We start from the raw sequence: 57,671 nt of genomic DNA on the forward strand, positions 1-57,671 counted from the left end.
ATAGCAGTCGCCCTAGAGCGCTGCAAAGGATAAGCAACCCAAAGTGACGCGCTTTAACGCTTTCATAGCCGCTGATCGATCCAATACTTATGCGGGCTTAATGGGTGCTGTCGTTGTACCCTTTTTAATCCTCTGCTTACCTCATGTTTGTACCCCATACAGCTTTATTTCTGCCTTCAATGCACGAAGGTCTGTCGCTCTGTATGAGTCGTTTGCATAGATACCGTTGGAAACACCCCCACAATACAAGCTGTATAACGATCGGGTGAGGGTATCTTCTCTAGCTTATTTCCCTGGTTTACAACACAAAGAGCAGACTCCATTTTTGGGACGTCTAAATAATGTTAGTCAGCTGTTTTTACGCTCTATTTTCTCTTTCTTTCTATGCTTTGAGCCAAAAGAGACCGCCTTTATTTAGAAAAAAACAACACACACCTCTTTTTTTTCTAAAGTCTTTTATTCGAATAGACGATAAAAAAGATAAGGGGATTTTTTACTTATACAATCCTCTATTCGAACAAACCACCAACGCAGTTGGAGTGCGTCATGACTACCCTCTCTCAAGTGGTCTCCCTTAGCCAGTCCTACTACACCTTGACCCAGGGCACGGATGAGAGCACCAGTCGCTTAACGGAGCTCGAGGATTACAACAGCGAGAGCCAAGGCATCTCCGTGATGGACAGCAGCTTCTCCTATGAGAGCTTCTCTGCACTGGATACCGATGGTGACTTTTTTATCACCTCCAGTGACCTGGCCAGTATTACGGCATCATTCAACAGCACCCCATTAAGTTTGCTGCAACAGACCTTGGACTTGGAGAGCAGTCCGACCAACGATCTACTGGCGCTAACCGCTTATGGTAAAGCGGCTTCTTCTCTGAGCACAGATCCGGTCACCTCACAACTACTGGCCCAAGCCAATGCCTTGCAATACAGCACACTGTTTAACGATAGCAATGCTTTAAACCGAACCGTTTCAACCATTACATCTTTGCTGGATACCACCGCTTAAACACGCCATGTTGTTTGGTCATGGCTGTTGCACCAAAAAAAGGCCCTGTGTCCGTGCGATACAGGGCCTTTTTTACATAAAGTTTGATCGCAGAACTATTTAGCTATTTTGGGAGCATTTAGGCGGATAAAACGACCAATGCCCCCAATAACCTCTTCTTCAATACCATAAAAGCCATGCTTGGAGCGTCCTTGACAGGGTGCATCTAAAGCCTCTTTACCCCCTTTATACCACTGGATCTCAGCCTGACCACTGCGGGATAAAATTTCAAAGAGCGGCTCAATATCTTCAGGTCGACTTTTTAAACAGCCATCCTGCATATGGTGCACCACCAAAACAGGCTTTTGAATGGGATCAAAATCCAAAGCCTCCATAACATTTTTGCCTTTATAGTCCCCTTCAGTCATGGCGGAGAGCAAGACAACACCAGCCACACGGTGATCCAGCGCCTGCCCAACATAGGCTGCCATCTCACTGCCACGGCTAATGCCTACCAACCATACAGGAAGATCCGCTTTTTTCTTTAAGGCTTCAATCACACCCTGAACATCCTCAATGGCGGCATCACTGGTACGGTAACCCCGACGCAGATCCGTTGCATGATCTGAAGGTCCATCCAACAGGGCGACATTAAAGCCATGATGCGCCAAGCGATGACGCTCTCGAACCAAGAAGTTATTTTTGCCCCAGACTATACGTACCCCTAGATCGTCGCCCACACTGGAAATTTGTGGTGTTCCCTTGCCACCAATCATTAAAATGACGTGAGCTGTGGCTTGCTCGACCGGTGTTAACGCATAGCTTTGGGTCTGATCACCCCGGGTATAAAACGCTTCCAACACCTCACGATTGGGCAAAGGGCGGGTATCCGGCGCCGCTGCACAGGAGGCTAAAAGAGGAAGCAGCAGGGCAAATAATGAAAGTCGCATAGGGTCTACTCCACCGTGACACTTTTTGCCAGGTTACGAGGTTGATCGACATCGGTACCTTTAAGAACAGCAATATGGTACGCCAGCATCTGTAGTGGGATCACATATAGAATGGGGGCCACAAAGTTACCACACGGCACCACAGGCACGGTATAATCGGAAGGCATACGTTGCTCAGCTTCACCCCGAGTTGTGATCATCACCACGCGGCCACCTCGGGCTTTAACCTCTTCAACATTGCTTACCACTTTTTCAAACAGCTCATCTTGGGGTGCAACCACAACCACGGGAAGATCTTCATCTATCAAGGCAATAGGACCATGCTTCATCTCTCCAGCCGCATAGCCTTCGGCATGAATATAGGAGATCTCTTTCAGTTTAAGTGCCCCTTCTAAGGCGATGGGGAAACAGGCCCCCCGCCCCAGGAATAAAAAGCCGCCAGCATGCATCAGCTCACGGGCAATGGCTTCCAAGGATTCATCATGGGTCAATACCTGCTCAACACGGGCAGGTAACTGCTGAAGCTCCTCGACATACTGCTTTTCTAACTTAGTACTCAGTATTCCTTTTGCTTTGCCCATAGCCAACGCAAAACAGGCCAATGCCGTAAGCTGTGTGGTAAAAGCTTTGGTGGATGCCACCCCAATTTCCGGTCCTGCATGGGTATGTAAACTGGCATCTGCTTCACGATCAATGGTGGACTCAGGTACATTGATAATACCCAGCACTTTTTGACCACCCGCCTTGGCATGACGCATGGCCGCCAAGGTATCTGCCGTCTCGCCACTTTGGGAGATGACAATCATCAACCCATTTTTACGCATCGGTGGCTGCCGGTAACGGTATTCGGAGGCAATATCCACCTGTACCGGTACTTTGGCCTGCTGTTCAATCCAATACTTGGCAACCAAGCCCGCATGCCACGAGGTACCACATGCCACAATGGTCACATCCTCAATCTGGGTCAAATCCAAACCTGCAGCATTTTGACTTATGGAGATGGTGCGGTCTGCGGGATGGATTAGCTCTTTAAGGGTCTCACCAATGGCGGTGGGCTGCTCATAGATCTCTTTTTGCATATAGTGACGATAGGGCCATTTTTCCGTCACATCGGCACTGACTTGTGTCACTTTTATCGGGCGATGAACCGATTGTCCCTCCAGATCCATTAACCGCACTTCATCCTTGGTTAATACCGCCATATCGTCATCATGCAGATAGATCATACGTCGGGTATAAGGTACCAAGGGCGTTGCGTCAGACCCAATAAAGTTCTCACCATCACCAATACCCACAATCAGCGGGCTACCCCGGCGGGCCGCTATCAGCAGATCCTCTTTACCCTGGATTAATATACCCAAAGCAAAAGCACCTTCCAATTTGTGGATGGCACGACGCACCGCAACTTCGGGCTTAGCATCAGGATCAGCTTTCATCTCCTGTTCAATCAGGTGGGGTATGACCTCTGTATCGGTTTCAGATTTAAAGCTGACCCCTACTTGCGTCAATGCTTGCCTAAGCTCCTGATAGTTTTCAATAATCCCATTATGAACCACCGCAACGCTTGCGGAACGGTGTGGGTGCGCATTATGAATCGTCGGTGGACCATGGGTGGCCCAACGGGTATGCCCAATACCCAAAAAACCGGTACGGGGCGTTTGGGAAAGTTCTGATTCTAAATTAACCAGTTTGCCCTCAGCTCTGGCCAAATGCAGATCACCCTGGTACCCCACCGCAATACCTGCAGAGTCATAACCACGATATTCCAGCCGTCGTAGTCCTTCGATCAGGATCGGGGTGGCGTTACGTTCGCCGATGACACCAATGATACCGCACATGGTCTACAACTCCTGGCCTGCTACCAAGCAATGGCCTATCAATGAATAATGCTTACTTTTTTTTGAGACTCTGACGACGCTTCTCTGCCCAACCTTCATAGTTGGTCTGCTTGGCACGGGTCAGTGCTAAAGCCCCTTCTGGAACATCCTTGGTCACCGTAGAACCGGCCCCAACAAACGCACCTTGCCCAACATTGACCGGGGCCACCAACTGGGTATCTGAGCCAATAAATACATCATCTCCCAGCACGGTTTTATGTTTATTAACCCCGTCATAGTTACAGGTAATGGTTCCAGCCCCTACGTTAACACGTCGACCAATATCAGCATCGCCAATGTAGGTAAGGTGATTCACCTTAGCCCCTTCACGAATCAGAGATTTTTTAACTTCACAGAAGTTACCCACCTTGGCTTTGGATTCCAAGACACTCCCTGGCCGCAACCGAGCGTAGGGACCAAGGGTACAACCATCCGCGACCTGAGCTTGATCAAAATGGCAAAAAGATAAGACCTCTACCTGATGACCGATCTGCGTATGGCGCATTTCAGTAAAAGCCCCAATGCTACAATCTTCTCCAATATGCACACCAGGGCCCAAAATAACATGGGGCGCAACAATGGTGTCCTGTCCAATGGTCACATCCGACGCAACCCAACAGGAACTGGGGTCAACAAAGGTTACCCCTGCCAGCATATGCTTTTCTACCACGCGGTTCCGGTACGTAGCCGCCATTGCAGCTAACTGCACACGATTATTAATACCTGCCAGTTCATGGCCATCACTGTGACAGTGCGCTCCGCTACCGCTATGTTTATGGGTCTCATCCCGTTCAGCGTTGGCCAGGGCAATAATATCTGTCAGATAGTACTCCCCTTGAGCATTGTCATTGGAGAGTTTGGACAACCAGCCAGGTAGCCCATCTAAACTGACGCAGTAAGTACCGGAATTAATCTCTTCAATTTTTCGAACTTCAGGATCGGCATCTTTCTCTTCAACAATACGTTCCAATCCCCCAACATCATCCCGCACAATACGTCCATAACCTGTCGGAGGATGCTGTAAACAAGAGAGTACCGTCACCCCACGTTTACTCTGGCTGTGGCTCTCTAAACACTGTTTAAGGGTTTCGGTACGTATGAGGGGAACATCCCCATTTAGAATCAACAAATGATGATTTTTCAACCCATCCAGATGGGGCATGGCACATTGAACGGCATGGCCCGTGCCTAACTGAGGCGACTGTTCCACCCAGGTAATATCATCTGCATCCAACGCTTGACGAATTTGGTCCCCCTCATGACCAATCACCACCACCAACCGGCTGGGATTAAGAGCCCGCGCAGCATCCAACACATGACCTAATAAGGGCTTTTCTGCAATAGGGTGCAGAACTTTAGGAAGTTTTGAACGCATCCGGGTACCTTTACCCGCAGCGAGAATGAGCACAGCCGATTGTTGGGACATGGAATTACTCACAAAAAAGGGAACATATTCATTTCATTGGTCCATGTATTTTAAAGGGTTTACAGAAACAACACATGGGAAAAAATAGCCTGAACTACGATCATAGCTGGGTTTTGGGCATTTATCTATTGGCCGTTTATTGCGTCATAAAGATCCAGAATCACGTAGGATCTTCTCGTCTTAATGTACTATAAAAGCCACCCTATAAACCAAAACGTCGTATTGAAAACAATTATGCGAATAACGCTTAAACCATTTTTTAAAACATCACCGTATACACCATCAGTTTCGCCTGTATTCACCCAAAAAAAAGGGTGATCCGATTGGATCACCCTTTTTGTATACAACTAAAGCATCTGCTTAAAACAGTTCGCCTTCTTTCGCCGCTAACTGCGCATTGGCAAAGGCAAGCTTATCAGCAAGTTGCTTATACTCTTCACTCTCAATGGGTGTACCATCAAGTTCATCCTGCGCTTTATCACGTGCGCTGGAAGCCTCAGTGATATCCACATCTTTACCAAATACAGCATGATCCACCAACAGGGTCACTCGGTCAGGGCGTACTTCAGCAAACCCTTTGGAGATCGCCAGATGCTGAGCATCATCACCTTGGCCAAGACGCACAACACCGCTTCGTACAGAAGAGAGCATGGATACGTGACCACCCAGAACACCGAAATAGCCTTCGGCACCTGGAACGGTAACCAGCTGTACCGTTTCGGAGAGCAACAGTTTCTCAGGTGTAACCACCTCAAGATCAACGGTAACGCCCATAGCGTCTCTCCTTAGCTTTCCGCTTTCAGCTTCTCAGCTTTTTCCATGGCAGCATCGATGTCGCTGACCATGTAGAAGGCCGCTTCGGAAACATCGTCATACTTACCTTCGCAAAGCTCTTTAAAGCCTTGAACGGTCTTCTTAACAGGAACGTATACACCCTTCATACCGGTGAATACTTCAGCCACGTGGAAAGGCTGGGAGAGGAAACGCTGAATCTTACGTGCGCGGTTCACAACCAGCTTGTCATCTTCGGACAGTTCGTCCATACCGAGGATGGCAATGATATCTTGCAAGGACTTGTAGGTCTGCAGGATACGCTGTACTTCACGGGCAGTCTGGTAGTGCTCATCACCAACAACCATGGGATCCAGTACGCGGGAAGTAGAATCCAGAGGATCCACAGCCGGGTAGATACCCATCTCAGAAATCGCACGGTTAAGCACCGTGGTTGCATCCAAGTGAGAGAAGGTGGTTGCAGGTGCAGGGTCAGTCAAGTCATCCGCAGGAACGTAAACGGCCTGAACGGAAGTGATCGAACCTGTCTTGGTGGTGGTGATCCGCTCCTGCAAGGCACCCATGTCGGTACCCAGAGTAGGCTGATAACCCACCGCAGAAGGAATACGACCCAGCAGTGCAGATACCTCAGCACCAGCCTGGGTGAAGCGGAAGATGTTGTCCACGAAGAACAGCACATCCTGGCCGCCAAGATCACGGAAATATTCAGCAATGGTCAAACCGGTCAACGCCACACGAGCACGGGCCCCTGGTGGTTCGTTCATCTGACCGTAGATCAGAGCAGCTTTGGACTTTTCCCAGTTATCAGGGTCGATAACACCGGATTCTGCCATCTCGTGGTAGAGGTCGTTACCTTCACGGGTACGCTCACCAACACCAGCGAATACCGAGTAACCACCATGCTCCTGAGCAACGTTGTTGATCAATTCCATGATCAAAACGGTCTTACCCACACCCGCACCACCAAACAGACCAACCTTACCACCCTTTGCATAAGGGGCGAGAAGGTCGATTACCTTAATGCCGGTCTCAAGGATCTCAGCACTGGTAGCCTGCTCAGCAAAAGCAGGCGCAGGACGGTGAATAGGCAGATACTCTTCAGTCTCAACAGGACCTTTTTCGTCCTGGGGCTCACCAACCACGTTCAGGATACGACCCAAGGTCTGACGACCAACAGGAACCTGAATGGCAGCACCGGTATCGGTTACTTCCATACCACGGACCACACCATCAGTGCTGTCCATAGCGATGGCACGAACCGTACCTTCACCAAGGTGAGTCGCAACTTCTAGAACCAACCGCTCGTCGTTGCGCTCCATATGAAGTGCGTTAAGAATGGAAGGCATTTCACCTTCGAAGCGGACGTCCACAACCGGTCCGACCACCTGTACAACTTGTCCAGTGCGTGCTTCGCTCATTTAAAAAAACTCCGCTTTGTTACGCGTCGGTCTGCGACGTCATCAACCTTTCAGGGACTCAGCACCACTGATGATCTCAATGAGCTCAGTAGTAATGGCCGCCTGTCGGGAACGGTTGTATTTGGTTTGCAGGCTCTTGATCATATCACCCGCGTTACGCACCGCATTGTCCATCGCGGTCATACGGGCACCATGCTCAGAAGCTTCAGATTCAGCCAATGCCTGGAAAATTTGAATGGCCAGGTTACGAGGCAGCAGATCTTCCAACAACGCCTCTTCATCCGGCTCATACATATAACCAGCATCGTCCTCATCAGCCCCTTCTTCAATAGGCTGAGGAATGGATTGTGCCCAGGTTAACTCCTGAGTCATGGCTGATTTAAAGTGATTGAACACCAAGTAACAGGCGTCAAATTCACCATCCATGAAATCTTTGATCAGGTCTTCAACGATGTTCTTTTCCACATACTCAAAACTCATGTGGCGAGACATCTCAGTATAGACCTTACGCACCCGATCTCCATACATACGCTTGAGTACGTCGTACCCTTTACGTCCGATGAAGGTCAGAGAAACTTGAAAGCCTTCGCTTTCCAGTTCCGCTACACGGGTGCGGGTTGCGCGGATGATCGAACTGTTGAAACCACCACAGAGACCACGGTCGGCGGTGAAAACAATCAGATTAATCTTTTGCGCATCACCACGCCCCACCAACAACTCAGGGGCGTTGTCCCGTCCAGCAGCGGCAGGAGCCAGAGATTGCATCATCCGGCTCATGCGCTGACTGTAAGGACGGGCCGACTCGGCCTGTTCGGTTGCGCGACGCAGCTTAGCTGCTGCAACCATTTTCATAGCCTTGGTGATCTGCCGGGTATTTTTGACGGATCCGATCCGTACTTTTAGGGCTTTTAAGTTAGCCATGGCTGATCCTTAACTCACCAAGGTTGGATTAGGCCAGAAACTCTTTGATGATGCCGGTAAGAGCGTCACCCAGTTTAGCTTCCAGATCTTTATCCAGCTTACCATTCGTACGGATGGCATCGAGGATATCCTGGTGCTTGGCATGCATCTGCTTGAGAATCTCAGCTTCTGCCTTCACCACATCACCCGCTTCAACATCATCCAGGTAACCTTTGGTACCGGCGAAGATAGAAGCAACCTGTTCTTCCATGGACAGCGGCTTGTACTGGCCCTGCTTAAGCAGTTCCATCAAACGCTTACCACGGTGAAGCAGTTTCTGGGTGGAGGCATCCAGATCGGAACCAAACTGCGCAAAGGCAGCCATTTCACGATACTGAGCCAGATCCAGACGCAGGGTACCTGCAACCTGTTTGGTCGCTTTAACCTGAGCAGAACCACCCACACGGGATACCGACAGACCCACAGAGATCGCAGGGCGAATACCGGAGTAGAACAGGTCGGTTTCCAAGAAGATCTGACCATCGGTGATGGAGATCACGTTGGTGGGGATGTAGGCAGCCACGTCACCATCTTGGGTTTCGATGATGGGCAGAGCCGTTAAGGAACCACCACCATTTTCAGCATTCAACTTAGCCGCACGCTCAAGCAGACGGGAGTGAATGTAGAAAACGTCACCGGGGTATGCTTCACGACCAGGAGGACGACGCAGAATCAGAGACATCTGACGATACGCAGTAGCCTGCTTGGAAAGATCATCATAGACGATCAAAGCGTGCATACCATTGTCACGGAAGTACTCACCCATGGCGCAGCCGGTGTAGGCTGACAAGTACTGCATGGGTGCTGGATCCGAAGCCGTAGCCGACACAACCGTGGTATAGGCCATGGCGCCGTTCTTCTCCAAGGTCTCAACAACCTGGGCAACCGTAGAACGCTTCTGACCAATGGCTACATAGATGCAGTACACAGGAGCATCGGTCTCATGGGTACGCTTCTGGTTGATGATCGTATCGATGGCCACAGCCGTTTTACCGGTCTGACGGTCACCAATGATCAACTCACGCTGACCACGACCGATTGGCACCAAACCATCCAGCGCCTTAATACCGGTGTGCAAGGGCTCATTCACCGATTGACGGGGAATAATGCCAGGAGCTTTGACTTCCGCCAAACGACGTTCAGTGGTCTCAAGCGGACCCTTGTCGTCAATGGGGTTGCCCAGACCGTCGGTCACACGACCGAGCATGCCTTTGCCCACAGGTACATCCACAATACGGCCTGTACGCTTAACGACGGTACCTTCTTTAACGGAGAGACCATCGCCAAAGATAACGATACCAACGTTATCTTCTTCGAGGTTCAGAGCCATGCCCTGAGTTCCGTCTTCGAATTCTACCATTTCGCCGGCCATGACATTGTCAAGACCATAAGCACGGGCGATACCATCACCCACCGCGATAACTTCGCCGACTTCAGAGACTTCTGCCTCTTTACCGTACTCGGCGATCTGTTTCTTCAGGATACCGCTGATTTCCGCGACGCTGACTTGCATCGGCCCTTATCCTTTCATGATCTCTTTGAGACGGTGTAACTGGTTGCGCAGCGAGTCATCCAACATGACGCTGCCCATACGAATAACCAAGCCGCCAAGCAGCTCGGGCTTTTCACTTACTTCTACTGAAACATCTTTGCCCGTAACATCGGCCAAAGACTTTTCCAGCTTGCTCAGATGGGTCTGAGTCAACGCTTTGGCTGTCTCGACCTTCACCTGAATACGGCCAGCACGCTCATCCACCACGCGCTGAATAGCTGTGGCTACATCAGGCAGCAGAGCCATACGGCGCTTATCGATAAGCAGACGAAGGAAATTCGCCGTCATATCGTTGGGCTTGGCATGCTCCAGGTAGGTGGAAATCAGCTTTTGCTGATCCTCTTTGGAGGCGGTTGGGTCGACCATTGCTAGAGCCATCTCCGGGGTCTCTGCCAAGAGACTTTGAAAAAGGCTGAGCTCATCCCGGACGGTATCCAGAATATTAAGCTCGCTGGCCAACTCCGCCAGGGCGGTTGCATATCGTTTAGCTAAAGTGCTTTCGTGCACGGCAAACGTCCTCACGCGTCGGTGGGCAAATCGGTGAACCCGGAATGTTTAGCATTTTACGCTGCTAAGTTCAATGTTTTGACCACAATTCGGCCTATTTTTTTGGCACTCGGCAAAATATGGGGGATTCACACAACACCATATTGCCTATGATCAAAAAGCGCTAAACTTCGAGTCTTCCGATGAAAATTAAGATATTCTAATATCGATTGACAATAAAAACCACAACGAACTGCTTGTTATTTACCTAAAGCGGACCAATATTAACAAGAACACTTCTAAAACCTTTGCATCAGGATGCCCTATATGCGTGCTTTGCTTCCCTTGTTTATCCTTTTTTTCATTGCGTTGGAGATCTATGTGATCGCCTGGGTAGGTGATGAAATAGGTGGGTGGGTAACCTTTGCGTCCATCATTGGTACCGCTGTCGTTGGCATTGCATTGGTCAAACATGAAGGCATAAAAACGCTGATCAAGCTTCAAAAGCGCGCGGATCAAGGTGAGGTACCGGCCGCTCAACTGGTAGATGGTGTTCTACTGCTCTTCGCAGGTTTAATGCTTTTACTGCCGGGTTTTGTCTCGGATGCCGTTGGTTTTTTACTGGCGCTACCTTTTACCCGCATTCCATTACGGGTCTCCATGGCCGGTGTTGTCTTGAGTATGGCCGCCAAAAGTAAAGGGTGGAAACAAGCAAACCATCCACAAAGTGGCGTGGTTGAAGGAGAGTTTACCCGTGAGGAAGAGCAGCGCCCTAATGATCGACGATTGGAGTAATCTGCGCCAATTGTTCTTGGCGGATTGCGCCAGGTCTTAAAAGCGTGACCTGTTCTTGATCCACACGAATAACGGTGGAAGGTTTGGCCTGTAGATCAAAGGGGCCAGGCAATACCACACCCAAACGCCCTTGCCAGTGCTGCATAATCTGTTCAGGGCTCCAATGGCTGGCTTCACTACCACTGACATTGGCACTGGAAGAGACCAAAGGCTGGCGCCATTTATTCAATAATGCCTGAACATATGGGGATGGAGAGTGGCGCACCGCGACCATACCGGTACCACCGGTTATGAGTGGGTCAAGATGGGGCTGCGCAGGTAAAACCAAGGTAAGGGGTCCAGGCCAAAAGGCATCCATCAATCTCTGGGTGACAGGGGTTATGCCCCCCACCAAGCCTGATAAAAAGCTGGGATCGGGCAGCAGCAGGATCAAACCTTTATGCTCCGCCCGACCCTTAAGGGTAATTAACGCCCGCAGGGCTTCGGCGTTAAAAGGGTCAACCCCTAAACCATAGAGTGTTTCGGTGGGATAGGCGATGACACCACCCGCCGCCAGCGTCAGCACAGCCTGTTGCAGCTGTTCATCGGCATAGAGGTGGGCGGTGTCAGCCATGCTTACAGATCCGCCAACTTGGCTTGCAGAGACTCATTCTTCTTGGCCACGGCAGCGGCCATATCCGTACGGTAAGTTACCAGCTTTGCCGCCAGATCAGCATCACCCAAGGCCAGCATTTGCGCTGCAAAAATACCCGCATTCTTTGCACCAGCTTTGCCGATGGCCATGGTAGCCACAGGAATACCACCTGGCATTTGAACGGTAGCCAACAAGGCATCCATCCCTTTGAGGTCTGTGGCAGACAGGGGCACACCAATCACAGGCAGGTTGGTCTCAGAAGCTACCACACCCGCGAGGTGAGCCGCTGCACCAGCACCAATGATAAACCCTTTGATACCACGCTCTGCCGCTGATTTGGCATAGGCATGGGTTCGTTCAGGTGTTCGGTGGGCAGAGGTCACAATCATTTCAAAGGAGATATCAAATCCTTTGAGCACACGACCAGCTTCCGCCATGACGTCCCAATCGGAGTCAGAACCCATTAAAATTGCGATTTGTGGGGCATTACTCATCAGCATCTACTCGGTTTGGATGATTAAAAAACATGGAAAAACCCAAACTGACCCATGGGGCTCAGTTTAAGATTAAGAGGATTACTCCTCCTCTTCTTCCATGGCCGCTTCTTCACGTTCAACTGCTCGGTAACCGATATCACGGCGGTAGTAGGCATCCTTCCAGGTGATTTTACGCACCGCTTCATACGCGTTGGCACGGGCACCAATGGCACCTTCACCTAACGCGGTCACGCCCAGTACACGCCCCCCATCGGTTAATACCTGACCACTTTGACTACGTGTCCCAGCATGGAAAACCACACAGTCCTCTTGCTCAGCGGCTTTTTCCAACCCAGCTATAGCCACGCCTTTTTCATAGGCATTTGGGTAGCCACCTGATGCCATCACAATACACATTGCGGTACGTGCATCCCACTCAATTTCCTGCTCATCCAACGTTCCATCGGCACAAGCGATCAAAAGCGGGATAATGTCGGATTTCATACGCATCAAGAGTGGTTGACACTCAGGGTCTCCAAAACGCGCGTTGAACTCCAAGGTTCTGATCCGACCATTATCGATCATCAAACCGGCATACAGCACCCCTTTATAGGGCATACCGTCGGCGGCCATGCCATCAACGATGGGTTGCATGACCTGATCCATAACCCGGCGTACCATCTCATCATCATCCAGCAGCGCTGCTGGCGAATAGGCACCCATACCCCCTGTGTTTGGGCCTGTATCCCCCTCACCCACCGCTTTGTGATCTTGGGAACCGGCCAGGGGCAGAATATTCTTACCATCCACCAAGGCCAGAAATGAGGCCTCTTCCCCTTCCAGGAACTCCTCAATCACCACTTCATCACCCGCAATGCCAAATTCACGTTGAACCATGATCCGGTCAATCGCTTCCATGGCCTGAGGAACCGTCATGCAGACAATAGCCCCTTTACCCGCCGCTAAACCTGAGGTTTTAACCACAATAGGTGCGCCTTGGCCTTTGACATAGGCCTTGGCAGCTTCAGCATCGGTAAAGGTACGGTATTCGGCTGTAGGGACCTTATAGCGATCACACAGGTCCTTCATCAACGTTTTAGAGCCCTCTAAGGCTGCTGCTGCTTTATCGGGACCAAACACCTTCATACCTGCAGCTTGCATGTCATCCGCCATACCCATCACCAGCGGTACTTCTGGACCAATGACAACCAGCTCAATCTTTTTTTCCAATGCAAAGTTCTTCATGGCGTGCAGATCATCCACTGAGATATCTACACACGTAGCCAACTGCGCAATACCTGCATTACCAGGGGCACAGTAGACGGTCTCCACCAAAGGGGATTGTGTGATCTTCCACACCAGTGCGTGTTCACGACCACCACTACCGACTACCAAGACATTCATGCCCATTTGCATCTTCCATTTTTTAAGTGTTAACAGGAAAACTCTGTAACCCTATCCACCAAGCTGGCCATAGAGCGGACACCACGCCCCCTACAAACATGGGTGTCCTAGGTTCTCAACACACATGACTGTGTGGAGATCTAAGCAGATTTCCTTAAGGACTGGTTTTTATAGACACCATGAATGTAGCCAAAAACAACAACCGGGGCAATCCGGTGTAACACATTGCCAACAAAAAAAAGTTTATGGCCAAAAAACAAAAAGCCCGAAGAAGCTTGTGGCTTCTTCGGGCTCGCGCCCCCGAGGGGGTATTTGACACTCCCGACCGAGTGTAGAACAGCAGGGTATAAGCCGACTGCTATTCCAGTTGCCGCCCTTACCACGGACACGCTCTTCAAGGCCTGCTTCTCGCCATTGCAGCTGGAGCGACCAACATCAACCCCCGATGCGACGATCGTGGGAAAGAGACGGCATGAACAAGTTCGATATTCTCGTTTCTAACGGACCGAATGTAAAGCTTGATTTTAGGTAAAATCAGAAAGAATTCTCTTGCAAAAACGAATTTCACACCAATATCACGAAGAGTTACAGAGGTATCTCTTTTTCTTTGGGCTTTCATTCGAATGTCAATTCGAAAATCTTTTTAAAAGGGGATTATATGGCTTTATGAACAACCCCACGAACACCTGCAAAAGGTCCTTAAATCCCTATTTCATCTTACGGGACCGGGCACGCCATACCCGAGCTTTTGGGAGATGTTGTGAAACACCGTACAGCCCCTGCTCATAGATATCGGCCAAAATAACCGCCGCATCTTTCATACCCCGGTTGGCCTCAGCTTTTAGAATATCCAACCCAAAGGTTAGATCCTTACGGGGCAAGGCATAATCTGAGAGATAGCACAGCCCCACCCCTGAACGCTGGACGGACCCTAACGTGGCAAGCTGTTTATGGGTACGCACATACTGGGCAACACGGCAGATCCCATTCCAATCCTGCTGCCAACCAGATCGATTGCTCGCCGGACCCCGGAGTAACATTTCCAGTAAATCGTTGGCCAACCAATTATGATGACCACTCATGACAGCCCGTTCCCAATATTTAAAACCGGTGGTTATGGAAGGAAATTGGCAAACCTGCGATCCATCCTGACCGGTTAGCAGACAGTTCCCCATGGCGATCATGGCATGGAGGTGCCCCTCTCTTGCCATACGTGGCAACAGCTCTTCCTGTTCAACATCAGTACGCCACGCCAAATACTCCGCACGGTTGCCAGCCTGGGCCGATATACTGATCATACTGACAGCCAACAAAACCAGCCATACAGATATACGGTGCATAATAGGAACTCCATGGAAGGTGGGGAGCTTAAAGCGCCCCTACTGTCCATGAAGCAAGGGGGCTAGGTCAATTCAAAAGCAGTGATTGCAAACAATTTCAAATTTTGGTGGCTAAAACCCAACGGTTCACACCCGCAGATCCCGCCTTAAACATGCACATTACCATTACAAAAAAGATCCTTCATGCAAAGCGATGCTGTACTTAGCCTTTTCGTAAAACAACACATACAGGCAACGCCACTTTATAAAAAAGGCTGGCCTCATAGGAGGCCAGCCTTTTAACTACTTTGCTCTCTGTGGATACGACTTAGTGCTTAAAGTGACGCATACCGGTGAAGACCATGGCCATACCATGCTCATTCGCAGCAGCGATTACCTCTTCATCCCGTACCGAGCCACCAGGTTGGATAACGGCTTTAGCACCCGCTTTAGCGGCGGCATCCACACCATCACGGAAGGGGAAGAATGCATCAGAGGCCATGGCCGCACCCAGTAGTGGGTTCTCACGCACACCAGCATTATGTGCGGTATCCTGAGCCTTCCATACCGCGATGCGAGAGGCATCTACACGACTCATCTGACCAGCGCCCACACCCAAGGTGCGCTCATCTTTTGCATACACAATGGCATTAGACTTCACATGCTTAACCACTTTCCAAGCAAACAGCAGATCACGCAACTCAGCTTCGGAAGGTGCCCGCTCGGTGACCACTTTCAAAGAGCCATCGGGCAGCTCTTTTAAATCGCGGTCTTGCAGCAGCAAACCACCGGTAACCCGCTTAAGATCCAAGGGGGTAACGGCTGTAGGCACCCCAATGTTGGGCACCTGCAATAGACGCAAGTTCTTCTTGGCCGCAAAAATTTCACGGGCGGTATCGTCATATTCCGGCGCAATGATCACTTCAACAAACATCTGTGTGATCTCTTTTGCCAACGCCGCATCTACCGTCCGGTTTAGGGCAATGATGCCGCCAAAAGCGGAAACGGGGTCGGTATCCCGTGCTTGACGATAGGCAGCAAGCAGATCGCTATCATGCACAGCCGCACCGCAAGGGTTGGCATGCTTAACCACAATAGCAGCTGGCTTGTTGTACTCTTTAACCAACTCCAAGGCACCATTGGCATCATGGATGTTGTTAAAGGAGAGCTCTTTACCCTGTAACTGTGTGGCTGTGGCCAGAGAAGCCTCTTCACTGGGGGGTGTTTCAGAATAAAAGGCTGCATTTTGATGGGGGTTTTCCCCATAGCGCATACCCTGAACTTTTTTGAACTGAACCGTGTAGGTCTCAGGAAATTCATTGGGCCGACCATCACCATCCAAAGAAGAGAGCCAGTTGGAAATGGCGGCATCATAGGCAGCCGTACGGGCATAGACCTTACGGGCCAGCTCTGCATTAAGGGCTGCTTCACAGCTACCTTCATGGGCCTTCATGCTGTCCAGCACACGGCTATAGTCGTCAGGGTCGGTCACCACCGTTACGGAACGGTAGTTTTTGGCTGCGCTACGCAGCATGGAGGGGCCACCAATGTCGATATTCTCGATGGCATCTTCCAAGGAGCAATCCTCTTTGGCGACGGTTGCCTCAAAGGGATACAGGTTGACTACCACCATATCGATGGCTTCAATGTGATGATCGGCCATCTGCTTTTGATGATCGGCATTGTCCCGCAGACCCAGCAGACCACCATGTACCTTGGGATGCAGGGTTTTGACCCGACCATCCAGCATTTCAGGATGCCCTGTAAACTCGGACACATCCATGACATCCAGGCCACTCTCACGCAGCAGACGGGCGGTACCACCAGTGGAGAGAAAGCTCACCCCATGCTCCGCCAGTCCCTGACAAAAAGGAACCAGACCGGTTTTATCCGAAACGCTGACAAGGGCGCGCTTAATCTTAGCCATGGGGCTTCTACTCCAGCTACGTACGTATCATGACGGCACTAAAAAAACCGTCGGTATTGGCCTGTTGCGGCAGCACCTTCATATAAGGGGTCACCGCATCCTGTGTCTCACCCAAGCCCTGGACTTCCTGTAAACGGAATTTAGGGTTGGTCCTTAAAAACGCTTCAACAACCTCTTCATTTTCCTGGCGCAGTATAGAGCACGTGGCATAAACCAACCGCCCTCCCTGCTTAACCAGTAGGGCAGCAGCATCCAACAGTGCAACCTGCTGCATGGCCAGTGAACCCATTTGAGAGGGCTCTAACCGCCATTTAATCTCGGGGTGGCGCCGTAACGTGCCACTCCCACTACACGGGGCATCCACCAAGACACCATCCGCTTTACCATGCCAGCGGCTAAGCCAAGGATCACGTTCATGGCGTATGGTGTGGCTCTGTACCATCTTCACACCATGCCGCTTGAGCCGTGGGCCCAACCGCTTGAGCCGGTGACCTTCGGTATCCAGGGCCAGAATATGTCCTTTATTCTGCATCAACGCAGCTAAATGCAGTGTTTTACCCCCACCACCGGCGCAAAAATCTACCACGGTGTCACCAGGCAGTGGGTGGATCAGGGGTGCAATGCATTGACTGCCACCATCCTGGATCTCAGCCAGACCGGCTGAAAAAACGGGATGATCCCGCAAAGTATGCCGTTTCGTCAACCGCAATCCCGTGTCACTTAAGCTAAGCGGGGTGCTTTCTATACCGCTTTCTGCCAGCTTATCGGCCACACCTTCACGGCTGTCCCGCAGTAGGTTGATACGCAAATCAACCGGTGCTTGCTCCAATAAAGAGTCCCCTAAAGCCTGGGCAGAAGCTTCACCAAACTCTTCACACCAGTGTGCCCATAACCAGTCTGGCATACTGTAATAAACGGCATCCTGTTCCTCTTCACCCCGTGGGGGAATACCCTCTACCAGCCATGCTTCAGCCCGTTGAACCAACGGCAACAAGGCCTCTACTTCGCATAAAGGCAGGTAAGCGCTATGGCTCTGCACCCAGTTTAAGCGCCGAAGATGCCGTAAAAGGAGATAAAGGCGATCTCCAACCCGTCGGCGATCTCCACTACCCATATGGGGGCGTGCTTTAAAGCTGCGCCGGAGTATACCATCAACCGCACGTCCTGGGTGATTCAAAATCTCTTCAGCCAGTTCCGCAACCAATTGGGTGTGGGATGTCGGCTTACTCATGCCTGTTTAGGCGCCTCATCACCCCTGGTTCCATTGACCTCAATACTGGCAATAGCTTGATAGATACTACGGGCCAAAACCGCCAACGGTACAGCAAAAAAGACCCCCAACAATCCCCATAAGGAACCAAACACCAACACAGCTATGATGAAGGTGGTGGGGTGAATTTTTGCAGACTCTCCCAAAATCAATGGGGCCACTAAGTTGGCATCCACTATTTGAATAATGGCATAGGCAAACAGGGGTTTCATGCCATCCATCCCAAAGCCCCACTGGGTCATACCCAGTACCGCCACCGGCAAGGCCACTACGGCAACCCCCACAAAAGGGATCAAAACCGACATACCGGTTAACACACCCATAATGAGCGCGTAGCGAAATTCCATCAGGGTAAAGACAAAGAAGGCCAAAGAGCCGATCAGCATCATCTCCCAAAACTTACCGCGGATGTAACCCCCCAATCCCGCGTTGGCCTCTCGCACCACCTGCTCCAATAAATTTTGCTCATCGGGCAAAAACGTACAGTAGCTTTTACGCAGATCTGCTTTATCCAACAGAAAAAAGAAGACCAAAAAAGGTACTAAAAACAGATAAACACCAGTGGTGATCAAGCCTTGGCTGACATGTCCCACTAAACCCAAAGACTGGGTCGAGGCCTCTTTGGCCTTATTCATCAGATCCACCAACAGATCTTCAACCAATGCAGGATTAATCACACCTGAATAGGTCTCAATTAAACTGCGGATCTGCTCCTTCAACACCTGGGTAATCCGCGGCATTTCCTGAATAAGCTCCGTCACCTGCTGACCAATAATAGGCACCAGACCCAAGGTCAATAGGGCCATGGCCAGGATAAACAGGGAGAAGACCAGAAACGTTGCCAGCGTACGCGGCATATGGATCTGTACCAGCGGGGTCACCAGGCTATCCAGCAAATAAGCGATAAACAGTGCGGTGATCACCGGGGCCAGTGCAGCACCCAAAAAATAGAGAACCAACACCACCATCAGCAGGGCAGCTAACAACCCCACCACCTGAGGATGGCGTAAACGCTCTTTTTGACGATTGATAAAGTTCATGAATTAGGATCAATACGGTTCAGATAAGGATTAAGTCTCTATCCCCATCCTGGTAAGACGAAAAACGGGGTCTCTACAGCCCCAACCCCACCACTATGTGACCAGCAGCACCCTTAAACCGGATCAATATACATCAAATCACCCGGTTTTACCTGGGCAAACAGCGTCAGCAGGTCAGCCGAATGCATCCTAACACATCCATGAGAGACGGGTTGACCCAAATTATCCAGATGAGGCGTACCGTGAATATAGATATAGCGCTGGTAGCTATCCACCCCTTCACCCTGGTTAAAGCCTGGAACAGCCCCGTTTAGGCGGATAATACGGGTGGTGATGTAATCCTGCTGCACATCTGTTGTGGTCTCTACAATCTCACCAGTGGGTTGACGGCCCACAAAGCACATACCCAGGGGTTGGCCTTCACCCAAACAATCCCCCAATGTATGCAGGCCAATGGGGGTTTGACCGCTGCCTTCAGCATTGCCAAAGCCATTGAGCCCCGTGGAGATAGACCAAAGCCCCAGTAACGATCGATCACCGTTGAAGGCAATTAACCGTTGACTGGGGCCATGGAGATAAAGCGCGGGACGCCCCCCAGACCAACCATGCTGGTCCAGGGTGGCTAATCCCAATGTAAGCGGATCTGTATCAGTCATCCGAGTTCATAATACCCAACAGCTGTAGCAACATCATGAACAGGTTGTAGATGGTAGCAAACAGCGAAGCCGCCGCCGCAGCAGGGTGCATGATACCAGGGTTTTGCTTAATCATCTGGGTTTCATAGAGCAAGAAACCGGTCATAATCAGCGCACCTACGGCAGAGAGAGCAAAGGTTACCGCTGGAGATTCAAAGATGAAGAAGTTGAGCAGGCCGCCCACCAAAATCACCACAAAGCCAGCCATGAGCATGCCACCCATGAAGGAGAAGTCACGCTTGGTGGTCATGGCATAGAAAGTCATGGCGGTAAAGATGGCACCGGTCATAAAAGCAGCCTGACCCACAATGTGGGAGGCACCGGCATTAACATACATGGCGATCACAGGACCACCCATAAAGCCCCAGGTACCGGTCATCAGGAACAGCGTGGGTGCACTGGGTTTCCAAGAAACCAATATCATGGTACCCAACAGTGCGCCCAGAGAGATCAGGATGTTACCACGCATCATATAGGCAACTTCAGAGGTCATACCTACATAGCCTGCAACCACGGCCAAAAACATACCCGCAGCTAAAAAGGCGTAAACTTGCTGTAGATAGCTGACGCTGGCGCCCGTAGCCGCACCTGTACCGGCAAACGGATTCTCTTGAGGCATAGCAGCCGCACGAGCTTGTGAACGGGGTTGAAAACGCGAAAATTGACTCACGGAAATCCTCCGAGTTATGTGCTGTTGTTTGATCAACAAATGAAGGCATTCATACTAGTGCCTTTATCCAGGGGAATAAAGCAATTCCCACACCGAACTACATATGAAGTAAGCTATGTCCCAACTTTTTTCAAGCCTAAGCCCGGATTTAGGCACCTATAAATGACGATTTCATCGCTTTTTTTCAGGCCTGTGCCTATATATCTGTGTGGCGATCTTGAAAAGGAGTTCGGTTCAGGCTAATTTAGTCCGATGCCTATTTGACGGGATTGAAGAGGGTTTGGTTTCCCCTTAATCCAAGAAAACCACAGATTATTAAGAATTCAAGCATCGGGGTAATGGAATGTTCAAGGGTGTCTATACCGCACTGATCACACCGTTTAAGGATCGCGCCATCGACCATGACGCACTGGCGAAGCTGGTGGAGCAGCAGATCAACGGTGGTGTGCATGGTCTGGTTCCCTGTGGTACCACAGGGGAATCGGCAACCATGTCCCACGAGGAACACAAAGAGGTGATCCGCACGGTGGTTGAGCTGGCCAAAGGGCGCGTCAAAGTGCTGGCTGGTACCGGTTCAAACTGTACCCAGGAGTCAACAGAGCTGACCCAGTATGCCGAACAGGTGGGTGCAGATGGGGCGCTTTTAATCACCCCCTACTATAATAAGCCTACTCAAGCTGGTCTCATTGCCCACTACACAACCGTGGCCAACAGTACCAAGCTGCCCATCGTGCTTTACAATGTGCCCGGACGCACGGCGGTGGATATGACAGCGGCTACTGTGATTGAGCTGGCCAAAGTTGAGAATATTGTGGCCATTAAAGAAGCCACCGCTGATATGGAGCGTGCCTCACAGATCCACAAAGCGTGTGGTGAACATATGACGCTGATCTCGGGTGATGATGCATCCTTCCTCTCCTTTCTCAGTGTCGGCGGGGGTGGTGTGATCTCCGTTATCACCAACCTGGCCCCCCGTAAGATGCGAGATCTATGGGATCTATGGCAAAATGGTCAGGTTAAAGAGGCCCGTGATGTTCATGAGGCATTGCTGGATATGAACGGCCTGCTGTTCTGTGAAACCAGCCCAATCCCTGTTAAAGCTGGGGCTGCGATGATGGGTCTGTGCCGTAATGAGCTGCGCCTACCCATGACACCCATGACGCCAGACAATGAAGCCAAGCTGAGAGCAGCCATGGTACAACTGAATTTGGTGGAGGGATAACGGCCATGAGCCGCAAACCAGCGTGGGGGGCACGTTCAATTTTACTGATCGCCATGGTTACGGTGGTGTTTACCGCCAACCGGGATGCCGCTATTGCTGATGCTGAAATGGAGCCAGAGAGCCTACGCACCTGCAAAGTGTGCCATGACCTGAGCGCCGATAAACTGAGCACAGGGCGTATTGGCCCGCCCCTTTGGGATATTGGCAACCGCTCCATTGGTTCCTATACCGGGTTTAATGGCTACTCGGAAACATTGGCTTCCATGGGTAACAACGGTAAAATTTGGGACCGCCGTACCCTGGAGCGCTACTTGGAAGATCCCAGACAGTTTGCCCCAGGTAGCCGTATGGCTTTTACCGGTATTATTGATGAAGAGAAACGCATGAAGGCGGTTGACTATCTCTTTACCCTGCGGAATTAAGCGGTCGTGAAGCTGGATAAAGATATGCTCACCGTACTGGCGGTGGTAGTGGCCTGTGTGTTGATTTTGGCCTCCTTTAGCATGCTTAAACGCCCCACCGGCCCCATGATAGAGAGTGGACCAGATTATGCCAACCGGGGTCGTGAATTGGCCCGCCAGTGCCAGCCCTGTCATGACTTAACCCCCCAACGCACCGTCACCAAAAAAGGTCCCCCATTATGGGGTATTGTCGATGCCATGGCAGGCCGCTCTCTCTACCCATACTCCACTGGGTATTCCGATCTGGCCAAACGTTGTTTGGTCTGGAATGAGGCCAACCTTGACCGCTTTTTGACCGATCCCAAACGGTTTATGCCGGGCACCCGTAAAGATTTTGCGCCGATTGCCGATCCTGAGCAGCGACGGTTGCTGATCTCCTTTTTAAAAAGCCTGCGCCATCCTGAGCCTAATGAGCCACAATTAACAGCGCCAGATAACTATAAACAGGTGGCAACAACCCTAAATCGTATGCGTGGGGATAATGCCAAAACTTGGCGACAAGCGGGGGCTAAAGAGGCTGAAAAGTGCAAAGCTTGCCATGATCTTAGCCATAAAAAGAGAGTTTTGGTCGGCCCACCACTACGCGGTGTGGTTGGACGTGATGTCGGTCAGGTTAAAGGCTTTTGTTACTCCCCCGGCTTCCGCCGCTGGATGGAGCAAACAGAAAACCCCAAGATTTGGGATGAAGCCAACCTATACCGCTACCTGCATGCCCCTCAGTCACAGATTCCCGGAACACGCATGCTCTTTCGCGGTGTCAGGGATGATTACAAACGGGCCGCCTTGATTGGCCACTTGAAACGTTTGCCCTAAAATTGTAGGAAAACCGATGTCCTTCCGAATGATTGCGGAAAACCGCAAAGCCCGTTTTAACTATGAGATTATCGATAAGATTGAAGCAGGCGTTGTGCTTCAAGGGACCGAAGTCAAATCCATACGGGCCGGTAAAATGACCCTGGCTGACTCCTACGCCGTCGTCCATGGTGAAGAGATCTTTTGGTTAAATGGTCAAATTGCCCATTACGACCATGGCAATATTCATAACCATGAACCCTTCCGCTCACGGAAACTGCTGCTTAAAGCCAAAGAGATTGCACGCCTGATCGGCTTTATTCAGGAAAAAGGCCTCTCCATCATTCCACTACGTGCCTACTGGAAGGGCAGCAAAGTCAAACTGGAGCTGGGTATTGCCAAGGGTAAGAAGCTCTATGACAAACGGGCGACCAATAAAGAGCGTGACTGGCAGCGTGAAAAGCAGCGACTACTTAAAAATAATGGCTAAGGGGTGTAGTTTTTTTAACCCATACACAGCTTAATCCATACGTCTCTTTTAAAAAGGTACCTGTTCTAGGTACCTTTTTTATTTATGGTGCCGCCAGCTTCTTTTGGGATAGAAACTCAGCATAGAGCCCACGCACCGTTGAGACTTGATGATGACGAACAGATTGTAGGGCTTGAGGCATGGTCAGATCATAGTGAGGATCGATTTTCGCAGGTCGGGGCATATCCATCACAGGTTTGGCAGAATTATGACTGGATGCAGGTTTAATCGCAGCTAAGGTAAACACAATTGCTGCACTCATACAGAACAGAATGGCATATTTCATTGTTAACCTATTGAATTTTTAAAAGTGTCAGGCAAAATAACGCTGTGTAACAAAAGTATGCGCATCACTGTATAAGATTATGGTCATAATTTCAAATGATAAATATGGCATCAGCCATATAGATCATGCTGCACCCATCACCCTTGCGATCCAAAAGAGGATCATCACCCTCTAAAAAATGGCGCGGGGGTACCGTGGAGCTATTGGATTAAAAAAATGCATACACGATCCACATTCAAACCCCAAAGCTTTCATGGCCTCTCTCTTTTATTCTAAACGGGGCCCGTTTAAGGCATGTCAGCCCTGCATAAACCCACAAAAAAGGGCAGGTCCATACGGACCTGCCCTTTTTTAATACCTTGTGATCGGCGGGGAACTTAACCGAGTAACTCTTCAGCTTGGGCCACCACATTGGCCGTGGTAAATCCAAAGGCTTCCATCAACTCACCGCCGGGGCCAGAAGCACCAAAGCCTTCCATTGCGATGACATCCCCTTCCAGACCCACATACTTATGCCAACCCATGGGAGAGCCAGCCTCCACCGCCAAACGGGTGGCCACTTCAGCCGGCAGTACCGACTCTTTATAGGCCGCATCTTGGGCATCATAACGCTCAAGGCAAGGCATAGAGACCACACGAACCTTGTGACCTTTGGCGCTGAGCTGTGCGGCAGCCTCTGTTGTTAATGAGACTTCACTACCACTACCCATCAGAATGATATCTGGGGTGCCTTCACAATCCACTTTGACATATCCACCACGGGCAACCCCTTCCATAACCCCATCTGTACCTAGATTGGGCAGACCCTGACGGGTCAGCACCATGCAACTTGGGGCTTTGTTGGCCAATGTCCAGTGCCAAGCCGCACGGGTCTCTTCCCCATCACAAGGGCGGAAGACATACAGACCGGGCATGGCACGCAAGCTTGCCACATGCTCAACAGGCTGGTGGGTAGGACCATCTTCACCCACGCCAATGCTGTCATGGGTCAAGACATAGGTGACCGGTACATTCATTAAGGCAGAGAGACGAATGGCACCACGCAGGTAGTCGGAGAAGACCAGGAAGGTACCACCATAGGGCTGGAAGCCACCATGCAGGGCCAGACCATTCAGAACAGCAGCCATGGCATGTTCACGCACCCCAAAGTGTAGCGTACGATCCGCATGTTCTTTTAAAGTGGTGTTGTTAGATGGACCCAAATCTGCCGAGCCCCCCAACAGGCCAGGCATATCTTCCGCCAAAGCATTGAGGCACTGACCGGATGATGCACGGGTTGCCGCTTTATCTCCAAACTCAATGGCATTCAGGCTTGTATCCCAACCCTCAGGCAGTTCGCCATTCAGGCGGGCCAGCATCGTCGCCGTCTCTTCGGGGAAGCGCCCTGCATAAATCTCACGGGTTGCCTGCCACTCCGCTTCTGCATCAGCCCCACGCTTGATCATTTGCTCAAACATGGTGGCGGTTTCAGCAGGGATATGGAAGCGTGCTTCAGGCCATGCATAGGCTTGACGGGTGGCCGCCATATCATCCCCTTTAACCGGGGAGCCATGGGTAGAGGCGGTGCCCTCTTTGGGGCTACCACGACCAATGACGGTCTTCACACGGATCAGTGAGGGACGTTCCTCTTCCTGCTGGGCTTGTAGAATGGCCGCCTCAATGGCATCCAGATCTTCACCATCCTCAACGCTCAGCACTTGCCACTCTGCAGCTTCAAAGCGCTTGGTCACATCTTCAGTAAAGGCGATCTCGGTGCTGCCTTCAATTGAGATGCCGTTATCATCATACAGATAGATCAGCTTACCCAGGCATTGGTTGCCCGCCAGAGCGGCTGCTTCATACGAGATCCCCTCCATCAGGTCACCATCACCCACAATACCGTAGGTGAAGTGATCTACCATGGGGTGGAACTCAGCACGGTTGATCTCTTGTGCCAAACGGCGCTCAGCCAGGGCCATACCTACACCCATGGCAAACCCCTGGCCCAAAGGACCCGTGGTGCACTCAACCCCATCGGTGTGGCCATATTCAGGATGGCCAGGGGTTTTGCTGCCGTATTGACGGAATTTTTTAACATCCTCAAGGCTAAGATCATAGCCACTGGTATGCAGCAGTGCGTAGAGCAGTGCCGAACCATGGCCCGCAGAGAGAATAAAGCGATCTCTATCGGCCCAGTTGGGATTTTTAGGGTTATGACGCATGATGCGGGACCACAGCACATAAGCCATAGGTGCCGCCCCCAAGGGCAGACCAGGATGGCCAGAGTTGGCTGCTTCGATGGCGTCCACCGCCAGCATACGGATGGTATTAATACAGAGACGATCCAGATCAGACGAGCTCATGGTGCGTAGTTCCGTCGTTTGGTATTGGGGAATGGCAAGGTGCCATGGCAAGTTTGGATTGAGCCCACGGGCAATTTTTCGCTTGGGGACAAGCGTTGAGACTCATGCAGCGTGCGAGGTAATCTCGGTGATGCAGCATGCGGTTTAAAGTCCCTTATGGGCTGGTTTCCGGGAGGCCTTATTAAGCAATAAAAACGTGAAAATTACAAGCGTTACATTCTGATCAACAGAGGATCTTGAAACCCATGGGATTTCAAGAGATTGTCGGAAGATGTGATTCGCGGATCCATATGCCCCATAACCGGATGGCGAATAGGCTATCCCGGCTAAATACCCCAACCCAAACCTGGCGGTGTGAATAGAAGAGATCACCCTCATCGATCTCTGGCGATCTTTGCCCCTGCAGACTTTTTTTGCCTTAATGCGCGGAAAAAAGCATCTGACAACTAGCCCAATTTCAGCAGCCAACGCACAATACGCCGGGTTTTTTCACCATACAGCGTCGGGGTGAAATATTGACCGGCCACCCCCTTATGAATTTCCGAACGGGTGGGATAGGGAATGATAGGTGCCGTCATCGCACCAATTTTCCACCCTTTTTGTATGGCAAAGATCCAGGGTGCCAACAGCTCCCCGGCCCCCCGGCCTACAATACCTGCACCTAAGATTAACCCTTTTTTACCCAACACCACCTTGATCATACCGGCACGCTCTCCCTCCGCACGGGCACGATCATTCTCCTGCATCGGTTTGTTCAAAGTTTGCGTCCACACCCCCCGTGCCTTGGCTTTGGCCTCACTCAACCCCACCCAAGCCAGTTCAGGATCGGTATAGGTCACCCAGGGTACCGCCGCATAATTGACCTTGGCGGGCAGACGGAACAGGATATTACGGATTACGATACCCGCATGGTACCCCGCCATATGGGTAAACTGATACGGGCCGACCACATCCCCAATGGCAAAGATATGTTTTTGGGAGCTGCGTAAACGGTGATCTACGGGAATACCCTGGAGACTAAAATCCACCCCAGCCGCCGCCAAATTCAACCCATTAACATTTGGGGTACGGCCCGCAGCAACCAAGAGATGAGAGGCCTCAATGGTCAGGTTTTCCCCCGTCTCCTTTTTCGTCGCGGTCAGGGTTAACCCCTCCCCCACTCGTACCACTTTATGAAAATCCAAGCCGATATGTAGAGTTATGCCTTCAGTTTCTAGACACTGCTGCACAACGGCTGCCAGCTCTGGATCATCTTTGGGTAGTAACTTGGAACGCACTAAAACCGTGACGTGTGAACCCAGGCGGGCATAGGCCTGGGCCATCTCTAGACCAATGGGCCCCCCGCCAATAACCAGCAAGTGGGGTAAAGGTTGGTCGTTATCAAAAATCGACTCATTGGTGAAGTAAGGCACATCCTCTATGCCTTCAATAGGTGGAATCGCTGGAGAGCTACCGGTGGCAATCACAAAACGTTTGGCGGACATATGCTGTCCACCGGCTTCAACGGTGTGGGCATCCACAAAGCGGGCGGCATCCCGAATAACCGTGCAACCTAAACCTTCAAATCGTTCTTGGGAGTCATGGGGTTCAATGGCGCCAATAACACCATGAATATGGGCATGTACCTTGTGCATATCCACCTCAGGTGGCGTGGTACAGATCCCAAATTGATCGGCGGTACGTATGGCCTGGGCCGCATGGGCTGCAGCCAGCAGGGATTTGGAAGGAACACACCCGGTGTTCAGGCAATCCCCCCCCATCTTGCCTTTTTCGATCAGGAGAACATTGGCACCCATCTGAGCAGCCCCAGCCGCAACCGACAACCCCCCAGACCCTGCACCAATCACACAGATATCATACGGATAACGTGCCATGAATAGTCTCCTGACCTTACTTGAGCCTGAGGATGATCCGACACCTCCATGAAAGGTTAGAACCATCCAAAAAGAGCCAGACTTTATCAGCCCAGTTCTATATTAATGTGTCTCACCACCACCACTGGCATCATCCCCGCTGCCGCTATCCTCACTATGGTCTGCATCGCTGCCGCTGCTCTCTTCTTGCGCTGATTCATCCTCAAAATCATCCTCGACAGCATCCTCAAGATCATGCTCAAACCGATCATCATCCTGATCACGACGATCAGCTGAACCACCTGTTTGCTTGGTCTGTTCTGAAGATGCCATTCTTTTTTTCATCACCAGACCAAGGACCAGCAAACCCACCATACCGGTGATGATAAAGCCAAAAAACCACATAGCCGCGACTCTCAGATATTCAAAGAATTATTGATTCGATTGCCGATGTTTGACCATGGCTCGATATTTACGGAACTGCATCCACACCAGCCCCACCACAAAAACCAACAGGGCAATACCACTGAGTACGGCAAAGGCTACTTTGATAAAACCCATCGCATCCATTAGGCCAGTGCCCCCCCACAGGATGAACCACTACCGGCTGTGCACCCCAAACAGTGTTCGGCAATCACCACCCGTCGTTTAAGCAGATCCTCCACCGTTACTCCCCCTATCTGCTGGCTCCCAGGTAGATTAACCGGCATGTTGAGCGCTAGATTGAAGTCACAGTCAAACAGAGTTCCATCCCACCGTACACTCACCTGATGGCGGCACATTAACCCCTCGACAGTCGAGGGATTAAAGGACTCCCGCAGCAGCCCCCAATAAGCCTCTTCCTTACCTTCCCGACGCAGATCTGCACGGAAACGACCAATGGGCATATTGGTAATGGTAAGCAGGTTGCTAAAGCGAATACCAAAACGATCCCACAGCTGTTTTTTGTAATCTTGCTCCAACTGGCACTGAGCTGGGGGAAGAAAAGGACCACCGGGGTTGTAGACCAAATTCAGCGTACTGCCCCCCTCGACCCCATAACCAAGACCATTGAGTCGCTTCAAGGCGGTAATGGCCCCCTGGTACACCCCTTCACCCCGTTGGCGGTCTACATTCTCCTCCAGATAACAGGGCATGGAGCCTACCAGATCAACCCCTTGCTCTTGTAACCAAGGGGCCAGATCTTGCCACTGGGGTTCATTATGAATCACCAAATTGGTGCGCAACTGAACTGCCACATCCCGGGCACGCAGCGCTTTGATAAAAGGCTGGATATGGCTATTCATCTCCGGGGCACCACCGGTGATATCCACTTGCGTGCAGTTGGACTGTTCAACCAGCGCCAAAACATGCTGCATCACCGTCCAATCCATCTGCTCTTTACGGTTGGGGGCTGCTCCAACATGGCAATGGCTACATTGCAGGTTACAGGTCAACCCCACATTTACCTGGATCAGGTCCAGCGAGGCGACATCCATGGTTGGTGTACCGGTGTGCTGTTTCAATACCGTGGAGAAAACATTCATACCATGATTACTTTCTGTTCAATCGACATCATCAACCCTACCGGTGATGGATACTTAGTCGGATATAGCGGATGATTCTTACAAAATTTTTTCTAAGAGACCTTAATCTGGATCCAATCCAAGATCGCAGTTGGCAAGACCCGCTGCAAAGCAGCAAACAAATAGGTGGGGGTTGTCACCGGATAACGCCGCTTGGGTCGATCACTCTCCAGGGCGTGGATAACCCGCTTCAACACCGCTTCAGGCGGCAGCTTAAAGGGTACATGCTGGGCATCTTGCAAGCGGGGCAGTTGGGCATCATAAGCGGCCCGGTGCACACTACCCTGATGGTCAATCCATCGCTGAAAAGCCAATAAGGCATTGGCGTTAATACGACTATGGATCGGACCCGGCTCTACTAAGGATAGATAGATACCCGTCCCTTGTAGTTCCAAGCGCAATGTATCGGTCAGACCTTCCAGTGCAAATTTGGTCGCATTGTAGGCCCCACGGTATTTCAGTGCGGTAAAACCTAGGATAGAGCTGTTTTGGATAATACGTCCATAACCTTGGGCACGCATAATGGGGAGAACATGGGTGGTGAGTTCATGCCAACCAAAGAGGTTGGTTTCAAATGAGGCGGTCAGGCAGGCACGGCTAAGATCCTCTACCGCACCTGGTTGGGCATAGGCACCATTGTTAAACAGGCCATACAGCTCACCCTCTGTACGGTTGAGCACCGCTTGGAGTGAACCGGTAATACTCTCTGAATCGGTCAGGTCCAGTAAAAAGGACTCAAAGCCCTCTCCACGCAGCCGTGTGACATCCTGTTCCTGACGGGCCGTGGCAAAAACCCGATAACCCCGATCTTTCAGGCCATGGGCCACACAGGCACCAATACCGCTGGAACAACCCGTAATTAAGATCGGACGCTGCGCCCGATTGGCTGGGGGCATAGACATGGGGTCAGGCTCCTTTTCATCAATAAAGAAGCCCGAAGCATAGCAGAATCAGTGCACCGCTTCACTGCCTTGAAGCTCGTTAAGGATCTCTTGCACCATAGGGTCATCCACTTCAGGAACCAGATCCCAACGGGTGACCCGCTCGATCTCCTCTTTAAACAACTCCTCCATGAAGAGCCGGTCCAGATGCATTTTCATCTCCTCTTGGGTGATGATGGGCATGGGGGGACGCGCAGAGATGGCGGTTTGATCCTGTTTACTGATCTCTTCAACCGCTTGGGCTGGTGAAGGATCGAGCAGGGAATGGGTAACGGCAGGATTGTTAGACAGTGGCATGATCAACATAATTGGTACTCCCAGTTTTAAACGGTACCCGTTTTTTTTGCAGTTTCTGGTGATGCATCCCCTTTAATGGTTGTGACTGAACCGGGGCTTACACTACACTCACGGGGACCTTCTTATCTCTATCTATCGGCATTCAGCCCGGATCGCTTTAGCACAATGCTTAATTATCTCAACCGTCTTGGGGTTAACGAACATATCATCCTCTCTGCCATCGCCATTATCATTGGCGTAATGGTGGGCTATGGGGCGATCTTGTTTCGTACACTTATCGAAGGATTTCAGCACCTTTTCCTTGGAAGTGGTACCGAAAATGTTGGACAGCTGGTCGCTGGCCTAGAGTGGTGGCATGTGGTACTGGCCCCCATGATTGGTGGTGCCCTGGTTGGCCCTCTCGTCCATTTTTTCTTTCCGGGTTCTCGCGGGCATGGCGTACCAGAGGTGATGTCCTCGGTCGCGTTGCATGGCGCGAAAATGAATCTTAAGGATGGTGTGGGTAAAATGTTGGCCTGCTCCCTCTCTATTGGATCCGGCGGCTCGGTCGGCCGGGAAGGTCCTGTGGTACACCTGGGTGCGACCTTGGCTTCATGGTTTGGTGGCCGCCTGCGTATGTCGACCAAGCATATGCGTACCATGGTGGGCTGTGGGGCTGCTGCGGGTATTGCGGCATCGTTTAACGCCCCCATTGCTGGGGTGATGTTTGCGTTGGAGGTCATTTTAGCCGACTACGGTTTGGCAACCTTCTCTCCTATTGTACTTTCATCGGTTATTGCCACCGTTATTGCCCGACTGCACCTGGGCGATTTTCCGGCCTTTATCGTACCCCACTACACCCTGGTCTCGGCCTGGGAAATACCCGCTTATGTGGGTTTGGGGCTGGTGTGTGGTATTGCCGGTATTCTGTTTATGCACACCCTCTTTAAAACGGAGGATGTGATTGGCAAGATTAAAGCCCCCCGCTGGATCAAACCCATGTTTGGGGGTTTGGTTCTGGGTCTGATCGCACTGCAATTTCCTCAGATCATGGGTGTGGGCTACGACACCATGAACAAAGCCCTGTTGGAGCAGATGATCGGCCCCACCATGTTGATGCTGGTTTTTGTCAAGATTATGGCGACCTCCATTACCCTGGGCAGCGGCTTCTCTGGTGGTGTGTTCACCCCTAGTCTCTTTTTAGGGGCTATGGTGGGTGGGGCTTTTGGTACCTATGCCCATGCACTCTTCCCCGCGATTTCTGCAGGCCCCGGTGCCTATACTTTGGTTGGTATGGGGGCTATGGCTGCTGCTGTTTTGGGGGCACCCATTGCATCGATTTTGATTCTGTTTGAACTGACGGGTGACTACCGGATTATGCTGGCCTTAATGGTCGCTTCTATCGTGGCGACGCTGTTGATTAATCAGGTCTATCGGGACTCGGTATATACCAAGGCCCTGCGCCGAAAAAATATTGATCTATGGTCGGGGCGGGAGTCCGGCCTACTCAGACACATACCGGTTAGCGCCATTATGAAGCGCACCTTTGAGATGATCCCCGACAGTATGAATATTCGAGATCTCAAAGAAAAAATTCATCGAACGCGAGAAGAGAATTTTTTGGTGGTCAATGACCAAGGAGACCTTAAAGGCATTGTCTCTTTTCAGGATATCCGCGGTGTTGCCTTTGAAGAGGGGCTGGAAGATCTGGTCTTGGTGCGGGATATTGCAACCCGAGAATTAATCACCGTCACCCCCAGCGATAATCTATATGATGCCTTCCGCCGCATGGGTTCGGGCAACGTGGAACAGTTGCCGGTGGTCAGTGAGGATAACACCGCCCAGGTTCTGGGTATTATCACCAACCATGATGTGATCCAAGCCTATAACCATGCACTGCTGGAGCGGGAAGCAGAAATGATGGATAACCGTTAAACGGTTTACTCTTCTAGGCTTGCGTAACGGGTGTGACACTCGACCCATGATGCATGAAAAACGGATATACGATGGCTGGCACACGGCCTAACCCCTTTGTGCCAGCCATTTATGAAAGATCTGGTTAAAAAACCATCCAACGCTCATACCCTGGGTATACGGCCACCAAGGTCGATCCCCAGACCCTCCATCACATCTATTTCAAGGGTTTTGGATCTTGGCAACGATCCAAACGCACGAGTACCCCATGGATCATCCGATTTTGCAGAACCTTAACCAACCTCAGCTGGAAGCCGTTACCACCACGGAAGGACCCCTTATGGTCCTGGCTGGGGCTGGATCCGGTAAAACCCGCGTTTTGACCCGGCGCTTGGCCTGGATTATTCAAAATGAGCGGATTTCACCAGAAGAGGTCCTGGCGGTTACCTTTACCAATAAAGCCTCTAAAGAGATGCGGGAACGGGTACAGGAACTGCTGCAAAGTGATGCGCCAGGACAGGCTCACCGTTTTTGGATTGGTACCTTCCACGGTATGAGCGCCCGTATGCTCCGGCAGTTTGCCGACCGTTTGGGGTTTGGTCGAGATTTTACCATTCTCGACTCCAGTGATCAGGAACGCATGTTCAAACGGCTTTGTGAAGAGCTCAGTTTCTCTGACAAATATTGGACCCCCAAACGGCTGACCCATACCATTGGCCGCTGGAAAGATGATGGTATTCGCCCCCAAGATCTTACCGATCGGGAGATCCGCAAAGATTGGGAGCGGGATCGCATCCGCCAAATGTATGAACGGTATCAACAGGCCCTGCAACAGAACAACGCCATGGATTTTGGCGACCTATTGGTGCATTGCCTCAATCTTTGGGATCAAGAACCAGAAGTGCTCACACACTTCCAAAACCGCTTCCGCTATATCCTGGTGGATGAGTATCAGGACACCAACCATATCCAGTACCGCTGGATCAAAGCACTGGCAGGGGAACGCCATAACCTTTGTGTGGTGGGTGATGATGATCAATCCATCTACAGTTGGCGCGGGGCACGTATTGAGAATATTCTGAAATTTGAAGAGGATTTTCCTAAAACCAAAACCATTCGGTTGGAACAGAACTACCGTTCCACAGGGAATATTCTCAAAGCTGCTGGTGGGTTGATTAACCATAACCAGGGCCGTATGGAAAAAAGCCTTTGGACCGAAGATGCCCAAGGCGATACGATCCACTTTCTACGGGCAGAGAGTGGTGAGGATGAGGCCCGTTTTATTGCCTCAGAAATTCAAACACTCTGCCCCACCGGGGCCTATCAAAATGCGGCCATTCTCGTTCGTACATCCCGTCAAACCCGCTCTCTTGAAGAGGGACTCATGCGCTCAGGTATCCCCTATCAAGTTGTAGGGGGCTTACGCTTTTTGGACCGTGCAGAAGTACGGGATGCCTTGGCATATTTACGTGTGGTGGCGTCCAACCGGGATGATATTGCTTTTGAACGGGTGGTTAATGTTCCCAAACGGGGTATTGGTCCAGGCGCGTTACAATCCTTGCGGGAGATTGCGGCCCAGGAACAGTGCTCGTTATTAGATGCCGCCCGTTTCGCAGTGGACACCAAAGCCATACGCGGTACCGCCATTAAAGGACTCAGCGCTTTTATTAAAGTGATTGATGATGGCCGCAACCTGATCCATGAAGAGGTCACACCAGCCGAGATGCTGAATAAACTGTTGGCCTTTAGTGGCTACCGGGAGCATGTGCGGGATATGGAGAACGGTAGTGACCGTATTGATAACCTGGATGAACTGCGTAACGCGCTCTCCCGTACGGAGAGCTTACAGATGTTTTTGGAAGAGACCGCTCTCGCTACAGATATTCAGGACTCTGGCCCGGTTTCTGACCGAGTAGTGATCTCTACCTTGCATGCGGCTAAGGGGTTAGAGTTCCCTTGGGTCTTCCTGGTCGGAATGGAGGAAGATGTCATGCCCCATAAACTGGCCATGACTGAGCAGCCGGAAATTGGGTTGGAGGAGGAGAGACGTTTGGCTTATGTGGGCATTACCCGGGCCAAAAAGCGTCTTTACATCACCATGGCGCGCAAACGGTGGATGTACAACAAACCGGTGTTTCCCATCCCTTCCCGTTTTTTACAAGAGCTACCTCAGGATATTCTGGAAGATCGGGGTTTTGCGGTCAAAACCCGTCGGGGCGCTACGGGATCTTTGGCTGGTCTACCCGGGGGAATACCCAAAAAGCGCCCCAAATTTCCCATGCGCTGAGCCAATTTTGATTGAACATACCTAACCCCCACAGATCATAAACAGGTTTGCTTTACCAACGATCTGCGGGGAACAACGCCCTGACCAACACGGCAAGACAGAACGAGTATACTCTCCATGGCACATACACCCATCACCATTGTTGGCGCAGGTTTGGCTGGTTCTGAAGCAGCATGGCAACTGGCCCAACAAAATATACCCGTCCGTATTTATGAAATGCGACCAAACACCATGACACCAGCCCACCAGTCGGGAAACTGTGGTGAACTGGTCTGCTCCAACTCCTTACGGTCGGATGACCACACCAATAGTGCGGTAGGGGTACTGCACGAAGAGATGCGCCGGTTGGGTAGTCTGATTATGGATTGTGCCGATACCCACCGTGTACCGGCTGGCGGCGCCCTGGCGGTGGATCGTGATGCCTTTTCAGAAGCCATTACGGAAAAATTGGAACAGCACCCGCTGATTGAACTGGTACGTGAACAGGTCACCGTTCCTCCGGTTCATGAGGATAGCTATACCCTAATCACCAGCGGCCCCTTAACCAGTGGTGGACTGGCTGACTGGATTGAAGAACGGGTGGGCAAACGCATGGCTTTTTTTGATGCCATTGCCCCCATCGTTGCGCATGATTCCATTGATTTTAATAAAGCCTGGAAGCAATCCCGCTACGACAAAGGAAGCGGCAGTGACTACATCAACTGCGCCATGGATGAAGCGCAGTATAAAACCTTTATTCAAGCCCTTCTGGATGCTGAAAAAGTGGTCTTTAAAGAGTTTGAGGCCAATACACCCTACTTTGATGGATGTTTGCCCATTGAGGTGATGGCGGAACGTGGCTTCGAGACCTTGCGCTATGGACCCATGAAACCCGTGGGATTGACCAACCCCCATATGGAAGAGAAATCCTACGCCATTGTTCAACTTCGACAGGATAACAAGCTGGGTACACTGTGGAATATGGTGGGTTTTCAAACCAAACTCACATGGCCTGAGCAAAAACGTATTTTTTCAACCATTCCAGGGTTGGAAGAGGCCGATTTTGTCCGGTTGGGTGCTCTGCACCGCAACACCTTTATCAACAGTCCAGAGCTACTGACTGAATCCCTACAGCTTAAAAGCCAACCCAATATTCTTTTTGCTGGCCAGATTACTGGTGTGGAAGGGTATGTGGAGTCTACCGCATGTGGATTGATGGCTGGGCGGGTTATTGGCCATTTATTACGAGATGAAACCATTCAAATGCCACCTATTCTCACCGCGTTAGGTGCATTAATGAGTCATATTACCGGCGGCGCGGATGCCACACATTTTCAGCCGATGAACATTAACTTTGGTCTCTTCCCCAACTTTGAGCAACGCGTTCCAAAAAAGCAGCGTAAAGGGGCGTATGCACAGCGGGCCCTTGAACACATGGATGCTTGGATTGCTCAACAGAACGTAAAATAGAACCGCAGGACTCATGCCTATACATGGTGCAGGGTAGAGGCCACGTGTGTATGCCATTCCACCCTGCTGTGGCTGGACGGCTACCCACAGTGCTGTACGGGAGTAAGCAGCAAAGCGCCTGTATATGGCACGCTACGCCCCCAACATGGCAAACCCGGCAGGATCAACCCCCCCCCGCGATCCATCTCTTCAAACGCTTCATCAAAACATGCTTGAGCCAATATCTTTCAAACGCACGGAATGTGCCTTTTTCGAATGAACTGGAAGGTCTGGCGCTCTATGGCTGCCGCAATAGCATGCTCAAAACAACAATTAGAATTTGTGTACGGTATATCAGACGGATAATGGGAAAAACCATCTAACTTTTAGAGTCGTATGTTTTATGCTCTTCTTTAAGTTAAAAACGTTTCTTAGCAAAGCTATTCATCACAACAAAGAACACCATATACACAAAAATGGTGTAACCAAGCATGGTACCAAAATTACCTAAGAGTTTACCCCATGAGGCTTCATATCGCCCTAGGGCCGTCCAACCCAGTGCCAGAATAAACATAATTTTAAAGTAGTAATCACGCACAGTTCGAACAATAACTTGGAAAATAATACCAACAATAACCCCAAAGATAAATAAGGGCACAAACATGAGTGGAACACCAAAATCCACATAAGATTCGGTAATATAGCTAAATGCATGATTGGTTCGGTTACCATACCCCCCAGCAACCATAACACCTGCATATTTGCGTACTTTAAAGCTCTCTGAAAACAGAATGGGTTTGTCTGGGAAGAAAATCCGAGGCATAAAGATATGTTTCAACGCCCCAAAAATAAGCCCTCCATTTTCATGTGGAATGATGGACGGCACCCGTTCTACCACAAGGCTGGAATAATAAATTTCCCACATTCGGTTACCAAACGCAGCACTGGTCTCTTTAACTTCACTATCCGAGTGCCAGTTTGAAATAAGGTTACCAAGGACCGAGAGCTTATCAAGCTGTGTGTCAGAACCTGAAGACTGGTAGGACAGATAGTAGCGCCAATCACTTTTAATACCTGTCCAAATTGTGCCGACAGCTGTTGTCAATGCAATAAGGAATACCATCTGCAAAATCAACTGGTTCTGGAACTTTGAGCGTCTTGCTCCAATCATCGTATCAATAATAGCCACAAAGAACATAATCAAAGAAATACGGAAATCTGCAAAGAAGTTGGTCGCATTCCAGATCACTTCAATAAAAACAATCAACCAAACCCATAAATACTTTCTTTGTTCTAAAAGGCCCAGAAGAATCAGGTAAAGAACGCCAATTTTTAAACTGACAATCGCAACAACAGGCTGCGTCAATACAGGGACTGACCAAGCCAGTGAGATAATGATATTCTTAAAATATAAAATGAAAAAATTGAAGTATATTAGCAACTTAAATGACAAGAAGCTTTGTGGGTTTTTCTCCCATAATGAGCGTTTTTTGGAACCGATTGCCATTCCTCTATTAATACCTAACGAGAGGAAGACCAAACTGGCTAAGCCAATCATCACATAGGGGGCATAATCAACTTGTACAGAACGCAGCTCAATGCCTGTCAGGGGCATATAAAACAGGCCAAACGTAATTTGCAGCCACTGGAATGAAATGGCCAAAGGAAGAACGATTAGCCCTGGAACCCCTCGATAGGGCACAAACATCCAGATCAAGCCTAACGCCCACATACTAAATAGGGGTAGGAGTGACTCTCCCAAGGCTGAGAACAGTAGGCCTGTAAATGTAAAGATCAGCAAAAACAAGGCGAAAAACCTCTTACACAATCATTACAGGGCATAACATTTTTCAATCCTAACGTTCGCGTACATCTTGTATTTTTTCACCTATTCTGTTGATGACCATACCTTAGGGTGAGCATTGAATATTATGGGAATGAATGAATAATGGATGCAAGGGTACGTCACGCCATGCGGTAGAACTAAGCTCGCAACGTATCCTTTTAATAAGATGCAACATTGAAACCAAAGTGTTGGCAACCTATGATTCCACCAAAAAGCCAGTGGCATAGTATTTGTTTACATGATCCTGATGTGATATGAATCAATAGCGTACAAGCCTATAATCGAATTATTTTATCTTCTATCTATTATATGAATAACCTGATCTTGTTATTTAGTTAGGTAAAGTTAAATGATATAGAGCTATAACAGAATGATGGATTGTTTCTGGTGTATCAATAAATCACTTTATACGCACAACTATCCTGATATCACTTCTTGGAAAAGTATAATGGATACTCTCCCCACAGAGCGACCTATTCTTGTGTTAATGGGTTTTAATGTCATTGTTTCTGGTGCTGAAAAAATGATTTTTCGTACCATTCAGGCATTAACCTCATCTGGCATGCCGGTTCATGTCATCTTGAATAATTGGAAGCATGATACCATGGATACTGCCATTGAAGAGGCGGGTGGAACATGGCAGGAGGGTCCATATAATTTCCGACTTAGGCGAATTTATCCCAAAGTCAGTGATTATTTTAAACTCTTTTTTTATTTACTCAGACTTAACTTTTTTTTGCTTCAACAGCTTCTCAAACATCGCCCTAGATCTATTCTTATGAGTAATATCGCAGACGCAACAGCGGCATTACCCGTACTTGTGCTCGCAAAAATTTTAGGCATACAACTGATCCTGCGGAGTGATAATGTCCCGTTTGGCAAACGTTTTTACCAATTATACTGGAAATATGTTCTTGCTAAAATAATGGATAAGGTGATCGGCGTATCTCAATTTTGTTTAAACCGTTTACATCAGGTCGGGGTACCTACCGATAAGTCGGTGTTAATTTATAATGTACTCGTGGATGACCGCTTTAAATCAACATTCAAACAACCTCATAAAAACACCACGCTGGAAATTTTATATGTCGGACAAATTCTTAAAGATAAAGGCGTGTATACGGTCATTCATGCCGTTATGCACCTTCTTAAGCAAGGGTATCCACTGCATTTAACCCTGGCAGGTCGTATTCCTGATTGGCCACAAAGCCATGTGGATGCCTATAAGATGATGCGCGACACGGTCACTCAAGCAGGCTTTGATCAACAGATTCAATTCATTGGTGCATCCGATAACATTGCCCAATTGATGGCACAAAGTGACCTTCTGCTTACAGCCCCAACGAATGAAGAAGCGTTTGGGTTGGTGTATCTTGAGGCCATGGCACTGGGCTTACCGGTGGTCACATTTAACCGGGGGGCCATTACTGAGATTGTGCGACATGATGAAACAGGGTGGATTTGTACCGAGGAAAGCTTAGAGAGCCTTATTGAAGGCACACGTTATGTCCTGGATCATCCAGATCGTCGCCAGTATTACAGTGAACAGGCCAGACATATTTTTACCTGCTCGGACCACCCTTTTTCAGAAACACGTTTTCAGATCGATACTTACCAACTTTTCACAAAGCCATAACACCGCATGATTGCCGACCAACACTGAACCTTTACGCTGTAGAATGCACATTACCCAGCATACAGAGTATACTGCTAGCTGCTACTAAGCGGGGCTCAGCGGGCCATTACACTTCCAGAAATTTAGGGAAAGTCGTTAAATTCCGGCACCCACCATTTTCAATCACAACCACATCCTCTAATCGTACCCCACCCCACTCTGGATAATAGAGACCAGGCTCCACCGTTACAACATGGCCAGCCTCCATGGTCATATCACGAATAGATATGCGTGGCACTTCATGAATCTCCAACCCTAGGCCATGCCCTGTACCATGAAAAAAGCCCCGCTGTTTGCCATCCTCTCCTGGCCCGGTTGGAAAACCTTGTTCGGTAAACGCGTTGGTAATCGCCTCATGCACAGCTTTACCAGAAACCCCGGCGCAGAGCATAGAAAAGGCAAGATCCTGGGCTTGACGTACACATGACCACGCTTTTTTCAACACATCTGGAGCTTGGCCCCGACAGACGGTACGGGTCATATCCCCCCAATAGCCACTCGTTTCATGACGGGGGAAGACATCCATAATGATCGGTTGATGGGCGGGTAGCGGGCCAAACCCCTCTTCATGAGGGTCAGAGCCTTGTACACCACCAGAAACAATGGTGTGATGCGGCATAGCACCATGTTTTACCAGCGTGGCATTGATCTTAGCTCTTACCTTTTCAGACGTTAACGGCTCCCCTTTATGGTAGAGCCAACCATCATCACCAATCTCCGCCATATGAATAAGATCGACACCAGCCTGCATGCCTTTGCCCGTTATTTCTAGCGCTTTTTCAATGGCCGCAACTTCATCATCCCGTTTTAAAGCCCGCTCAGGCCAAAATGAGCCCATAACAGGCTTAACACCAACCCCTTCATGGCGTAACACATCCGCAATTGCTAGAGGAAAGTCCCAAGGGGTGGTTACATCTCCGATGGAGAGCTTTTTAAGAAACGCAGCAACAAGATCCCCTTCACTGGGCTGGCCCTCTGCGTGAATCTCATTATAAAAAGCCCGTACATCGGCCAAATCATGAATATGATCAACATTGGCACTACGACGTGCTCGGTCGATCTCAAGGGCAGAGACGACAATATGGCTTTTGCCCTGGGGGCCCCCTTCTTGAACAAAAAGAAAAGGGTCTGGGGCAAAAAAACCCGTAGCATAGAAGAGATCAGCACTGCTTTCACTATCAGCATAGATCAATCTGGCGGGGTAGGCTTCCATGGCATCACCAAGTTTTCTGGTTAAACGTAACGTTTTAAAAATTCTATCGAATGGACACAATCTCTCATTATTGCAAGGCCTCAAACCTCTCACCGTACTCAAACGCAACAACAGAGCAAAAGCACCATAGGTGGTTATGGGAGACACTAACCTTTATAGACCTAAAGCAGGGGGGAAGCGAGGCCAAGCGAGATAGAGGAGAAAATGAAATGCATTCTGCAGACGTTGATCGACCAACTCTTATAAAAAAAGCCTGGGAAGGCTCAGCCGCTTCCCAGGCTATATATCTTCTACATGTCAAACGGTTTAGGCTCGCTTGAGTATTTCAGCAACAAGCTTTTCAATGCCTTCACCAGCCTCAGCAATCGAGGCCGCACACATATAGGCTGCGGTAGAAACAATATTGTTTTGTTCATCAATCACAATTTGCTTTGCACCTGTTTCAACATGCTCATTACCCATCGCTCGGATGGCTCCAGCGGTACCTTCATCATTACCAATGGTCAACTTAACACCCCGGTCTGCCAAAATTTTAGAGATGACGGCAGGGGTAATACAGATCGCACCAATGGGTTTTTTAGCATCGTACATGGCATTGACCAGTGACGCTAAATCTTCATCAACCGTGGCATCTGGGCCATCAAAGGCAACGGTTGAAAGGTTTTTTGCCATCCCAAAACCACCAGGAATGATTAACGCATCCAGTTCAGAGATCTGCACTTCAGCAATGGTCTTAACATCACCACGGGCAATACGGGCGGCCTCTACCCGTACATTACGAGTCTCGGCCATTTCATCACCTGTTAAATGATTCACCACATGGTGTTGATCTTTGTCTGGTGCCATACAGACCACTTTGATACCGGCTTTGTCCAAAAAATAGAGTGTCAATGTAGCTTCATGGATCTCAGCACCGTCATAGACACCACAACCAGACAAAACCACGCCAATGCGCTTAGCCATTAACTACTCTCCTGCAGGTCAAATTCAGTTTATCACAATAAAAAAAGTGCCCCCTTATGTAAGGTGCACTTTTTTTTATAAAGAACTTAAGACTTGGGTTTGGCGCTAAAGCGGCTATCGTCAGCATCTCGTGGAAGGCCAAAGAAGTTATGATACTTCTTACCTGTAAAAAGCTTCCACTTTTTGAAATAACGCTCTGAATGACCCCGCTTAAGGCCAATGACCATGGCTTTGAAAGAAAAAAGGGCAAGGGCAGCGATCAGCACAAAATTCAGGATTTCCATCATGCGTCCTTAACAGCTATTGAGCATTTGCATGGGTATTGTGTTTGTAAACCTGTCTATCCTACACAAGTCGTTTCCGTTTGCAAAACGACAATGGCGTGAATTGAAAGATATAACCGATTTTTTCTGTTTCATTCGGTCAATGGAACCACGGATAGGCTTATAGACCCTACCGATACTGCATTATAGACCTAATCAACCCATATCCGATCTTACTTTACCTTCACAAGATCATGGATATTGGCCATGTAAGTCACGAAGCAGCATATGGTTCGACCGTTCCTCTGTCTTGGGTCAATACGAGACAGCAGGTACTAAACGCTTACCATGGGTACTTCACGGAGAGTGTACTATCCTCAAAATTTACAGAGATCTAGACTATGATTAAGGTATGAAGATCTAAAGAGACAACAGACACAATCCGATCTTAAGTGTAGAACATTATTTTGATCTTTTTCTTAACCCCATAGGTATGTTTTTCAAACATTAGATAAAACAATACACTTACCCCTAAACAGATAGCAGAAACACCTACAAAAGTGAGAATGGATATAAAATTCACGGTTGATGCATTGGGGATCCACTTTTTAAAAATTAATAGAACAATGGGATAGTGCACCAAATATAGCGTATATGAAAAAGCTGACAGCTTACTCCCATAGGCTTCTAGTGCTACAAGCCAAGCTTTCTGTGGTTTCATCACCACCAATTGTTGAATGAATAAAGCCATACCCATCGCTAAATAGAGCAACATAAAATCTTGTGTAAATATAAAGCTGTTAAACGTTACGACTGAGACAGATTTAGACTCAGATGTATACTGACTTCCTACTGCAGAAAATAGAATCAATACTACTGCTAATATTAAAACACGAGGTGAATACTCTTTAGGTTTAACAAGATAAGCGATACCACCAATACCCCAACAAAACAGGTATATGGGATTAAGCTGAACAAAAACCGATAACACCATGGTAAATAAAATCAAATAAACGACTTTATGATTGGCTTTAACAACCATCAAACCAGCAATACCAATCAACATATAAAACCATGTTTCGTAGGCCAAAGACCATAATGGTGCATTACCCCCAAAGGAGCTAAAAAAAACATTCTGTAGACCAAATATATTACCCATAAATACTGATAGATAAATGTCAATATCTAACACATATGCAATCAAACCCGATAAAACCAAAGCAGGAATGAGTGGAAGTAAAATCCGTACGGCTCGATCAAGCAGATAATCTCCAAAGTTGAATGTCTTTTTCTGGATTCTTTCAATGGCCATACCCAAAACCAGAAAGCCGCTTATAACAAAAAAAACAATCACAGACTCAAGGCCTATACGTGTTAACCCATAAAAACCCATCATAAATACAGTTTTTTGCTGATCTGGGAGGCTACCAAAGTCTACAAAAGCTAAACCACGAACATGTACGAACATTACAGACAATGCGGCTAAAAATCGTAACCAATTTAGCCAATAAAAATGCTTCTTCGTAGAATCCGTGGACATATATACTCTTTCACCAAAAGCTGTAAAAACCGTATCTATTCATCAATTGAGTCACATGAATGACCTGTTTAAATATTTTCTTCCCCGGTACATTAGCCTAAAAGATCCATTGTGGTTTGCATGGCTTAACTCATCATCATTGAGCAACCAAACCACCCTAAACTCACATATTTATAACAGTCTATCAAGACTCTTTACCCTCCAAATGAATTCATTATTTCCCTACTGCCAAGCATTTTACGCCAAATGTAGGAATGTAGGGTTCACTCTATCGCTACCTACCTTCACCAATCCCCCTATAGCATTAAGACTAGGGCTTTTAGCTACTGCATGATCGTCCAAAATGCCTTTATCAATCTTGAACACACACGCATCGTCCACTAAATAGCCCTTAACCACAGACGCTTATCTAGAACCGCCAACAGAGTCGTTAACACCTTATACATCCATATGGTTAACGAAAAATGCACATAAAAAAAGGGTGAAGCTAAGCTTCACCCTTTTCATAGAACGAGTCTGGTTTAGATTAACCACATTTAGAGTAACCACACTCCAAACAGGTTTCACAACCATCCAGGCGAACCACAGAAAGCTGGCTGCATTTGGGGCATAACGAGCCCCCAACCATACCCTGTTTTTCTGCCTGTTTACGTTTTTCCATCAGTTCAGCACTCACTTCCTGCGAGTGGATCATGCCAATATCAATTAAGTGCTTCTCAATGCACTCACCGATTTCAGCCACCAAACTGGGCATATATTTACCGCCCGGCTTGTAGTAACCCCCACGCGGATCAAAGACCGAACGCAACTCCTCCACCAGGAACGAGACCTCTCCACCATGACGGAACACAGCCGAGATCACGCGGGTCAAAGCTACGATCCAGGAGAAGTTCTCCATGTTCTTGGAGTTGATAAAGATCTCAAAGGGACGCAGATGCTCACGATCTGTGCCCTCATTTACCACAATATCATTGATGGTGATGTAGAGCGCATGCTCTGACATGGGTGTTGCAATCTTATAGGTGGTGCCGCGCAGCTCTGGCGGACGCTGCAACAATGGCTGCATGCGAATGACCTCTGCCCCTCCTTCAGGTCGCTTCTCTTCCTCAGCCTCCGTTTTTGGTTCATCGGAGACCACTTCAAAACCCACAATTTTTTTCTCGATCGTGACGGACATGCTGTCCCGCTCCCCAAGCTAAGTTGGATCTTCCATGAACGGACGAATATAGGTGTGGCTTCCTCGCCCACGCCTTGTGGGTATCGGCTAGCTTGCGGTCAACCTTCTTGCCATGGTTGTACCGTACGCTATGGACACCCCCAGAGGGTTATCTCTATAACACCGCTGCCACCGCGGTTTGCTCCTTACAGAGATCCACCCTAATTCTATAGATCTAAAACCGACAAGTGACCCCAACCGGTACAGCCCTTGGTTCCACCTTGTCGATATATATTGAACGCAAAGATTAAGGCTTAGTACCGGCCATAGTAGCCATCTTTGAGTGCTTCAAACAGGTTGGCGGCGGTATGTTTTTCGCCGTCATATTCAATTTCATCATTACCTTTGACCTCAACCGTACTGCCATCTTCCATCACAAAGCGGTAACTGGTATTGGCCAGATCTTCCTCTTTAACCAGAACGCCCTGGAAGGCCTCGGGATTAAAGCGGAAGGTGGTGCACCCCTTCAGCCCTTTTTCATAGGCATAAAGGTAGATGTCTTTAAACTCGTCATACGGAAAATCCGTTGGCACGTTAATGGTCTTGGAGATGGAAGAGTCCACCCACTCCTGTGCCGCAGCCTGAACATCCACATGGGCCCGTGGGGCAATGGCGTTGGCATCCATAAAGGTCCCAGGTAGCAGATTTTTCTCTTCTTCTGCATAGGGGTCGGCATCCGCATTAATCAAAGAACGGTAGGCCAACAACTCATACGAGAAGACATCTACCTTCTCTTTGGTTTTACGCCCTTCACGGATGATGTTACGGCTGTATTTATGGGCAAAACTGGGCTCAATACCATTGGAGACATTGTTACCCAAAGACAAAGAGATGGTGCCAGTGGGTGCAATGGAGGTGTGATGGCTAAAGCGTGACCCTTCGGTCTCAATACGCTTACGCAGCTTTTCTGGAAACTTCTCCATATAGCGGCTGTAGCGTGCCATCAGTACCTTACCAGAGATCTGGTCACCCACGCAGATGCCATCATCGGCCATCTCAGGGCGTTTGGCCATCATCTCTTCGGTGACAGTAAACATCTCGTTCATCACCGGTGCCGGACCTTTTTCATTGGCCAGATCCACACCCACTTCCCAACCGGTCAGGGCCATTTCACGGGCGACTTCACCCGTAAACTGAATGGATTCCCGGTCACCATACTTCATATTAAGCATGCACAGTGTGGAACCTAGCCCCAAAAAGCCCATACCATGGCGACGCTTATGGGCAATCTCGTTAGCTTGACCATCCAGCGGCAAACCATGGATCTCAACCACATTGTCCAGCATACGGGTAAAGACCGCTACCACCTCTTTAAAGCGGGTCCAGTCGAACTCAGCTTTTGGGGTGAAGGGGTTTTTAACAAACCGGGCCAGGTTCACTGAGCCAAGCAGACAGGCGCCATAGGGTGGCAAAGGCTGTTCACCACAAGGGTTGGTGGCCCGAATATCTTCACAGAACCAGTTGTTGTTCTGTTCGTTGACTTTGTCGATCAGAATAAAGCCAGGCTCAGCATAGTCATAGGTTGAGGACATGATAACATCCCACAACCGACGTGCAGGTATGGTTTTCCAGACCCGGCAAGCCACTTCACCACGCTCATTGGTTTTGTAGCCTTCTGAGACAGGCCAATGGCGATAGACGATATCAACGGTCGGATCATCCAACTCAAAATGGTTGGCTGGGAATACAAGTTCCCAATCCATATCTGACTTCACCGCTTCCATAAACTGTTCGGTAATCAGACAGGAGAGGTTGAACTGACGCAGGCGACCATCTTCCCGTTTGGCACGGATAAAGTCCACCACATCAGGATGGGTGATATCAAAGGTCGCCATCTGCGCCCCACGACGTCCCCCCGCAGAGGAGACGGTACGGCACATGGCATCATAAATATCCATAAAGGAGAGCGGACCAGAGGTACTGGCACCCGCACCGGCCACAAACGCACCCTTGGGACGTAAGGTCGAGAACTCATAGCCGATACCACAACCGGCCTTGAGCGTTAAACCCGCCTCATGTACCGCACCAAGGATATCATCCATGGAGTCATTGATGGTCTGCGATACGGTGCAGTTAATGGTACTGGTCGCGGGCTTATGCTCTTTAGCCCCAGCATTGGAAACAATACGACCGGCAGGAATAGCACCCTGCATCAGCGCCCAAAGAAAGCGCTGGTACCACTGTTCCTGTACCGCTTCATCCTCCGCTTCGGATAAGGCACGGGCAACCCGCTTGAATGTATCTTCAAGGGTTTTATCGACCGGCTCATCGCCTTTGGATTTCAGACGATATTTGCGGTCCCATATATCCTGGGACGCAGACTGGAGTTCCAGATCCATTTGGGGATTGATTTCCAGTCTCTTCACGCGATTGGGCATGAGAAGATGACCTCTACTCTAAAACGTGCGAAAACTCTTACATGCCATACAACAGGGTGCCAAGAACCATAGGCACCGTTTCATATGACGAACCGGCACATCGGAATAGAGGGCTCCCGATGTTGCTCGCAGACTGTATACCCGGCACGTTTGTAACCGCCCCTTCTTTGAGGGATTTTATACGGTTGCCAAACGGATACAGTCATGCGGAATGACAGAGAATAACATGATCTAAAAACGGGCTGATCACCCTATTCCCAAAGTATGCTTAATGATACCTAAAAAACCTTTTAGCTACTTAGGCTTATAGGATAGCGCGAAGTTCCATTGCAAGGCAATGGCTCCACTGTATCAAGTTACAAATTTCAATTCAGGAAACGCCTTCGTTCGCTAACCGTTAAAGGTGTGTGAACCAGCGCGAAACAGATCATGCCATTGATGGCTGATGCGTTCAATATCATTGTATGCTTGACAGCTGTTTTTACCCATACAGCAATCGGCCCATACACAGAAAAAAGCCGTGAACTCTAAGGGATGGCGTCATCGATCCCTTAATAAGAAAAATTTGAGACACCTGATCAAAAAAGCGCCCCTGTCTGAGACAGAAAAAAATCACAGAAGATCTCTTTTAAAAAAGCCGGAAAATCTGTTTGATGATCAGATGTTAGGAAAATTACACCAAAACACCATAAGACGGCTGCTCCATGGCCCATTAATAACTAAGGCATTCAAGTTAGCCTGAGATTGCATGTCGATTGCTCACCCTTACCCAGAGAAGTCCTGACCACACCCACATGGACGGTCCCATACAGCAAACCCCTGCTCAACCCAGGCAGCCATGGAGCCATCATAAGAGTTGTGCATTTTTGTGCTCTAACAGTTGACCAAAGACAAACCAACCCAAGGCACCAGGTTGTCCTGTATCACTATAGGTCATTTAAGTAGGGATCCTGCTGCCGTTTGGACCAATGGCTCAACTGGTGCAGTTGTGCCAGAGCGTTAAAGGTACCAGTTGTCTGATCCAGCAGCTGTTCTGCGGGTAGATGTTCGGCCAGAGGGATGGTGCCAACCAAACGACAGAGGGGGAATTTACTCTCCGCCTCATAGCGATCCAGCGTGCGCAGATCCAAGCAGGGGATATCCGATGTGAAAGCGCACTTCCACATCGGATGTATTAGCCACAAAAGAGGAGACGGGTTGGGTACGATAGGCAATAGCCGGGTAGTAACGGGGTGCTTGGCTTGCCCCACCTGCCGCCAGATAGGCCGGTAGGCCACCATCCAACAGGGATACCTGGCATGTTCTAACCGTTTAAAGGTCCAAAAACAGGCGTGCTCCCATGGCCATGGCATGGATACCGCGGCCAACGGGTACAAGGATGACAATCTTCCGCACCAATGCCCAGATCACCAATTACATGCGCCAATTAATCCACAGGGGGCATTATATCTGGCACTTTAAAGCGTGGGCGACGCCAACCATCCCGTTGATCATGGGTCAGCAGACCACCGGGTATACAGCAGGCACCGTGGACTGATCCGTACTATGAACCATTTTGACTGGGGGAAGTGGTGTCTGTTCCAGCAACCAACTGGGGGCAAGCCGTGCGGGCAGCCTCTCATCTGCATGGATGGCAGAAAGCGCACGCAACAGCACGCACCCTAACCATCGTAAGATCATGGTATTACCAACAAATACAGGCCTGAGTATGGGGAAAAATATCGCTTTTAGTGGTGCCCAATCTGCCCACGCACCCCTTCACCTTGATGGAAAAAGGCGATGGCCTGCTGGAGTTCATCGGCCTCACTGGACAGCTCTTGGGCCGAAGCTGACATCTCTTCAGCCATGGCAGCATTGCGCTGAATAACCTGATCCAACTGCTGAATGGCCCCGTTAATCTGGTCTGCACCCTGACTCTGTTCGGTGGAAGCGGTGGTAATACCCTGCACAAGCGAGGCGGTCTCTTGAATGGCCGGAACCAACTTCTGCAACAACATACCTGCCTTTTCGGCCACTTCCACACTATTGGTGGCAATACCAGTGATCTCTGCAGCGGCACCTTGGCTACGTTCGGCCAATTTGCGGACTTCTGCGGCAACCACAGCAAACCCCTTGCCTTGTTCACCAGCTCGGGCAGCCTCAATGGCGGCATTGAGTGCCAACAAGTTGGTCTGGCGAGCAATCTCCTCAATAACATTGATCTTATCGGCAATTTCTCGCATAGCCTGCAGCGTTTCTGTCATGGATTCTCCACTCTGTATGGCATCCACAGCGGCATTACGCGCAATCTGTTCTGTCTTGGTGGCATTTTCTGTGGTTTGCATAATGTTAGAAGCCATCTGCTCAATGGCTGCTGAGGTTTGTTCAATAGAAGCAGCCTGCTCCGTAGACCCCTCAGATACCTGATGGGCACTACTGCTGACATTTCGACTGATGCTCACCACACTGTCGCTTACGGCTGTAACGGTACCAATGGTGTGTTGCAGGTTCTTCACCATATGCTGCATCGCACCGTAAATACCCTCTAACTTACGCTGGGAATGGAAGGGGACATCCAAATTACCCTCAGAGACCTGTTGGGCAATATGCATAACGTCCTGAGGCTCCCCACCAATCTGACTAAGAATCTGCCGGGCCATAAGAATACCCAATAAGGTGGCCAGTAAGACGATAAGGGCGGTCATAATCAGTATGCCCCAGAAGGCACGGTTGGCTTCACTACCTAACAGAGCGGCCCGTTCTTTTAGATCATTCGAAAGCCGGTCTTCCACCCCTTTAAGTAGATTGATTTTCGCCGTAATGGTCTTAAACCAGTGGTTGGGGTCGATATCAAACCCCCCTTCATTGGCCTTAGCAAACGCGATGTTCCGTAACCGCTCGACCTCAACAACTTCCGAATTATTCATTTGATTACGGTAAAAAACCGATTGTTCTATATGAACAAAGCCTTGGAAGATACGCATGTAGGTGTTCTGTTCAGAAACCAGAATATTAAACTTGCGGAACATACCCGGACCAAAATTATTCCGAGCAAAGGTATTGGTAATAACAGCCCGTTCAATACCCGCACGCTCTTTGCCCTGGAGAAAATTGACGTAGCCTGCGACTTGTGCCGCAGTTTGTACATCCGCAGCTTGGCGGGACATGGTGCCAATCATATTCAGAAACGCAGCATTCATTTTGGTGTAGTAACCAATAGCCTTACCTGTCGCAATCGACTGACGGTCTACCTGCTGTCGAATGCTCTCTACACCATCCCACAGTTTTAGGGCGCGCTTGAGGGTACGGTTAAACTCATCTCCGTAGAGTTGGGCATTAAAGGTACTGAGATAGGTTTTTAGAGCAGCCGCTTTAACATCACTGCTGCGGTTACGGTGACTGGGCAGCTCAGAGGCAAATTTTTTGCCCTTACTTCCCAAAAATCCTGCCGTCATGCCCCGCTCTTTTTGGGTCTCATGCACTAGGCTACTGGCCCGTACAGCTAAGCCAGAGAGCGCCTCCATAGCAGCCATATTCTGTGAGAGTGTCCGGGCATCCCACACCCCTTTACCCCCAAACCAGAGCAAACCCAGTAGTGGCAACAAGAGAATGATGCCAAATCGACTACTTAGGCTTAAACGGTTCAAAAAATTCATACTGAATACTCCACGAGGCGACACATGCAAACATCTGTATATGGAAGACATAGAGAGCCATCATGCCATAGATGTAAGATTTTCACAGTTTTTTATCAAGAGTGCGGCGGGTCAATGCTTGTTCATCTGGGAAAATAAATTTAGCACCACAACCCCAGATACAATTAAACCAATGCCCAAAACACCTGGCCAATCCACACTCTCCCCCAAAAACAGCACACCAATAATCGTCAGCAAAACAATACCAACCCCCGCCCAAACTGCATAAGCAAAACCCAGTGACAGGGTTTGTAGGGTCAGGCTAAGCAGATAAAAGGCCAGCCCATACCCCACAACCGTGACCGAAGCGGGTACAAACTTGGTAAAGCCTTCACTCAATTTTAGTCCAACACTACCCGCGACTTCACAGATAATGGCCAAAGAGAGGTAGAGATAACCCATCGTTTTTCCCATAGGGGTTGGTTAAAGTAAGAAGTAACGGTATCACATTTTACCCAAGGTCAACGCATTGCCATGATGGAACACCCCACCCCCCTACCCGGCTTGACCATCATTGATGAACCCACACCATCACCAGTGGGGCCACATTGCCTATTTGATGCCAACCCCTTTGAGCAAGGTGAGGCCCAAATGCAGGTTTGGCGAGAGCCCAAACCACGCACCTTACGCGGCATGCGGGTACAAATGGCCCCCAAGGCACAGGCCCACTTAGTGCGCCCCATTGCAGGTACTGTTTGGGTTATGGTGTTGGATTTACGCCGAAGTAGTCCGACATTTAGCCACTGGTATGGTGTGGAGTTGCGGGGGGATGAACCTAAGAGTTTATGGATACCCGAAGCGTGTGCCCACGGCTTTTTAACCTTGGGTGAGAATAATTTGCTACTCTCTTTGGCTTCGGTTAAAGATGAACCCATACTACAACGGGGCATCCGTTGGGATGATCCGCAGTTTGGTATGGCCTGGCCCTATGCACCTGAGGTAATTTCAGAGTTGGATAGTGCCCTGCCGGATACCCCTTTAGATAGCTATTCTGTGTAAAAGAGCGAGAATTCGTGTTTGATCCTGACTACATCAATGCCAACCCCATGGGGCGTCAAACCTGGTGCCAAGTGGACAACAGCCATGCCGCACAAGCCTTAGCCTTATGGCTATTAACCCATGACATTCGCCCAGCTGACAATGCTTTGATCCCACGCATTGTAGAGCTGGTGGCCGAACAGGCTTGCGGGGGCACCACCCCAACACTGGACACCATACGAGATCGCGTTAAACAGATCCGTAAGGCCCGCCCAGAATGGTGGGGAGATGACCCCCGTGAACACCGTTGGGATGAGCGTTTGGTACGCCTGGACAAACTGGCCAAACATACCCTCAAAGCCCAACATGGCCGGGGGAACTCCGCACTAACTTTTGAAGAGTCCTAAAGAGCGCTCTGCCCTACCCCCGGTAAAACGGTGCACGTTTGGAAAGAGCTTACTGAGATAGGGTTTCTCCACACCAAACCAATGGGCAATCTCTGCATAGATCTGCTCAATGGCTGTGGTGGGAATAATCACCCCATCCCCGGCATCCAGATCATTACGATCCCCCAGGGTTAAATCAGGGTAGGATCCAACCACACGCCCCCCCGCCAGGTCAGCCCCCATGACCATGGTATTGCCGCCCCAACCATGATCTGTCCCATTACCATTAGAGGTCAGGGTACGTCCAAAATCAGAACCGGTGAAGGTCACCACCTGATCGGCCAGACCCATCTTCTGCAACGCTTGCTGGAAGGTACCCAAGGCCTCGCTCAGCACCCCAAGCATGGCCGCATGGTTTTGGAGCAGCTCATCATGATGATCCCAGCCGATATACCGTAAGAAAAAGGTCTGCTGCTGATGGTTTAAGCCATCCGCTGCCGCAATACTTCGCGCCACCATGGCCAACTGTTGGGCCAACGGTGTATCGGGAAAATCAACCGGCAGTCGAAAGGGTTGGATGCCACGACGGAAAACCTCATGCTGGGCCTGGGCTTCACGGGTCTGGGACAAGTAGCTTTGTTTAAAAGGGTCCGAGCCATAATCGGTTTGAAGCAACTGTTCAAAGCTGGCCAGCAAAACTTGGTTAAGGGGGGTATCTTCCTCATTAACCACCAGCCCCACACTGCCCTGTTCCTGAATGGAATAATGGCTGGAGCTCACACCATTTTGCATGATGTTACTGCCCGCCAATGAGATATTCATGGGGATCTGGTGGGCAGGACGGTTAGGTTGCAGGGCATCCGCAAAGCTGCCAAACCACCCTTGATTAACCCTTTGGTCCGGGCGGGCACTTTGCCAATGTTTAAACTGATCGGCATGGGAGAGCAGGCCCAAGGGCAGTTTGGCACGCCCACTGTGCATGTCAGCAGCACGGACAGGTTCGATCATGGGCCCACAGTTGGCCACAAAACTGAGCTGTTTCTGGTTAAACAGACGGGCCACATCTGGCATAGCTGGGTGTAGACCAAAGGAACGTCCCTCTTTATCTGTCGCCCCCTTCAGGGGTAACAGCGTCTGGCGGTCCAACGCCAAATTGCTGCGGCTGTTTTGATAAGCCCGGTAGTGATGTTCCGAGGTGGGCACCAACATATTAAAGCTGTCATTCCCCCCATCAAGCATAATAAAGACCAGCGCTTTTTTTTGGGGCTTTAAACCCAATGCGATTGGTTTAGAGGTTGCAAAACTGGGGGCCACGCCCCCTTGCCACATGCCAGCACCGACAGAGAGTGCAGCACCACTTTGCAAAAGGCGACGACGGGTCATCTGGTTCCGTTTCATCCTCAAGCCTCCTGAACGGTAAATTCTGGTGAAATGGTCAACATAAACAGAATGGTCTGTACCACCCAATCTGGACGGTCCTGATAAGAGGAGAACGCCTCTTTGATTTGACCTTTAATGGGCAGCTGTTGCTTACCGGTCAAGAGCAGACTTAAACGATCAATCAGCCCATCATGGCTGGCTGGGTTGGCGGCCAACTGTTGGTAGGGCTTAAGGTTAAGGTTCAGCCGTGCATGGGGTTGTTGCCAAAGGGTATCCGTATCCAGTTCCGGAACGTTGTTTAGGTTGGGATCTGCGCTGATATCCAGACTAACCGCCGGATAGAACCCCCCAAAGAACCAGTAGTACATTAAATTGACGTAGGCGATGGATGTGGCAGAGGTGTGGAGCTCAAAGGCTGGTGCCACCATATTTTTCATCGCCAATGGTCCATGGGGGACAAAATCAGGCTTATAAAAGTTAAACACTGTCGGGGAGGAGAGCGGATGATGCTGCAGTTGATCCAACAACTCATCACCAATCACCCATAAGCGATTGGCACGGTTGTGTACCCCAAAGGCCCGGAGGATCTGTGTCAGACGTAGGGTGGGAGATTTCAGCTTTTGGGACTGAACAACCTTTCCCCCTTCTTGATAACCACTGGGCAAGGTCACCCCACTCACCGGGTGGTGTAGAGGATAGCTCAAGATCGCTTTGATCACGGCTTTCATATCCCCATGTGGGCCAAATTTGGCAGCGACTGTGCGAACATAGTCTGGTGACGGATTGGCTGTAACCAATTGGTTGATCAGCTGACGGGCAATAAAGGGGGCCGTATTGGGGTGGGCGACCAGCTGTGTAATGGCCGACCGAATCTCAGCGGCGCCATCTTGATGACCCCGTAAACGGATACGCCCTTTAAGCAGCTGTTTTGCACCACGATCATGAAAAGCCTCCTCCACAACCATGGGTTTTTGCATGTTTACAAAGGGAACCGTCTTATAGGTCTTATCTATTCCATCTTCAAAAGCAACAGGGTAGCCATTGTATTCTGCCTGCCAAAAGTCCGTCTGCCACGCATACTCATAACTGTCTGCATGTAGTCCCGTAAAGACCCGTGCCAAGGACTTGATGTCCCGATTATCATAGCTGGGTATGGGCTGCCCCTGGGGGTCAAGCTTACGACTACCATCAGCATTTAACGCATACAGGCCAATGGTGAACAGCTGCATGATCTCCCGCGCAAAATTCTCATCGGGGTGAATAGGTTTAAGGGGGTCAGCTTTTTGATTGTTCATGTGGGAGAGATAGACCCCCATACAAGGGTGCATGGCCACATCATAAAGCAGGTCACTATACCGGCCAAAAGCATGGGTATAGAGCAGATCATAATAACTGCCCATACCCACTGCATCCAACTCCAGGTTGGATTGATCAGAGATCACCAATATCTCACTCAGCGCCTGGGCAATACGCTGCCGTAACAGATGTTTTTTCTCGGTAAGGGCCGAATGCCACCATGCCATACGAAAGTACCATTTATAGGGTAAGGCGGGGTTGTTGCCCGACCCATTAATGGCGGCCATGCCATGGCGGTGCAGCAAGCGATCTCTAAAATGGTGCCAGATCTGTTCGGTCTGTTCGGCATAGTGGCTTGGATGGGGGGCTGGCTGATTAAGCTGTTCGGCCAACCATGGCTCAACCCCTACCTGAGCCACGTGAGCAATCACCGCTTCATCGACCCCTAAGGTAGCCTGCATTAAAAAACGGCTTGATTGTGTTAAGGCGTCCATAGACCCTCCTTTATCATCCAAAAAATGGTCAGCCACATCAACACGGTTTGTGTTCCATGACAGCCACATTTGATCGACTATTAACGAAAAGAATTCACGATATTTTATGCTTAATGTTGTTTTCTATCGTAGATATTCTCAATTTCTATGCGGATTGTCGGCTATGTCCGGTGTAAGGAAGCAACCAGCCGTTTGGCGGCTTCTTGGGCAGATGGGCGGTATTGGGTACTCATACCTAAAGGGGACAACGAATCTAAATTGAAGTAGAGCGAAATTATGCCAAAACTCACAGCCCGCAACGCAGCCTCATCAACCTGGGGATAATCCCGCTGAAACAGTTTAAAAAGATCCTCACTAAAGGTGTGCATCCAGTGTTGCATTCTTTTCTGTAAGGCTGGGTTGTGCCCAGCCGAAAAGATTAAGGATTCAATCACCAATACAAAGGCCGCATCGCTATGCTCGACCTCAAACAACCCCTCAATCAGAGCATCCGCCATGTCCGTCGCAGGTAACATCGCCAAAAAACCCCGCCATTGATCCACCGACTGTTCAATGACCCGATCCGCCAGCTTCTCAACCAACGCTTCCCGATTCCCTACATAGTGACGGACCAAAGAGCGTTGTAGGCCAGAGGCTTGAGCAATGTGTTCCAGCGTACTGCCTTCCAGACCATACCGCGCTACACATTGCTGAAATGCCTGAAGGATCTCTTCCGTACGCTCTGCCTTTTTACTCGGCCTTGCCATAGGTGCTCCTATGTTGTCATTTCTGACAATCTATCCCGCATTGAGTTTATTGTCAACTTTGAAAATAAACTCAATGTGTGTTGATCTCACCAACCACCCAAACGCTCTGCTGCATGCCCCAGCAACCACCGGCCCCCGCACAGGTCTCTAAACCCGAATAAAAACCCTGGCTATTCTAAAGGATGAAGAAGCGATAGCTCAGTTGGTACGGCGAGTTAGCGCCATCTTATCCATCATCGGTTGATCAAGATCCAACCTTTACCTTCCACCCTCTGGCACAATGGCGTAAGATGCACGCAACTTTGCGGTAACTCTTGAAAGCCAAAGACCATGAGCGACAAAACAACCCATTTCGGTTTTTCCGATGTTCCCACCAGCGACAAAGTCAAAAAGGTGCGGGATGTCTTTGACTCCGTAGCTTCAAAATATGACCTGATGAACGACCTCATGAGTATGGGCGTTCACCGGGTGTGGAAACGTCAGGCCATTAGCAAGCTGAATATTCAGCCCGGTGACCATGCTCTGGATCTGGCGGGTGGTACAGGTGACTTGGCGCTGTTGATGCAAAAAAAGATGGACCGCAGTGGTCGGGTGACCATTTGCGACATCAACTACAATATGCTTGATCAAGGTCGCCACCGCCTAACCGATGAAGGATGGTTATGTGGTATGGAGTGGGTGCAGGCCAATGCTGAAGAGCTCCCCTACCCCACCAATACCTTTGATGTGGTTACCATTGGTTTTGGTATCCGTAACGTCACCAACATCCCCCAGGCACTTAGTGAGATGCATCGTGTCCTGAAACCAGGCGGTAAGTTGATGGTGTTGGAGTTCTCCAAAATCGCCATCCCTGCCCTGCGCCCCGTTTACGATGTCTACTCCTTTAAGCTGCTTCCTGAAATTGGCCAGATGGTGACCAAGGATCGGGATTCCTACCAATATCTTGTGGAATCCATTCGCATGTTCCCAGATCAAGATGCCTTTAAAGCCATGATCGAGAATGCCGGGTTCCATAATGTACGGTATGAAAATCTTTCCGCTGGTAT

The 57,671-nt window shown here is 49.7% G+C and carries 51 protein-coding genes (1 of these 51 running past the window's edge); 13 read left to right on the top strand and 38 right to left on the bottom strand.

What is annotated here, in order from left to right:
* Positions 1-546 precede the first annotated feature (546 nt).
* Positions 547-1,011 (top strand): hypothetical protein, encoded by a 465-nt coding sequence (locus V5T57_RS01635; protein WP_332889409.1) that lies wholly within the window; start codon positions 547-549, stop codon positions 1,009-1,011.
* 95 nt (positions 1,012-1,106) lie between these two features.
* On the opposite strand, the gene V5T57_RS01640 is transcribed toward V5T57_RS01635, so the two are convergent.
* From V5T57_RS01640 to atpH, 8 genes are all read right to left on the bottom strand, one after another.
* Complete coding sequence (locus V5T57_RS01640; protein WP_332889410.1) at positions 1,107-1,940, bottom strand: alpha/beta hydrolase; 834 nt, start codon at positions 1,938-1,940, stop codon at positions 1,107-1,109.
* A gap of 5 nt (positions 1,941-1,945) precedes the next feature.
* Positions 1,946-3,778, bottom strand: coding sequence for a glutamine--fructose-6-phosphate transaminase (isomerizing) (gene glmS, locus V5T57_RS01645; RefSeq protein WP_332889411.1), 1,833 nt, complete (start codon positions 3,776-3,778; stop codon positions 1,946-1,948).
* Between the two features lie 52 nt (positions 3,779-3,830).
* The gene (gene glmU, locus V5T57_RS01650; protein ID WP_332889412.1) at positions 3,831-5,243 is read right to left on the bottom strand and encodes a bifunctional UDP-N-acetylglucosamine diphosphorylase/glucosamine-1-phosphate N-acetyltransferase GlmU; all 1,413 of its coding nucleotides are present in this window, start codon (positions 5,241-5,243) and stop codon (positions 3,831-3,833) included.
* Between the two features lie 360 nt (positions 5,244-5,603).
* Positions 5,604-6,017 carry an ATP synthase F1 subunit epsilon gene (atpC, locus tag V5T57_RS01655; RefSeq protein WP_332889413.1) on the bottom strand — a complete coding sequence of 138 codons (414 nt, stop codon included), beginning with the start codon at positions 6,015-6,017 and terminating at the stop codon, positions 5,604-5,606.
* 11 nt (positions 6,018-6,028) lie between these two features.
* Positions 6,029-7,453, bottom strand: coding sequence for a F0F1 ATP synthase subunit beta (atpD, locus tag V5T57_RS01660; protein WP_332889414.1), 1,425 nt, complete (start codon positions 7,451-7,453; stop codon positions 6,029-6,031).
* A gap of 42 nt (positions 7,454-7,495) precedes the next feature.
* The gene (locus V5T57_RS01665) at positions 7,496-8,374 is read right to left on the bottom strand and encodes a F0F1 ATP synthase subunit gamma (protein ID WP_332889415.1); all 879 of its coding nucleotides are present in this window, start codon (positions 8,372-8,374) and stop codon (positions 7,496-7,498) included.
* Between the two features lie 28 nt (positions 8,375-8,402).
* Positions 8,403-9,926 carry a F0F1 ATP synthase subunit alpha gene (atpA, locus tag V5T57_RS01670; protein ID WP_332889416.1) on the bottom strand — a complete coding sequence of 508 codons (1,524 nt, stop codon included), beginning with the start codon at positions 9,924-9,926 and terminating at the stop codon, positions 8,403-8,405.
* Between the two features lie 6 nt (positions 9,927-9,932).
* Positions 9,933-10,472, bottom strand: coding sequence for an ATP synthase F1 subunit delta (gene atpH, locus V5T57_RS01675; protein WP_332889417.1), 540 nt, complete (start codon positions 10,470-10,472; stop codon positions 9,933-9,935).
* A 306-nt stretch (positions 10,473-10,778) separates the two neighbouring features.
* On the opposite strand from atpH, the gene V5T57_RS01680 reads away from it, so the two are divergent.
* Complete coding sequence (locus tag V5T57_RS01680; RefSeq protein ID WP_332889418.1) at positions 10,779-11,246, top strand: FxsA family protein; 468 nt, start codon at positions 10,779-10,781, stop codon at positions 11,244-11,246.
* Here V5T57_RS01680 and V5T57_RS01685 read toward each other — a convergent pair.
* From V5T57_RS01685 to V5T57_RS01725, 9 genes are all read right to left on the bottom strand, one after another.
* Positions 11,224-11,859 (bottom strand): L-threonylcarbamoyladenylate synthase, encoded by a 636-nt coding sequence (locus V5T57_RS01685; protein ID WP_332889419.1) that lies wholly within the window; start codon positions 11,857-11,859, stop codon positions 11,224-11,226. The genes V5T57_RS01680 and V5T57_RS01685 overlap by 23 nt on opposite strands.
* Before the next feature lie 2 nt (positions 11,860-11,861).
* Positions 11,862-12,374: a 5-(carboxyamino)imidazole ribonucleotide mutase gene (gene purE, locus V5T57_RS01690; RefSeq protein ID WP_332889420.1), complete on the bottom strand. Its 513-nt coding sequence runs from the start codon at positions 12,372-12,374 to the stop codon at positions 11,862-11,864.
* A gap of 81 nt (positions 12,375-12,455) precedes the next feature.
* On the bottom strand, positions 12,456-13,760 hold the full coding sequence (gene purD / locus V5T57_RS01695; RefSeq protein WP_442918161.1) for a phosphoribosylamine--glycine ligase: 1,305 nt from the start codon (positions 13,758-13,760) through the stop codon (positions 12,456-12,458).
* 707 nt (positions 13,761-14,467) lie between these two features.
* Entirely contained in the window at positions 14,468-15,100 is a 633-nt protein-coding gene (locus V5T57_RS01700; protein WP_332889422.1) for an SEL1-like repeat protein, read from the bottom strand.
* Between the two features lie 307 nt (positions 15,101-15,407).
* Complete coding sequence (gene purH, locus V5T57_RS01705; protein ID WP_332889423.1) at positions 15,408-17,006, bottom strand: bifunctional phosphoribosylaminoimidazolecarboxamide formyltransferase/IMP cyclohydrolase; 1,599 nt, start codon at positions 17,004-17,006, stop codon at positions 15,408-15,410.
* A 16-nt stretch (positions 17,007-17,022) separates the two neighbouring features.
* Positions 17,023-18,237, bottom strand: coding sequence for an RsmB/NOP family class I SAM-dependent RNA methyltransferase (locus V5T57_RS01710; RefSeq protein ID WP_332889424.1), 1,215 nt, complete (start codon positions 18,235-18,237; stop codon positions 17,023-17,025).
* Complete coding sequence (locus V5T57_RS01715) at positions 18,234-19,316, bottom strand: AI-2E family transporter (protein ID WP_332889425.1); 1,083 nt, start codon at positions 19,314-19,316, stop codon at positions 18,234-18,236. The genes V5T57_RS01710 and V5T57_RS01715 overlap by 4 nt, the downstream gene beginning before the upstream one ends.
* Before the next feature lie 113 nt (positions 19,317-19,429).
* Positions 19,430-19,972, bottom strand: a complete 543-nt coding sequence (locus V5T57_RS01720) for a L,D-transpeptidase family protein (protein ID WP_332889426.1) — start codon at positions 19,970-19,972, stop codon at positions 19,430-19,432.
* Positions 19,965-20,681, bottom strand: a complete 717-nt coding sequence (locus V5T57_RS01725) for a Bax inhibitor-1/YccA family protein (protein WP_332889427.1) — start codon at positions 20,679-20,681, stop codon at positions 19,965-19,967. The genes V5T57_RS01720 and V5T57_RS01725 overlap by 8 nt, the downstream gene beginning before the upstream one ends.
* 343 nt (positions 20,682-21,024) lie before the next feature.
* Here V5T57_RS01725 and dapA point away from each other — a divergent pair, with 343 nt between their 5' ends.
* Genes dapA through smpB form a run of 4 tightly spaced genes read left to right on the top strand, consistent with a single transcriptional unit; the run spans position 21,025 to position 23,646 of the window.
* Positions 21,025-21,903 carry a 4-hydroxy-tetrahydrodipicolinate synthase gene (gene dapA / locus V5T57_RS01730; protein WP_332889428.1) on the top strand — a complete coding sequence of 293 codons (879 nt, stop codon included), beginning with the start codon at positions 21,025-21,027 and terminating at the stop codon, positions 21,901-21,903.
* Between the two features lie 5 nt (positions 21,904-21,908).
* Complete coding sequence (locus V5T57_RS01735) at positions 21,909-22,325, top strand: c-type cytochrome (RefSeq protein ID WP_332889429.1); 417 nt, start codon at positions 21,909-21,911, stop codon at positions 22,323-22,325.
* Between the two features lie 6 nt (positions 22,326-22,331).
* On the top strand, positions 22,332-23,177 hold the full coding sequence (locus tag V5T57_RS01740) for a c-type cytochrome (protein WP_332889430.1): 846 nt from the start codon (positions 22,332-22,334) through the stop codon (positions 23,175-23,177).
* 16 nt (positions 23,178-23,193) lie between these two features.
* A complete protein-coding gene (gene smpB, locus V5T57_RS01745; RefSeq protein ID WP_332889431.1) occupies positions 23,194-23,646 on the top strand; it encodes an SsrA-binding protein SmpB in 453 nt (150 codons plus the stop codon).
* Positions 23,647-23,728: 82 nt separating this feature from the next.
* Here smpB and V5T57_RS01750 read toward each other — a convergent pair whose 3' ends face one another.
* From V5T57_RS01750 to V5T57_RS01785, 8 genes are all read right to left on the bottom strand, one after another.
* Positions 23,729-23,971: a hypothetical protein gene (locus V5T57_RS01750; protein WP_332889432.1), complete on the bottom strand. Its 243-nt coding sequence runs from the start codon at positions 23,969-23,971 to the stop codon at positions 23,729-23,731.
* Between the two features lie 377 nt (positions 23,972-24,348).
* Complete coding sequence (gene tkt / locus V5T57_RS01755; RefSeq protein WP_332889433.1) at positions 24,349-26,313, bottom strand: transketolase; 1,965 nt, start codon at positions 26,311-26,313, stop codon at positions 24,349-24,351.
* A 446-nt stretch (positions 26,314-26,759) separates the two neighbouring features.
* Positions 26,760-28,187, bottom strand: a complete 1,428-nt coding sequence (locus V5T57_RS01760) for a dihydrolipoyl dehydrogenase family protein (RefSeq protein WP_332889434.1) — start codon at positions 28,185-28,187, stop codon at positions 26,760-26,762.
* A gap of 102 nt (positions 28,188-28,289) precedes the next feature.
* Positions 28,290-28,571, bottom strand: coding sequence for a hypothetical protein (locus V5T57_RS01765; protein WP_332889435.1), 282 nt, complete (start codon positions 28,569-28,571; stop codon positions 28,290-28,292).
* Between the two features lie 27 nt (positions 28,572-28,598).
* Positions 28,599-28,736, bottom strand: a complete 138-nt coding sequence (locus V5T57_RS01770) for a hypothetical protein (protein WP_332889436.1) — start codon at positions 28,734-28,736, stop codon at positions 28,599-28,601.
* On the bottom strand, positions 28,736-29,692 hold the full coding sequence (gene arsS, locus V5T57_RS01775) for an arsenosugar biosynthesis radical SAM (seleno)protein ArsS (protein WP_332889437.1): 957 nt from the start codon (positions 29,690-29,692) through the stop codon (positions 28,736-28,738). The genes V5T57_RS01770 and arsS overlap by 1 nt, the downstream gene beginning before the upstream one ends.
* Positions 29,693-29,784: 92 nt before the next feature.
* Positions 29,785-30,633: an SDR family oxidoreductase gene (locus V5T57_RS01780; RefSeq protein ID WP_332889438.1), complete on the bottom strand. Its 849-nt coding sequence runs from the start codon at positions 30,631-30,633 to the stop codon at positions 29,785-29,787.
* Positions 30,634-30,681: 48 nt separating this feature from the next.
* Positions 30,682-30,978, bottom strand: coding sequence for a hypothetical protein (locus V5T57_RS01785; protein WP_332889439.1), 297 nt, complete (start codon positions 30,976-30,978; stop codon positions 30,682-30,684).
* Positions 30,979-31,134: 156 nt separating this feature from the next.
* On the opposite strand from V5T57_RS01785, the gene V5T57_RS01790 reads away from it, so the two are divergent.
* The 3 genes from V5T57_RS01790 (at position 31,135) to trmFO (ending at position 36,598) form a co-directional block, all read left to right on the top strand.
* Positions 31,135-32,883 (top strand): chloride channel protein, encoded by a 1,749-nt coding sequence (locus V5T57_RS01790; protein WP_332889440.1) that lies wholly within the window; start codon positions 31,135-31,137, stop codon positions 32,881-32,883.
* A 247-nt stretch (positions 32,884-33,130) separates the two neighbouring features.
* Positions 33,131-35,149: an ATP-dependent helicase gene (locus tag V5T57_RS01795; RefSeq protein ID WP_332889441.1), complete on the top strand. Its 2,019-nt coding sequence runs from the start codon at positions 33,131-33,133 to the stop codon at positions 35,147-35,149.
* A 117-nt stretch (positions 35,150-35,266) separates the two neighbouring features.
* Positions 35,267-36,598 (top strand): methylenetetrahydrofolate--tRNA-(uracil(54)-C(5))-methyltransferase (FADH(2)-oxidizing) TrmFO, encoded by a 1,332-nt coding sequence (gene trmFO / locus V5T57_RS01800; protein WP_332889442.1) that lies wholly within the window; start codon positions 35,267-35,269, stop codon positions 36,596-36,598.
* Between the two features lie 397 nt (positions 36,599-36,995).
* Here the strand turns inward: trmFO and V5T57_RS01805 are convergent, their stop codons facing one another.
* Entirely contained in the window at positions 36,996-38,384 is a 1,389-nt protein-coding gene (locus tag V5T57_RS01805; protein ID WP_332889443.1) for a hypothetical protein, read from the bottom strand.
* A 409-nt stretch (positions 38,385-38,793) separates the two neighbouring features.
* Between V5T57_RS01805 and V5T57_RS01810 the strand changes: the two genes are divergently transcribed.
* Positions 38,794-40,059: a glycosyltransferase family 4 protein gene (locus V5T57_RS01810; protein ID WP_332889444.1), complete on the top strand. Its 1,266-nt coding sequence runs from the start codon at positions 38,794-38,796 to the stop codon at positions 40,057-40,059.
* 106 nt (positions 40,060-40,165) lie between these two features.
* On the opposite strand, the gene V5T57_RS01815 is transcribed toward V5T57_RS01810, so the two are convergent.
* The 9 genes from V5T57_RS01815 to V5T57_RS01855 all read right to left on the bottom strand — a co-directional run bounded on the left by V5T57_RS01815 (position 40,166) and on the right by V5T57_RS01855 (position 51,747).
* Positions 40,166-41,311: a M24 family metallopeptidase gene (locus tag V5T57_RS01815; RefSeq protein ID WP_332889445.1), complete on the bottom strand. Its 1,146-nt coding sequence runs from the start codon at positions 41,309-41,311 to the stop codon at positions 40,166-40,168.
* 306 nt (positions 41,312-41,617) lie between these two features.
* Positions 41,618-42,274: an isoprenoid biosynthesis glyoxalase ElbB gene (elbB, locus tag V5T57_RS01820; RefSeq protein WP_332889446.1), complete on the bottom strand. Its 657-nt coding sequence runs from the start codon at positions 42,272-42,274 to the stop codon at positions 41,618-41,620.
* An 86-nt stretch (positions 42,275-42,360) separates the two neighbouring features.
* A complete protein-coding gene (locus V5T57_RS01825; protein WP_332889447.1) occupies positions 42,361-42,561 on the bottom strand; it encodes a hypothetical protein in 201 nt (66 codons plus the stop codon).
* 424 nt (positions 42,562-42,985) lie between these two features.
* On the bottom strand, positions 42,986-44,077 hold the full coding sequence (locus V5T57_RS01830; RefSeq protein WP_332889448.1) for an acyltransferase family protein: 1,092 nt from the start codon (positions 44,075-44,077) through the stop codon (positions 42,986-42,988).
* Positions 44,078-44,603: 526 nt separating this feature from the next.
* Positions 44,604-45,254, bottom strand: a complete 651-nt coding sequence (locus V5T57_RS01835; RefSeq protein ID WP_332889449.1) for a TSCPD domain-containing protein — start codon at positions 45,252-45,254, stop codon at positions 44,604-44,606.
* Between the two features lie 293 nt (positions 45,255-45,547).
* Positions 45,548-47,671, bottom strand: coding sequence for an adenosylcobalamin-dependent ribonucleoside-diphosphate reductase (locus V5T57_RS01840; RefSeq protein WP_332889450.1), 2,124 nt, complete (start codon positions 47,669-47,671; stop codon positions 45,548-45,550).
* A 926-nt stretch (positions 47,672-48,597) separates the two neighbouring features.
* Positions 48,598-48,801 (bottom strand): rhodanese-like domain-containing protein, encoded by a 204-nt coding sequence (locus tag V5T57_RS01845; RefSeq protein WP_332889451.1) that lies wholly within the window; start codon positions 48,799-48,801, stop codon positions 48,598-48,600.
* A 597-nt stretch (positions 48,802-49,398) separates the two neighbouring features.
* Positions 49,399-51,306 (bottom strand): methyl-accepting chemotaxis protein, encoded by a 1,908-nt coding sequence (locus tag V5T57_RS01850; RefSeq protein WP_332889452.1) that lies wholly within the window; start codon positions 51,304-51,306, stop codon positions 49,399-49,401.
* A gap of 111 nt (positions 51,307-51,417) precedes the next feature.
* Positions 51,418-51,747 (bottom strand): DMT family transporter, encoded by a 330-nt coding sequence (locus tag V5T57_RS01855; RefSeq protein ID WP_332889454.1) that lies wholly within the window; start codon positions 51,745-51,747, stop codon positions 51,418-51,420.
* A gap of 72 nt (positions 51,748-51,819) precedes the next feature.
* On the opposite strand from V5T57_RS01855, the gene V5T57_RS01860 reads away from it, so the two are divergent.
* Entirely contained in the window at positions 51,820-52,344 is a 525-nt protein-coding gene (locus V5T57_RS01860; protein WP_332889455.1) for a dTDP-4-dehydrorhamnose 3,5-epimerase family protein, read from the top strand.
* A gap of 14 nt (positions 52,345-52,358) precedes the next feature.
* Complete coding sequence (locus tag V5T57_RS01865; RefSeq protein WP_332889456.1) at positions 52,359-52,730, top strand: hypothetical protein; 372 nt, start codon at positions 52,359-52,361, stop codon at positions 52,728-52,730.
* Here the strand turns inward: V5T57_RS01865 and V5T57_RS01870 are convergent.
* From V5T57_RS01870 to V5T57_RS01880, 3 genes are all read right to left on the bottom strand, one after another.
* Positions 52,710-54,107 carry a DUF1501 domain-containing protein gene (locus V5T57_RS01870; RefSeq protein WP_332889457.1) on the bottom strand — a complete coding sequence of 466 codons (1,398 nt, stop codon included), beginning with the start codon at positions 54,105-54,107 and terminating at the stop codon, positions 52,710-52,712. The genes V5T57_RS01865 and V5T57_RS01870 overlap by 21 nt on opposite strands.
* A gap of 2 nt (positions 54,108-54,109) precedes the next feature.
* Positions 54,110-55,879, bottom strand: coding sequence for a DUF1800 family protein (locus V5T57_RS01875; RefSeq protein ID WP_332889458.1), 1,770 nt, complete (start codon positions 55,877-55,879; stop codon positions 54,110-54,112).
* Positions 55,880-56,040: 161 nt separating this feature from the next.
* Positions 56,041-56,625, bottom strand: a complete 585-nt coding sequence (locus V5T57_RS01880; protein ID WP_332889459.1) for a TetR/AcrR family transcriptional regulator — start codon at positions 56,623-56,625, stop codon at positions 56,041-56,043.
* 330 nt (positions 56,626-56,955) lie between these two features.
* Here V5T57_RS01880 and ubiE point away from each other — a divergent pair, with 330 nt between their 5' ends.
* A protein-coding gene (gene ubiE, locus V5T57_RS01885; protein ID WP_332889460.1) for a bifunctional demethylmenaquinone methyltransferase/2-methoxy-6-polyprenyl-1,4-benzoquinol methylase UbiE crosses the window boundary here: on the top strand, positions 56,956-57,671 show its 5' portion. It continues 31 nt past the right edge of the window; only the first 716 of its 747 coding nucleotides appear in the window; its start codon is at positions 56,956-56,958; the stop codon falls past the right edge of the window.

Source organism: Magnetococcus sp. PR-3 (genome assembly GCF_036689865.1).
Taxonomy (GTDB): Bacteria; Pseudomonadota; Magnetococcia; order Magnetococcales; family Magnetococcaceae; genus Magnetococcus.

What these genes read in the sequence shown, in the direction of transcription:
- purE (WP_332889420.1), bottom strand. Translation starts at nt 12,374, where the DNA reads ATGAGTAATGCCCCACAAATCGCAATTTTAATGGGTTCTGACTCCGAT.
- atpA (WP_332889416.1), bottom strand. Translation starts at nt 9,926, where the DNA reads ATGCAAGTCAGCGTCGCGGAAATCAGCGGTATCCTGAAGAAACAGATC.
- V5T57_RS01835 (WP_332889449.1), bottom strand. Translation starts at nt 45,254, where the DNA reads ATGTCCGTCACGATCGAGAAAAAAATTGTGGGTTTTGAAGTGGTCTCC.
- V5T57_RS01785 (WP_332889439.1), bottom strand. Translation starts at nt 30,978, where the DNA reads ATGTTGATCATGCCACTGTCTAACAATCCTGCCGTTACCCATTCCCTG.
- V5T57_RS01880 (WP_332889459.1), bottom strand. Translation starts at nt 56,625, where the DNA reads ATGGCAAGGCCGAGTAAAAAGGCAGAGCGTACGGAAGAGATCCTTCAG.
- V5T57_RS01810 (WP_332889444.1), top strand. Translation starts at nt 38,794, where the DNA reads ATGATGGATTGTTTCTGGTGTATCAATAAATCACTTTATACGCACAAC.
- atpD (WP_332889414.1), bottom strand. Translation starts at nt 7,453, where the DNA reads ATGAGCGAAGCACGCACTGGACAAGTTGTACAGGTGGTCGGACCGGTT.
- V5T57_RS01765 (WP_332889435.1), bottom strand. Translation starts at nt 28,571, where the DNA reads ATGTGGTTTTTTGGCTTTATCATCACCGGTATGGTGGGTTTGCTGGTC.
- glmS (WP_332889411.1), bottom strand. Translation starts at nt 3,778, where the DNA reads ATGTGCGGTATCATTGGTGTCATCGGCGAACGTAACGCCACCCCGATC.
- V5T57_RS01700 (WP_332889422.1), bottom strand. Translation starts at nt 15,100, where the DNA reads ATGCACCGTATATCTGTATGGCTGGTTTTGTTGGCTGTCAGTATGATC.
- V5T57_RS01750 (WP_332889432.1), bottom strand. Translation starts at nt 23,971, where the DNA reads ATGAAATATGCCATTCTGTTCTGTATGAGTGCAGCAATTGTGTTTACC.
- V5T57_RS01840 (WP_332889450.1), bottom strand. Translation starts at nt 47,671, where the DNA reads ATGCCCAATCGCGTGAAGAGACTGGAAATCAATCCCCAAATGGATCTG.
- V5T57_RS01795 (WP_332889441.1), top strand. Translation starts at nt 33,131, where the DNA reads ATGGATCATCCGATTTTGCAGAACCTTAACCAACCTCAGCTGGAAGCC.
- atpC (WP_332889413.1), bottom strand. Translation starts at nt 6,017, where the DNA reads ATGGGCGTTACCGTTGATCTTGAGGTGGTTACACCTGAGAAACTGTTG.
- purH (WP_332889423.1), bottom strand. Translation starts at nt 17,006, where the DNA reads ATGGCTAAGATTAAGCGCGCCCTTGTCAGCGTTTCGGATAAAACCGGT.
- V5T57_RS01710 (WP_332889424.1), bottom strand. Translation starts at nt 18,237, where the DNA reads ATGAGTAAGCCGACATCCCACACCCAATTGGTTGCGGAACTGGCTGAA.
- V5T57_RS01815 (WP_332889445.1), bottom strand. Translation starts at nt 41,311, where the DNA reads ATGGAAGCCTACCCCGCCAGATTGATCTATGCTGATAGTGAAAGCAGT.
- glmU (WP_332889412.1), bottom strand. Translation starts at nt 5,243, where the DNA reads ATGTCCCAACAATCGGCTGTGCTCATTCTCGCTGCGGGTAAAGGTACC.
- V5T57_RS01735 (WP_332889429.1), top strand. Translation starts at nt 21,909, where the DNA reads ATGAGCCGCAAACCAGCGTGGGGGGCACGTTCAATTTTACTGATCGCC.
- smpB (WP_332889431.1), top strand. Translation starts at nt 23,194, where the DNA reads ATGTCCTTCCGAATGATTGCGGAAAACCGCAAAGCCCGTTTTAACTAT.
- V5T57_RS01635 (WP_332889409.1), top strand. Translation starts at nt 547, where the DNA reads ATGACTACCCTCTCTCAAGTGGTCTCCCTTAGCCAGTCCTACTACACC.
- V5T57_RS01860 (WP_332889455.1), top strand. Translation starts at nt 51,820, where the DNA reads ATGATGGAACACCCCACCCCCCTACCCGGCTTGACCATCATTGATGAA.
- arsS (WP_332889437.1), bottom strand. Translation starts at nt 29,692, where the DNA reads ATGAATGTTTTCTCCACGGTATTGAAACAGCACACCGGTACACCAACC.
- V5T57_RS01685 (WP_332889419.1), bottom strand. Translation starts at nt 11,859, where the DNA reads ATGGCTGACACCGCCCACCTCTATGCCGATGAACAGCTGCAACAGGCT.
- V5T57_RS01640 (WP_332889410.1), bottom strand. Translation starts at nt 1,940, where the DNA reads ATGCGACTTTCATTATTTGCCCTGCTGCTTCCTCTTTTAGCCTCCTGT.
- V5T57_RS01790 (WP_332889440.1), top strand. Translation starts at nt 31,135, where the DNA reads ATGCTTAATTATCTCAACCGTCTTGGGGTTAACGAACATATCATCCTC.
- dapA (WP_332889428.1), top strand. Translation starts at nt 21,025, where the DNA reads ATGTTCAAGGGTGTCTATACCGCACTGATCACACCGTTTAAGGATCGC.
- V5T57_RS01825 (WP_332889447.1), bottom strand. Translation starts at nt 42,561, where the DNA reads ATGATGGAAATCCTGAATTTTGTGCTGATCGCTGCCCTTGCCCTTTTT.
- V5T57_RS01720 (WP_332889426.1), bottom strand. Translation starts at nt 19,972, where the DNA reads ATGACTGATACAGATCCGCTTACATTGGGATTAGCCACCCTGGACCAG.
- V5T57_RS01855 (WP_332889454.1), bottom strand. Translation starts at nt 51,747, where the DNA reads ATGGGTTATCTCTACCTCTCTTTGGCCATTATCTGTGAAGTCGCGGGT.
- V5T57_RS01665 (WP_332889415.1), bottom strand. Translation starts at nt 8,374, where the DNA reads ATGGCTAACTTAAAAGCCCTAAAAGTACGGATCGGATCCGTCAAAAAT.
- trmFO (WP_332889442.1), top strand. Translation starts at nt 35,267, where the DNA reads ATGGCACATACACCCATCACCATTGTTGGCGCAGGTTTGGCTGGTTCT.
- V5T57_RS01780 (WP_332889438.1), bottom strand. Translation starts at nt 30,633, where the DNA reads ATGTCTATGCCCCCAGCCAATCGGGCGCAGCGTCCGATCTTAATTACG.
- V5T57_RS01875 (WP_332889458.1), bottom strand. Translation starts at nt 55,879, where the DNA reads ATGGACGCCTTAACACAATCAAGCCGTTTTTTAATGCAGGCTACCTTA.
- V5T57_RS01830 (WP_332889448.1), bottom strand. Translation starts at nt 44,077, where the DNA reads ATGTCCACGGATTCTACGAAGAAGCATTTTTATTGGCTAAATTGGTTA.
- elbB (WP_332889446.1), bottom strand. Translation starts at nt 42,274, where the DNA reads ATGGCTAAGCGCATTGGCGTGGTTTTGTCTGGTTGTGGTGTCTATGAC.
- purD (WP_442918161.1), bottom strand. Translation starts at nt 13,760, where the DNA reads ATGAATGTCTTGGTAGTCGGTAGTGGTGGTCGTGAACACGCACTGGTG.
- V5T57_RS01770 (WP_332889436.1), bottom strand. Translation starts at nt 28,736, where the DNA reads ATGGATGCGATGGGTTTTATCAAAGTAGCCTTTGCCGTACTCAGTGGT.
- V5T57_RS01850 (WP_332889452.1), bottom strand. Translation starts at nt 51,306, where the DNA reads ATGAATTTTTTGAACCGTTTAAGCCTAAGTAGTCGATTTGGCATCATT.
- V5T57_RS01680 (WP_332889418.1), top strand. Translation starts at nt 10,779, where the DNA reads ATGCGTGCTTTGCTTCCCTTGTTTATCCTTTTTTTCATTGCGTTGGAG.
- tkt (WP_332889433.1), bottom strand. Translation starts at nt 26,313, where the DNA reads ATGAGCTCGTCTGATCTGGATCGTCTCTGTATTAATACCATCCGTATG.
- V5T57_RS01715 (WP_332889425.1), bottom strand. Translation starts at nt 19,316, where the DNA reads ATGAACTTTATCAATCGTCAAAAAGAGCGTTTACGCCATCCTCAGGTG.
- V5T57_RS01870 (WP_332889457.1), bottom strand. Translation starts at nt 54,107, where the DNA reads ATGAAACGGAACCAGATGACCCGTCGTCGCCTTTTGCAAAGTGGTGCT.
- V5T57_RS01760 (WP_332889434.1), bottom strand. Translation starts at nt 28,187, where the DNA reads ATGGCACGTTATCCGTATGATATCTGTGTGATTGGTGCAGGGTCTGGG.